Raw genomic sequence first — 56,496 nt, forward strand, 5'->3', positions numbered from 1 at the left:
TCGGCTGGCGATGCCGGACCGCTACGGCAACGATCATGCCCACACCGTCGAATACGGCATCCGCTGCGTGAAGATGGATCCGCTGATCGTGCTGACCACGATGGGCATGGTCACCGACAAGCTCGGCCTCGGCGCCACTTGCTCGACCACCTATTACGAGCCGTTCGACGTTGCGCGCCGCTTCGCAACCCTCGATTTGATGTCCGGCGGGCGCGCGGGCTGGAACGTCGTGACCTCGCTCAATGACGGCGAGGCGCTCAACATGGGCCGCGATTCCCATCCCGAACATGATTCGCGCTACGACCGCGCCGACGAATTCATGGAGGTCGTGCTCGGGCATTGGGACACCTGGGAAGACGGCGCGCTCATCATGGACAAGACAAGCGGCCGCTTTGCCGATCCGGCCAAGGTGAAGCGGCTCGATCACAAGGGGGCGGCCTTCAAGTCCCGTGGTCCCTTCACCGTGCCGCGCTCGGATCAGGGCCATCCCGTCATCATCCAGGCCGGCGCATCCGGCCGCGGCCAGCGCTTTGCCGGCCATTGGGGCGAGGTGATCTTCACGGCTGCGCGCAATCTCGCTGGTGCCAAAGACGGTTATGCCGCCGTCCGAAACGAGGCAGCCAAGGCTGGCCGCGATCCCGACCAGATGCGCCTTTGCAATTTGACGACGCCGGTCTGCGCTGCCACCAAGGCCGAGGCCGAGGACAAGATGGCGCTGATCAACAAGCTGCCGCTCGAGATCGATGCGCTGTCGCTGCTGGCCGAAGCGCTCAACTACGATTTCGCCTCCAAGGACCTCGACGAGCCGTTGACGACGGACGATCTGAAGAGCATGCAGGGCATTCTGGGCCTCCGCGACGGCGTGCTGAAGAATTCCGGCAAGAGCAATCCGAGCGCGCGCGACTTCGTCACCTTCTCCGGCCGCGGCCAGGTCCATGACGCCATGGTCGGCGGCCCCAAGGAGATCGCGGACAGGCTGGAAGAGATGTTCGTCGAGCGTGGCTGCGACGGCTTTGTCATCGCCGCGACCTATGTGCCCGGCTCCTATGCGGACTTCGTGCAACACGTCGTGCCGGAGCTACAACGGCGCGGCTTGTTCCAGAAGGAGTATCGGGGCAAGACACTCCGCGAAAATCTCGGGCTGAAGCGGCCCGCGGCCGGCGCCTGGAAAGTGCAGCCGCGCGATGCCGCGGAATAACAACGAGGACAGAGCATGCGCTGGCTGAAATTCACTGCCTCGGACAAGACCTCCTGGGGAATTGTCGAGGGCGACCAGGTGATCGCGGTCGACGGCGATCCCTTTGGCGAATGGCAGCGCACCTCGCGCACGCATCCGCTGGCGCAGGTTCGGATCGAGCTGCCGCTGATCCCGCGCACCTTCTATTGCGTCGGCTTGAACTATCTGAAGCACCTGAAGGAAGCCGCCGACAAGCGCGGCGAGGTGCCGGCCGTCCCTGACAGACCCGAGATCGGCTACCGCGCCCAGAACGCGCTGATCGCGCATGACGAGGACGTCGTGATCCCGTCCTTTGCGACGGACAAGATCCATTATGAAGGCGAGCTCGTCGTCGTGATCGGCAAGAAGGTGAAGCATCTCACCAAGCAAAATGCGATGGATTGCGTGTTCGGCTATACCATCGGCAACGACGTGAGCGAACGCAGCTGGCAGAAGGCCGACCGCAGCCTGTGGCGCTCGAAGAACGCCGACACGTTCAAGCCGATGGGCCCGTGGATCGAAACTGAGGCCAATCTGGCGAAAATGGAAACCGTCGTTCGGGTCAACGGCAAGGAGACCAACCGCTTCTACACCAACGACATGATCTTCGGCGTGGTGCCGTTCCTGGTCGAGCTGACCAAGTACTTCACGCTGTGGCCCGGCGATGTGATCTGGATGGGCACGGACGGCGCCTCGCCTGACATCGGGCACGGCGACGTGGTGGAGATCGACATCACCGGCGTGGGGACGTTGCGGAACAGGTTTGTGCGGGAACAGCGGTAGTAGAGGTGCCGTAGGGTGGGCAAAGCGAAGCGTGCCCACCGTATTCGTAATGGAGGCGAGATGGTGGGCACGGCGCAAGCGCGCCTTTGCCCACCCTACGGCACCACGCCACTTCCCGCGCAATCAAAACGGCAGCGCCACACTCGTCTTGATCTCCTTCAGCACCACGTTGCTGCGGACGTAGCGGATGCCGGGAATGCGGAACATGAACTCGTCGAGGAATCTGTTGTAGGCCGCCATGTCCTGCACGACGACGCGCAAATGATAGTCGGCGTCGCCCGTGGTCGCGAAACACTCCAGCACTTCGCGCCGCGTGGTCACCCGCGCGACGAACTCGTCGACGAATTTGGCATCGTGCCGCTCCAGCGAGACATGCAGGATGGCCGACATCGCAAAGCCCGCCTGCTCGCGCGCGACCAGCGCGGCATAGCCCTGGATGACACCGGCCTCCTCCAGCGCACGCACCCGGCGCCAGCACGCCGAGGTGGACATGCCGACCTCGTCGGCGAGCTGCTGGTTGGTGGCGCGGCCGTCCTTCTGGAGATGGGCGAGAATCCGCGCGTCCTGCTCTTCAATCATGGAAGCCCCCGACTCGGTAACTTCTACCGAATTACGCCATCTTCCGCAAAATTTTACCGGATTATCGATCAAGACAGGGTGAATAGGCAAGACCTACCAGCCTCCCCGGCATACCCTTCCGTCATTCGGCAGGATGCCGCACGAGGTCCGCCATGGACGCCGTTCCATCACTCGACAGCTACGAGCTCTCAGACCGCTACGACCGCGAGGAGGGCCGTGTCTTCCTCACGGGCACGCAGGCCATCGTCCGTATCGCGCTCGACCAGGCGCGGCGCGACCGCGCCGCCGGGCTGAACACCGCCGGCTTCATCTCCGGCTATCGCGGCTCGCCGCTCGGCGGCGTCGATCTCGAGCTCTGGCGCATCCAGGACCGGCTCAAGCAGGATCGCATCGAATTTCTCCCTGCGGTGAACGAGGACCTCGCGGCAACCGCGGTGCTCGGCTCGCAGCAGGTCGAGACGCAGGCAGATCGCGACGTCGATGGCGTGTTCGGGCTCTGGTACGGTAAGGGCCCCGGTGTCGATCGCTCCGGCGATGCCCTCAAGCACGGCAACGCCTACGGCTCCTCGCCGCGTGGCGGCGTGCTGGTCGTTGCCGGCGACGATCATGGCTGCGTCTCCTCCTCGATGCCACACCAGTCCGATGTCGCCTTCATGAGCTGGTTCATGCCGACGCTGCACCCCGCAAGCGTCAGCGAATATCTCGAGTTCGGCGAATACGGCTACGCGCTCAGCCGCTTCTCCGGCATGTGGGTCGGCTTCAAGGCGATCTCGGAAATTGTCGAGTCAGGCGCATCCGTCTCGCTGCGCCCGCCACGCGTCTTCAACACGCCCGATTTCACGCCGCCGCCGGGCGGACTGCACTATCGCTGGCCCGACCTGCCGGGCCCCCAGATCGAGGAGCGGCTGGAGGCGAAGAAGCACGCGGTCTACGCCTTTGCAAAAGCCAATGCGATCGATCGCCACATCTACGATATTCCCAACGCCACTTACGGCATCGTCACGACGGGCAAGGCGCATCTCGACCTGATGGAGGCCCTGCGGTTGATGGGCCTCGATGAAGCGGCCTGCCGCAACATCGGGATCGACGTCTACAAGGTCGGCATGGTCTGGCCGCTGGCGCTGCATGACGCCATGGACTTCGTGAAGGGCAAGCGCGAGATCCTCGTCGTCGAGGAAAAGCGCGGCATCATCGAGAGCCAGTTCAAGGAATATTTTTACGACTATCCGGGCTCGAAGCCCGAGCGCATGGTCGGCAAGCACGACGAGCGAGGAGCGCGGCTGATCTCCTGGATCGGCGAATTGTCGCCGCGTGCGCTCGCTGGCGTGCTCGCGCGCCGGCTCGATCCGATGTTCCCAGGCCTCAATCTCGCCGCACGCGCGGCCGACCTGATGCCCGAGGCCGCGCGCACGATCAACGTCAGCGGTGCGACGCGCACGCCGTATTTCTGCTCCGGATGTCCGCACAACACGTCGACGAAGGTGCCGGAAGGCTCCAAGGCGCTGGCCGGCATCGGTTGCCATTTCATGGCGAGCTGGATGGACCGCGAGACCTCCTCGCTGATCCAGATGGGCGGCGAAGGCGTCAACTGGGCGGCGTCGTCACGCTTCACCGGCCACAAGCACGTGTTCCAGAATCTCGGCGAAGGCACCTACTACCACTCCGGCTCGATGGCGATCCGGCAGGCGATCGCCGCCGGGGCCAACATCACCTACAAGATCCTGTTCAACGATGCGGTGGCGATGACCGGCGGCCAGCCGGTCGACGGTCCCGTCAGCGTGCATGCCATCGCCCACAGCGTTCGCGCCGAAGGCGTTGGGCGCATCGCGCTGGTGTCGGACGATCCCGCGCAGTTCTCGCCGGCAGACCTGCCGATCGGCGTGACCATCCATCCGCGCGAGGAGATGGACGCCGTGCAGCGCGAGCTGCGCGAGATATCAGGCGTCTCGGTGCTGATCTATCAGCAGACCTGCGCCACCGAGAAGCGTCGCCGGCGCAAACGCGGACAGATGGCCGACCCAAGGCGCTTTGCCTATATCAACGATCTCGTCTGCGAAGGCTGCGGCGACTGCTCGGTCGAGTCCAACTGCCTCAGTGTCGAGCCGAAGGAGACGCCGTTCGGTCGCAAGCGCCAGATCAATCTCTCGACCTGCAACAAGGATTTTTCCTGCCTCAACGGCTTCTGTCCCAGTTTCGTGACCGTCGAAGACGCGGTCCGCCGGAAGAAGAGCGCGAGCCAAATCGACGCGCTCGGCCGCGCGGCTACGCTTCCCCTGCCCGCTCCTGTAACGCTCGATCGTCCCTATGACCTGCTGGTGACGGGCGTCGGCGGCACCGGCGTGATCACGGTCGGCGCGCTGATCGGCATGGCCGCGCATTTGGAACGAAGCGGCGTCTCGGTGCTCGATTTCACGGGCTTTGCGCAGAAGTTCGGACCTGTGCTGAGCTATATCCGGCTTGCGGCGAGCCCCGAGGCGTTGCACCAGGTCCGCATCGACCAGGGCGCGGCCGACGCGCTGATCGGCTGCGACCTCGTCGTCAGCTCCTCACCAAAGGCGTCGGGCACCTATCGCCGCGGCATGCGCGCCGCGGTCAACACCGCGGAGATGCCGACCGGCGACGTCGTCCGCTTCCGCGACGCCGATCTCGCCGCGCCTGCCCGCCTGCGCGCGATCCGGCAAGTCATTGGCAACGACAAGCTCGACACCATCAATGCGAACGCGCTCGCCGAGCGGCTGCTCGGCGATGCCGTCTATGCCAACATCATCATGCTCGGCTTCGCCTGGCAGCGCGGGCTGATTCCGGTCGCGCTGCCGGCGCTGCTGCGCGCGATCGAGCTCAACGGCGTCGCGGTCGAGCGCAACAAGCAGGCCTTCGCCTGGGGCCGGATCGCCGCGGCCGATCCGGAGTCTTTGCCGGGGAGCGACGAAGCGCCCGAAGCCGAGACGCTCGATCAGATCATCGATCGCCGCGCCGATTTCCTCGCCGCCTATCAGGACGCCGCCTATGCGGCGCGTTACCGGACGACCGTCGCGAGGGTCCGCCGCGCCGAAGCCAACTTGAACAGCGAGGCGCTGACCGAGGCGACCGCGCGCACCCTGTTCAAGCTGATGGCCTACAAGGACGAATACGAGGTGGCGCGTCTGCACATGCAGAGCGGTTTCCTCGGCGAGCTGAAGCGCGAGTTCGAGGACGGTTTTCGCATGCAATATCATCTCGCGCCACCGTTCCTGGCGTCAAAACCTGACGCACGCGGCCGTCCGCGCAAGCGCGCTTTCGGCCAGTGGATCCAGATGCCGCTCGCCATGCTGGCACGGTTGAAGGGATTGCGCGGAACGCCGTTCGATCCGTTCGGCTACACGAAAGAGCGGCGCACTGAACGGGAATTGATCGCCTGGTATGAAGGCCTGATCGAACGCGTGCTCGGCCAGCTCGACGCCGCGCATCTACCCGACCTCGTTGCCGTCGCAAAAGCGCCGATGGAGATCCGCGGCTACGGACCAGTGAAGGACACCGCGATCGCCAAGGTGAAGCCGGAGGTCGAGCGGCTGCTCACGAATTTGACGACGTCGGTAACGCAAAAGATGCACGCCCACGGTTGACGCGGCACCAGTGAGGCCTCAGCCTCCGGACTTTAGGTGGCGCCCTGTTGGCGCCCCTGCAATCGGATGACGCATCATGGATTTCGAGCAGTTGACCCTGAGTCAGGCCGTCGCCGACCTGCGCGCCGGGAAAGTCACGAGCACCGCACTCACGACGGAAGCACTGAGCCGCGCCAGAGCCCATGCCGAGCTCAATGCCTTCGTCACCCTGGACGAAGCGGGCGCCCTGAAAGCCGCTGCCGCATTCGACGCGACGGGCGACAGGACAAAGCCGCTCGGCGGCGCGCCCATCGTGATCAAGGACAACATCGAAGTCGTGGGACTGCCCTGTAGCGCCGGCACACCGGCACTGAAGGACTATGTTCCGAAGGCCGACGCGCCCGTAGTCGCGAAGCTGCGGGCTGCAGGCGCCGTCATCATCGGCAAGACCAGCATGCATGAGCTCGCCTTCGGCATCTCCGGCTACAACACGGCGTTCAAGACCGGCGCGGAGTTCGGCGTGCGCAACGCTTATGACCGCACGCTGATCGCTGGCGGCTCCTCGTCCGGGACGGGCGCCGCGCTCGGCGCGCGGATCGTCGCGGGCGGGCTCGGCACAGACACCGGCGGATCGGTCCGTGTCCCCGCCGCGCTGAACGGATGCGCCGCGTTGCGCCCGACGGTCGGGCGCTATCCACAAGAGGGTATTGCGCCGATCTCGCACACCCGCGACACCGCGGGGCCCATGGCCGCGACGATGGCGGATGTCGCGCTGCTCGATCGCGTGATCGCAGGCGGCGACGAGGTTGCACCGGTCGATCTGAAGCAGGTGCGGATCGGCATCGCGAGATCGATGCTGGCCAATTTCGACGCCGATACGGAAGCCGCATTCCACGCGGCCATCGCAAAAATGAAGACGCAGGGCGTCACGGTCATCGAGATCGAGATGCCTGAGCTCGCCGAGCTCAACGGCCAGGTCAGCTTTCCCGTCGCGCTGTATGAGGCCTATGACGACATGGTCGCCTATCTCAAGCACACCGGGACCGGCCTCAACATCGAGGCGCTGGCAGAGAAGATCTCCAGCGCCGACGTGAAAGGCATCTATGATGGCATGGTGATCCCGCGAAAACTGCCCGGCCCCGACAACGCGCTGTTCGACGCGAGGCCGATCTATGACGCCGCAATCAAGACCGCACGCCCCGCGCTTCAGGCGCTCTACAGCAATACGTTTGCCACCAACAAGCTCGACGCCGTCGCCTTCCCGACCACGCCGCGCGTTGCAATTGCCTCCAACCCGGACGCCAGCAGTCTCGAGAATTTCGGCCTGATCATCCAGAACACCGATCCCGGCAGCAATGCCGGCATTCCCGGCGTCCAGATTCCGATCGCGCTTGGCGCGACAAGCAAATTGCCCGTCGGCCTCGAACTGGACGGCCCTGCGGGAAGCGATCGTCGGCTGCTTGCAATCGGCATGGCGCTCGACAGCGTGTTTGGACGATTGCCACCGCCGCGGTGACGCGATCGTAGCCGCTTGCCAACGCTCCAAACCCTCGTCATTGCGAGGAGCCCTTGCGACGAAGCAATCCAGACTGCTTGTGCGGAAACAGACTGGATTGCTTCGCTACGCTCGCAATGACGGTGAGATGGTGGGCACGGCGCAAGCGCGCCTCTGCCCACCCTACGGTCTGCCCCGCTGCATCTGTCACGAATACGGATTGATCAGCTTCTGCTGCTCGGCGCTGTGGTGCACCAGCATGTCGATGAAGGTCCTGACCTTCGCCGACAGATGATGCCGATGCGGATAGACTGCGTTCATCGACATCTCGACCGGCCGGTATTCCGGCAGGAGGCGCACCAGCCGGCCCGCATCGAGGTCATCCCCCACCAGAAAGCCGGCCGCAAGACTGATGCCGGCGCCCTGCAACGCGGCCTCGCGCAGGGCTTCGCCGCTGTTGGTGATCAGGTTGCCTGATACGCGCACAGAGGCCGGCGTGCCCTTGCGATCGAAGAAGCGCCACTCGTCGAAGGGATAGTTGATGTGGCGCACGCAATTGTGCCCCGCGAGCTCCTCGAGCGTCTGCACACGTCCATGCGCCTCGATATAGGCGTGCGAGCAGCACAGCACGTGCCGCCAGGTCGCCAGGCTCCGCACGATCAAGCTGGAGTCCGGCGGCGCGACCATGCGCAGCGCGAGGTCAAAGCCCTCCTCGATCAGGTCGACATTGGTCTCGCCCATGCGCAGATCGACCTTGACCTCCGGATAGGTCGCGAGGAATTCGGCCATCACGGGCGCGACGAACGGCACCATATGGGTGGCGGTGTGAATGCGCAGCGTGCCGCGCGGCGTCGATTGCAGCGCGCCCGCGATGTCATCGGCCTGTTCGAGATCGGCGAGGATCTGCGTCGAGCGGTCGTAATAGGCCTTGCCGATTTCGGTGAGGCTCACTTTTCGCGTGGTGCGGTTCAGGAGCCGAACCCCGAGCCGGTCCTCCAGCGCCTGGACGTGGTTGCTCACCATGGTCGTGGACATGTTGAGCCGGCGGGCGGCGGCGGAGAAGCCGCCATTTTCGACCACCCGGACGAAGGCGGTGAGACTGGTGAAGCGGTCCATCGGTCTGGCTCCGGATTATCCGCTATGGCTGGATAATGCTTCCATTTCTTCCGGGATTATCACAAGCGGGAAGACAGCGCATCTTGCTGGCATCAACGCCGCACCGTTCGGACCGGGGTGGTTGGGAATTCCGAGGATGCCATGTCGAACGCTTCTTATGTTACTGAAACCAATCAGAAAATCAGCTTTCGCCCGTCCCGGCAGGCGATCAAGCGGGTGGCCATCGGATTGGCACTGGCCCTCGGAATCGCCGCGGCGGGCGACTTCGGCTACGACTACCTGAGCACCGGCCGCTACCTCGAATCCACCGACGATGCCTATGTGAAGGCGGATTCCACCATCATCGCCCCCAAGGTTTCCGGCTACATCGCGAAGGTGCTGGTTGGCGACAACGAGAAGGTCCGGGCCGGCCAGCTCCTCGCGAAGATCGACGACCGCGACTTCAACGCGGCGCTCGCCCAGGCCCGCGCCGACGTCGCCGCCGGCGAAGCCTCGGTGCGCAACATCGACGCCCAGCTCGAGCTGCAGCAGCCGATCATCGAGCAAAGCACGGCCGACGTGACCGCGGCCGACGCCAATCTGAAATTCGCGCAGGAAGAACGCGCCCGCTACGACGACCTGATGAAGTCGGGCTCCGGCACGATCCAGCGTGCGCAGCAGACCGATGCGGCACTGCGCGCCAGCAACGCCCAATTGCAGCACGCCAAGTCAGGCCTCGTGGCCGCGCAGCGCAAGGTCGACGTGCTCACCACCCAGCGCGCCCAGGCCACGGCGCAGCTCGACCGCGCCCACGCGGTCGCACAGCAGGCAAAACTGAACCTGTCCTATACCGAGATCACCGCGCCTGTGGACGGCACGGTCGGCGCCCGCTCATTACGCGTCGGCCAGTATGTGCAGGCCGGCACGCAATTGATGGCGGTGGTGCCGCTCGATGCGGTCTATGTCGTCGCGAACTTCAAGGAGACGCAGCTCACGCATGTGCGTGCGGGCCAGCCCGTCGAGCTGCACGTCGACAGTTTTCGCAATCGCACGCTCCGCGGTCACGTCGACAGCCTTTCGCCGGCCAGCGGACTTGAGTTCGCACTGCTGCCGCCCGACAACGCCACCGGAAATTTCACCAAGATCGTGCAACGCGTGCCGGTGAAGATCGTGCTCGACGACCACAGCCTGACCGGCCTGCTCAGGCCCGGCATGTCGGCAGTGCCGACCATCGACACCAAGGCGACTGTGCTGGCCGAGCGCGAGACGGCCAAGCGCCTCGCCGACAACGCAGCCCGCCCGAACGGCGGCTGAAGCCGGGAAGGCCGGCAGGATTATCAAGTCCTGCCGGACGATGCTTCCCACACTTCCTCGATTATCGAATCCAACCGCCCAATGCATCCTGTCTCCGTGACCGAGACGAGGCTTCCATGAGCACGCTCCAACCCTCCGCCGACGCCACCTCCGCTGCCAGCATTCCCGCCCCTGCTGCGCCCGCCACGCCGGCGGTTTCCGCAAAAACCTGGATTGCGGTGATCGGCGCGACCCTCGGCGCCTTCATGGCAGTGCTGAATATCCAGATCGTCAACGCTTCGCTCGCCGACATCCAGGGCGCGATCGGCGCCGGCATCGACGATGGCGGCTGGATCTCGACCTCCTATCTGATCGCTGAGATCGTGGTGATCCCGCTCTCCGGCTGGCTTGCGCAGGTGTTCTCGATCCGCATCTATCTGCTCACCAATGCGGTCCTGTTCCTGGTTCTGTCGGCGGCCTGCGCGCTGGCGCAGGACCTGCCGCAAATGATCGTGCTGCGCGCGGTGCAAGGTTTCACCGGCGGCGTGCTGATCCCGATGGCCTTCACGCTCATCATCACGCTGTTGCCTCGCGCGAAGCAGCCCGTCGGCCTTGCGCTGTTCGCGCTGTCGGCGACGTTCGCACCGGCCATCGGCCCGACCATCGGAGGCTATCTCACCGAGAATTTCGGCTGGCAGTACATCTTCTACGTCAACCTCGTGCCCGGCGCGATCATGGTCGGCATGCTCTGGTACGCGCTCGACGCCAAGCCCATGAAGCTTGAGCTGCTGCGCGAGGGCGATTGGGCCGGCATCATCACCATGGCGATCGGCCTGTCGGCGCTTCAGACCGTGCTGGAAGAGGGCAACAAGGACGATTGGTTCGGCTCGCCTTTCATCGTCAAGCTGTCGGTCATCGCGGCCACCGCGCTGACCGCCTTCCTGATCATCGAGCTCACGGCGAAGAAGCCGCTGCTCAATTTGCGCCTGCTGGTGCGCCGCAATTTCGGCTTCGGCATGCTCGCGAACTTCCTGCTCGGTATCGCGCTCTACGGCTCGGTGTTCATCCTGCCGCAATATCTGGCGCGCATTCAGGGCTACAATGCCGAGCAGATCGGCATGGTGCTGGCCTGGACCGGACTGCCGCAACTCATGCTGATCCCGCTGGTGCCGCGCCTGATGCAGAAGTTCGACGCGCGGATCATCATCGGCGTGGGCTTCGTGCTGTTCGCGGGCTCGAACTTCATGAACATCTACATGACCAGCAACTATGCCGCCGATCAGTTGCTCTGGCCCAACGTGGTTCGTGCGATCGGCCAGGCGCTGGTCATGGCGCCGCTGTCGGCGGTCGCGACATCAGGCATCGAAGCGGAGAATGCGGGCTCGGCCTCCGGACTGTTCAACATGATGCGCAATCTCGGCGGCGCCGTCGGCATCGCGCTGCTCCAGACCGTACTGACCAAGCGCGAGCAATATCACTCCAACGTGCTGATGCAGTCGGTCTCGGTGTTCGAGCAGGCGACGCGGACCCGGCTGGAGCAGCTCACCCAGTATTTCGTCAATCACGGCGTGCTCGACCGCGCCGACGCCGCGCATCGTGCCTATGTCGCGATCGGCCATATCGTGCAGAAGCAGGCCTACATCCTCGCCTTCAGCGACACTTTCTATCTGCTCGGCATGGCGCTGATCGTGGCGCTGGCCGCCGTTCTCTTCCTGAAGAAGCCCGGCCAGACCTCGGCCGGTGGTGCCCACTGACGTCAACCCAGCAAGCAAGGAGAATACCATGAAGCCCCGCATGAACTTCTACCAGGCCGCCCCCGACACGATGAAGGCGCTGATGGCGCTGGAGGAGCAGATCCAGTCGACGGGACTCGAGAAATCGCTGATCGAGCTCGTCAAGATCCGGGCGTCGCAGATCAACGGCTGCGCCTTCTGCATCAACATGCACACCGAGGACGCCCGCAAGCGCGGCGAGACCGAACAGCGCATCTATCTGCTCAACGCCTGGCGCGAATCCCCGCTCTATACCGATCGCGAGCGTGCCGCGCTGGCCTGGACGGAATCAGTGACGCTGATCTCCGAGACCCACGCGCCGGACGACGTCTACGAGCAGGTCCGCGCGCAATTCTCCGACGCGGAGACGGTGAACCTGACGATGCTGATCGGGGCCATCAATGCCTGGAACCGAATCGCGATCGCGTTCCGCGCGGTCCATCCGGTGAAGGTGAAGGCGTCGGTGGCGTGAGTTGTTGACGCGCCGCGCTCCGCTGTCATGCCCCGCGAAGGCGGGGCATCCAGTACGCCGCGGCTTCTCGATTCAACCACGACTGTCTCGGAGTACTGGATCGCCCGCCTGCGCGGGCGATGACGGCGGTGGGAGTGGCTTAAACCGCCGTCGTCTTGGCGAACTCGATATAAATCTCCCGCAGCCGCGTGGCCATCGGGCCGGGCTTGCCGTCGCCGACCTTCTTGCCGTCGATCGCAACCACCGGCTGGACGAACAGCGACGCCGAGGTGGCAAAGGCTTCCTTGGCGGCGAGCGCCTCGGCGACCGTGAAGGAGCGTTCCTCGACGCGGAGCTGACGCTCTTCGGCGAGCGTCACCACGGCCTTGCGGGTGCAGCCCGGCAGGATCGCGTTGGAGTTCTTGCGGGTCACGATGACGTCGTCCTTGGTCAGGATGAACGCCGAGGACGAACCGCCCTCGGTGACGTAGCCGTCTTCCAGCATCCAGGCCTCGCCGGCACCGGCTTCGGCCGCGGCCTGCTTCGCCAGAACCTGCGCGAGCAGTGCCACGCTCTTGATGTCACGTCGCTCCCAGCGGATGTCGGGCACGGTGATCACGTTGATGCCGGTCTTGGCCGAGGCGGCGTTGATGATGTCCTTCTCGGAGGTGAACATCACCAGGCTCGACTTGACGTCGCCCTTGGGAAAGGCGAAGTCGCGGCCCTTGTCGGCGCCACGCGTGACCTGGAGATAGACGAGGCCGTTCTCGACCTTGTTGCGCGCGATCAGCTCCTTCTGGAGCTCTGTGATGCGCTCGACCGTCTCCGGCAGCTTCAGCTTGATCTCGCCGACCGAGCGCTCCAGGCGCGTCAGGTGCGACGCGTTGTCGACCAGCTTGCCGTCGAGCACCGCCGAGACCTCGTAGATGCCGTCGGCGAACAGGAAGCCGCGATCGAGCACCGAGATTTTGGCGTCCGAGAGCGGGACGAATGAGCCGTTGACGTAGGCGATCGAGTCCAAGGCAGGTCTCCTGGCGGGAGTGGGGAATTTGGCGCGCTTATACGCGAAATGGGGGCGGCGATCACCCCTCTATTCGTCATTCCGGGGCGGCGCGAAGCGACGAGCCCGGAATCCATAGCCACCAGCCGGGGTTATGGATTCCGGGCCCGCGCCAAGAGGCGCATCCCGGAATGACAGGGGGGTCAGTGCGACAAAATCTTCGACAGGAACTTCTGCGCGCGGTCGCTGCGCGGCTTGCCGAAGAAGTCCTCCTTCGCCGCGTCCTCGACGATCTCGCCGCGGTCCATGAAGATGACGCGGTTGGCGACCTTGCGGGCAAAGCCCATCTCGTGGGTGACGACCATCATGGTCATGCCTTCGCGGGCGAGATCGACCATGACGTCGAGTACCTCGCTCACCATCTCAGGGTCGAGCGCCGAGGTCGGCTCGTCGAACAGCATGACGATCGGGTCCATGGCGAGCGCGCGGGCGATCGCGACGCGCTGCTGCTGGCCGCCGGAGAGCTGCGCCGGAAATTTCTGCGCCTGCTCCTTCAAGCCGACGCGGTCCAGGAGCTGCATACCCTTTGCCACAGCCGCGTCGGACGACCGTCCCAGCACCTTCTGCTGCGCGAGGCAGAGATTGTCGATGATCTTCAGATGCGGAAACAGCTCGAAATGCTGGAACACCATGCCGACGCGCGAACGCAGTTTCGGCAGATTGGTCTTGGGGTCATTGACCTTGGTGCCGTCGACGCTGATGTCGCCCTCCTGGAACGGCTCCAGCGCATTGACGCATTTGATCAGCGTCGACTTGCCCGAGCCCGAGGGGCCGCAGACCACGACGACCTCGCCCTTGGTCACGCTGGTGGTGCAGTCGGTCAGCACCTGGAAGGTCGGGGTGTACCATTTGTTGACGTGGCTGATTTCGATCATGACCGATGCGCTCTATCGAAGGATGGCGATGCGCGCCTGGAGGCGACGAACGCCGAAGGACGCGATGCAGGAAATGGTGAAGTAGACGACGGCCGCAAACAGATACATTTCGACCAGCCGCCCGTCGCGCTGCGCGACCTTGCTGGCCGCGCCGAGGAAGTCCGTGATCGACAGCACGTAGACCAGCGAGGTGTCCTGGAACAGCACGATGGTCTGCGTGATCAGGACCGGCAGCATGTTGCGGAACGCCTGCGGCAGCACGACGTAGCGCATCGTCTGCGCATAGTTGAGCCCAAGCGCGCTGGCCGCGGCCGGCTGTCCGCGCGAGATCGACTGGATGCCGGCACGCATGATCTCGGAGAAATACGCGGCCTCGAACATGATGAACGTGATGAGCGAGGACGCGAACGCGCCGACGCTGATCGGGCGCGCGGCGCCGGTCAGCCACTGCCCGATATAGGGTACCAGGAAGTAGAACCAGAAGATGACCAGCACCAGCGGCAGCGAGCGCATGAAGTCGACATAGATGCCGGCAATGCGGCCCAGGATCTTGAAGCCCGAGAGCCGCATCAGCGCGAGTGCCGTGCCGAAGATCAGGCCGCCAAGCGCGGCGAGTGCCGTCAGCGTCACCGTAAACGTCATGCCCTCGTAGAACAGATAGGGCAACGCGCGGATGATGACGCCGAAATCGAAATTGCTGAACATGGCGCTATTTCCCCGTGATGTAGCCGGGGATCGCGACCCAGCGCTCGAGGAAGCGCATCGCAGTCACCACGACGGCGTTGACGAGGAGATAGAGGAGGGTCGCGGCGGTGAAGGCCTCGAACACCTGGAAGGAGAATTCCTGCATCGAGCGTGCCTGTCCGGTGAGTTCGAGCAAACCGATGGTGATGGCCACGGCCGTGTTCTTGATGGTGTTGAGGAACTCGGAGGTCAGCGGCGGCAGGATGATGCGGAACGCCATCGGCAGCAGCACGTAGCGATAGCCCTGCACGGTGGTCAGCCCGAGCGCAGTCGCCGCCATCTTCTGCCCGCGCGGCAGCGAGCCGATACCGGCCTGCAATTGCACGGCGACGCGCGCCGACATGAAGAAGCCGATGCCGATCGCAGCCGTCCAGAACGGCGCATTCGGCAGTTGCTTCAGCCACAGGCCGGCGGCCTTCGGCAGCAATTCCGGCAGCACGAAGAACCACAGGAAGAGCTGCACCAGCAGCGGCATGTTGCGGAAGAACTCGACCCAGCAGAAGCCGAACCAGTACGCTCCCTTCGACGGCAGCGTGCGCATCACGCCGACGATCGATCCGGCGATCAGCGCGATGATCCAGGCGAGCACGCCCGTCTTCAGGGTCAGCACCAGGCCCGACAACAGCATGTCGAGATAGGTGCCGGTCCCCATCGGGTTCGGCTCGAAGAAAATTCCCCAGTTCCAGTGGTAGTTCACGTGTCCCCCGCGCGAACGCGCCAATCACAGATGCCTCGAAAGAGGTCTTGGGCGTCTATGCAAATGTCCGGCCACCCTGGTGTCAAGAGTGGCCGGACATCATTTTGATCCCGAAGTCCTGATTCCAGGACGGATCGGAGCTTACTTGTAGTCGTCCGGATTCGGCGAGTCGCTCGGCTTGGCGAACTCGTTCTTCAGCTCGGCCGAGATCGGGGTGTTGAGGTTCAGACCCTTCGGCGGGATCTTCTGCGTAAACCACTTCTCGTAGATCTTCTGGCCCTCGCCGGAGGTGTAGAGCGCGGCGGTCGCGGCATCGACCACCTTCTTGAAGGCGGCGTCATCCTTGCGCAGCATGATGCCGTAGGGCTCGGGCTTCGAGAACGCGTCCTTGGAGATGACGTAGTCGTCCGGCGCCTTCGAGCCGGCAACCAGGCTCGCGAGCAGGATGTCGTCCATGACGAAGGCGACCGCGCGATCGGTCTCGACCATCAGGAAGGCTTCGGCGTGGTCCTTGGCCGGGATGATGTTGGCGCCGAGCTTCTTCTCGACGTTGGCCTCGGTGAGCTGCTTGATGTTGGTGGTGCCGGCGGTCGAGACCACCGTCTTGCCCTTGAGGTCGTCGATCGACTTCAGGCCGCTCGACTTCTTGAAGACGTAGCGGCTGGCCGTCAGGAAGTGGGTGTTGGTGAAGGCGACCTGCTTCTGGCGCTCGACATTGTTGGTGGTCGAGCCGCATTCGAGGTCGATCGTGCCGTTGGCCATCAGCGGAATACGGGTCGCCGAAGTCACCGGATTGAGCTTGACCTCGAGCTTGTCGAGCTTGAGCTCCTTCTTCACGGCGTCGACGATCTTGTAGCAGATGTCCATCGCGAACCCAACGGGCTTCTGGTTGTCGTCGAGATAGGAGAACGGGATCGAGGAATCGCGGAAGCCGAGCGTGATGGCGCCGGTGTCCTTGATGTTCTTCAGCGTGCCGGTCAGCTCCTGGGCCCCGGCCTGGCTGACGGCGAAGGTCGCGGCGAGCGCGAGGCCGATGCTACGGAAATGTCTCACTTTTTTGTTCCCCTTTCAGGATGATGCGGCCGGATGCAAGCACAAATCAGGCCGGATTAGAATGTGACTTTCGGCTGGATTGCGGCTCAGGTTAATGGCTCAGCTTAATGGCTTGGGCAATTCCCCGAGATCCCAGAACAGCCCGGCCATCACCGTCAAGGCCTCTTCGGTCAATGGCAGCAGGATGTGCTCATTGGGCGCATGCTGGGAGCAGCCGGGATAGGAGTGCGGGACCCAGATCGTCGGCAGGCCCAGGATCTCGGAAAACACGTCGTTGGGCAGCGAGCCGCCGAAATTCGGCAAAACGGCCGGCGCCTTGCCGGTGGTCTCTTTCACCGAATCCGCCGCCCATGTGATCCAGGGGCTGTCGAAATCGGTGCGCGACGCCGCAAAGCTCTGGGCGGCCCGCACCTCGACCATCGGAAAGCCCTTTTGCACCAGATGCGCGCGGACGGCATCGATCAGGCCGTCGACCTTGGTGCCGACCACGAAACGCAGTTGCAGCACGGCATTGGCGTGGCCGGGGATGGCATTCGCGGGCTTCTCGATATTGCCGGACGACATCGCCAGCACTTCGAGCGTGTTCCAGGCATAGAGCCGCTCGGCGGCGGACAGCCCTTCCTCGCCCCAGTTCTCCGCGAGCGCCGGCTCGTCCTCGGTCGGCACCACCTGCACGTCGGCGAGATAGCTGCGGATCTGGTTGGTGAGCCGCGGCGGCTTCAGCGCGTCGAGCTGAAGCCGGCCATGGCCGTCGACCAGCGTCGAAATTGCGTTGACGAGAATGGTCGCGGGGTTGGCGAGCACGCCGCCCCAATTGCCGGAATGATGGCCGCCATCGCGCAGATTGACGTCGAGATGAATGCGGATGCCGCCACGGCAGCCCAGGAACAAGGTCGGGCGGTCGGCCGACAGGCGCGGTCCGTCTGAGGCCATGAACAGATCGGCCTTGAGCGCATCGCGGTTAAGGTCGCAGACCTTGCCGAGATCGGGCGAGCCGATTTCCTCGCCCATTTCGACGATGAATTTTGCGTTGAAGCCGAGCTTGCCGCCGCGCGCCTCGCGCACCGCGCGGAGTGCCGCCATGTTGATGCTGTGCTGGCCCTTGTTGTCGGCGGTGCCACGGCCATAGAGCCGCGTGCCGGCAACCGTCGTGCGCCAGGGATCGCTGCCGTCGCGCCACTCCCCCTCCATGCCGTCGACGACGTCACCATGGCCGTAGATCAGCACCGTCGGCGCTGACGCGCTCTCATGATGCTCGGCGAACAGGAACGGCGCCTTGCCGCTCGGGGATTCGACGATGCGGCTGGTAAAGTCGAGCGCGGCAAAGGAGGGCATCATCTCCTGTTCCAGGTAGCCGCGCAGCTCGGCGCCGCGCGATGGGTTCTGGCTTTCGGTCTTGAAGGTCACGCGGCGGTCGAGCTCGGTGAGGAACGCACCGGATTTGAAATCGTCGCGGGCGCGGGCGATGGCGTCGGCTCTGGTCATGGCTGGTTTTTCGAGCGTTGGGACGAAGGACCATACCCGAGACAGGTAGCCCTTCGAAAGTGGCGGGGACTTGGACAGTTCTTGGAGTTCTCTTGTAGTTCTCTTGCGATTTCGTTCTTGCTCTCTTGAGATTAGCTTGCCAAGAGCGGGAGCGCCGCTGATCTTGGTCTTGCCAAGCGCAAGCCTTTCTATTCTTGGCCCTTGCCAAGGGCCAAGAATATGCAAGAACTTCGCCAAGTTGAGGCGCACGTTTATCATTCGAAGAGCGCTCGGTACAGGGCGCCGGGGGATCATCATGGCCAAGCAGATCAGGCTCAACGCCTTTGCGATGAATTGCGTCGCGCATCAATCACCCGGGCTGTGGACCCATCCGCGCGATCGCACCGCCGAATATAACCGCCTGCCCTACTGGATCGATCTCGCCAGGACGCTGGAACGCGGCCGTTTCGACGGGTTGTTCCTGGCCGACGTGCTCGGGGTCTATGACGTCTATGGCAACAGCCCTGACGCGGCTTTGCGCAATGCAGCGCAGACGCCGTCGAACGAGCCGCTGCTGCTGCTCTCGGCGATGGCGGCGGTGACGAAAAATCTCGGCTTCGGCGTCACCAGCAATCTGTCCTTCGAGCCGCCCTACCCGTTCGCGCGGCGGATGTCGACGCTCGACCATCTCACCGAGGGACGGATCGGCTGGAATGTCGTCACCGGCTATCTCGACAGCGCCGCGCGCGGCGCCGGCAAGGACAAGCAGACCGGACATGACGACCGCTACGACATCGCCGACGAATATATGGAGGTGGTCTACAAGCTCTGGGAAGGCAGCTGGGAGGACGACGCCGTGCTGCGCGACCGCAAGCGCGGCATCTTCACCGATCCCACAAAGGTCCATCGCGTCAATCATGAGGGCGCGAATTACCGCATCAACAACACCATCCACCTCAGCGAGCCGTCGCCGCAGCGGACGCCCGTGCTGTACCAGGCCGGCACCTCGCCGCGCGGCCGGCAGTTCGCGGCGAAACACGCCGAATGCGTGTTCATGTCGGGACCGTCGGCCAAGATCATCGGGCCGCGCGTCTCCGCGATCCGCCAGGAAGCCGCCGCGCTGGGCCGCAACCCGGCGGAGATTCTGATGTTCAACATGATGACGATCATCCTCGGCAATACGGAAGCCGAAGCGGCGGCCAAGTATGCCGACTACCGGTCGCATATCAGTCCGGAAGGCGCGCTGGCCCTGATGTCGGGATGGACCGGCATCGACTTCTCCGGCTACGAGCTCGACCAGCAGGTGCGTCACGTCCAGAACGATGCCGGCCGCAGCGCACTCGACAACGTCACCCGCGGCGACCCCGACCGCGTCTGGACCGTGCGTGACGTCATCGAGCATGTCGGCATCGGTGGCGCCGGCCCGGTCGTGGTCGGCACGCCCGAGAGCGTCGCTGACAAGATCGAGGATTGGTTCGAGAAGACTGACGTCGACGGCCTCAACGTCGCCTTTGCGATCTCACCCGGCGATTTCGAGGATATCGCCGACATGCTGGTGCCGGAGCTGACCAAGCGTGGACGGTACAAGCCGGAATATGCGAAGGGCACATTGCGGGAGAAGCTGTTCGGCGATGGCCGTGCAAGGCTCGGTGCGCCGCATCCGGCGGCGGGGTATCGGGTGGGGACGAAGGGGTAGAAGCCGCTAGGTACGCTGTCATGCCCCGGCTTGACCGGGGCGTCCAGTACGCCGCAGCCTCTCGATTTATCTCTACCTTCTCTGGAATACTGGATCACCCGCTTCCGCGGGTGATGACGAGCGCGCGGCGAGTGCCAGTGCGATAGCGCCCCCTACACCTTCCCGTCCACCATCACCTCGATCAGCTTCGTCCCCGGCCGGCCGAACGCCGACGACAACGTCGCCTTCAGCTCACGGGGATCACTCACCTTGATCGCCTCGCAGCCGAGCGCCTTCGCGATCCCTGCGAAATCCACCGGCGGATCGACAAAATCCATGCCGACGTAATTGTCGTCGCCGTGGAAGGCGAGCAGGCGCTGCTTGATGATGCGATAGCCGCCATTGTTGGCGATGACGACGTTGAGCGGCAGCTTGTGATGTGCCGCCGTCCACAACGACTGGATCGAATACATCGCGCTGCCGTCGCCGGAGAAGCACACCACCGGGCGATCCGGATTGGCGATGCTGGCGCCGACGGAGGCCGGCAGGCCCCAGCCGATGCCACCGGAGGCAAGCCCATGATAGCCGAAGCGGTCGCGGTGCGGACGCAGCGCCGTGATCTGGCGGCTCGAGGTGAGCCCTTCGTCGACGAGGATCGCATGATCGGGCATGGCCTCGACTATTTGCAGCACCAGGAAATCCGGATCGATCGGGCTGCGGTCGGCGGTCCTGCCGATCTGCTCGACCAGCGCGGCACGCCGCGCGCTCCAGCTCTTCGGCGCGAGCTCGGCGAGGCGCTGCTTTGCACGGCTTGCCAGTGCGGCGCCGCCCATCTCCTTCAGCACCGGGATCAGCGCCCGCAGCGTTTCCTTCAGATCCGCCTTGAGCGCGATTTCAGCCCCGTAGTTCTTGGCGATCTCCCAATCGACGAGGCCGATCTGCACGATGCCGAGTCCGTCAGGCAGCGCGTCGACCTCGCTATAGACCGACATCCGCAGGGGATCGCCGCCGAGCGCGATCAGGAGATCATACGGCGCAAGCGTGTCGCGCGCGACCTTCTGCACGCGCGCCAGCGTGCCGACGAAGCTCGGGCTTTCCGAGAGGAAATGCGAGCCATAGGGCGTCGAGGACTGATAGGCGGCAGCGCCCAAAAGCTCGGCGAGTTCGGCAGCCTCCTTCAGTGCATCGCTCTTGACCACCTCGTCCATGGTGACGATGACGGGACGTTCAGCCTTGAGCAGCCGCGCGGCAAACGCCTTCAGCGCCTCGTCCGACGGCTTTACGCGGGCGTCGATCCGAGTGGAGCGGCCGAGATCGATGCCGGCCTCGCTGTTGAGGATGTCGCCCGGCAGCGAGATGAACACCGGCCCGGTCGGCGGCGTCATCGCGACCTTGGCGGCGCGGCGGACGATGCGCGGCAGATCTTCCAGCCGCGTCACCTCGACCGCCCATTTCACCAGCGGCTCGGCCATCCGCACCAGCGGACCATAAAGCACCGGCTCCATCAGGCCGTGACCCTGCTCCTGCTGGCCGGCGGTCAGGATCATCGGCGTGCCCGTGAACTGGGCGTTGTAGAGCGAGCCCATCGCGTTGCCGAGCCCCGGCGCGACATGGACGTTGCAGGCGACGAGCTTGCCGGAGGCGCGGCTGTAGCCATCCGCGATCGCGACCACCAGGCTCTCCTGCATTGCCATCACATAGGTGAGATCAGGATGGTCCTTCAGCGCATGCATGATCGGCAGCTCGGTGGTGCCGGGATTGCCGAACAGATGGGTGATGCCCTCGTCCTTGAGCAGCGCGAGAAAAGCGGAGCGGCCGGTGATCTTGTTCTTCATGTTTCCTCCAGGCCCCGCGGGTGTTGCCGCAAGGTGAGGCATGATGGCCGAACTTGGCGGAGACAAGCAAGGAAGCGCCGTCATGGCAGACTTGCGTCGGCGCGGGCAAGCTGGGAACATGCTCGGGCGTAAGTCTGCACGGGGAGACGCGATGGCCTATGACGAGAACACCGCGGCGCGGGTGCGCAAATTACTGGCGGGTCAGCGAGACGTCGCGGAAAAGAAGATGATGGGCGGCCTCTGCTTCATGGTGAACAACACCATGTGCTGCACCGTAAGCGGGCGCGGCGGCATGCTGATCCGCGTCGGCCCGGAAGCGCATGCACGCATGCTGCAGGAGCCGCACACCAGCCCGATGGAAATGCGCGGGCGCATCATGACCGGCTTTGTGCGCGTCGCGCCGGACGGCTATCAGGGCGACGCCGATCTGAAAAAATGGGTCAAGCGCGGGCTCGACTTCGTGGCGGCGAATGCCGCGGGACGCAAAGCGGCGCCGCGGAAGGCTGTTGCGGCGAAGACCAGGGTCGCCGCCAAGGCTAAAGCACCTCCTCGCGGCCGAGCTCGAAAGGGTCTTCGCCGCTAGCGCGCTTCTTCTTTTTCGAGCGCCGCCAGACCACACCGGGGAAGCCCTTCAGCGGCACCAGCGGCTCGCCGGTATAGGCCCATTCCTGAAGCTCTTCGATCGCGATGTGATAGAGCGGCTGGCGGCCGGTGCGCTCGTTGAACAGTGCGCGAGGGATGTTGACCATATGCGGTCCGCGCGGCCGCTCGTACGCGATCGGCGTGCCGCAATGGGCGCAGAAGCTGCGCGCGGTCTTGGTCGCTTTGTCCTCGTAGCGGGCGAGCGCGGTTTTCCCCGAGGTGATGCGAAAGCGCTTCTTCCAGCTTCCGACATAGGTCGCATAGGCCGCGCCGTGGGCACGGCGGCTACTGGCCGAATGATCATGCCAGGCCCAACGCGCGGGGACGTCGATCTCGAAGGTGACCTTGCCGCAGAGGCATCGGCCGGTGGCGGTTCCTGCGGCGACTGCGGCTTTGGCCATGGTCTCTCTCCGTCGTCATTGCGAACGCAGCGAAGCAATCCAGACTGCCCCTGCGGAAAGACTCCGGATTGCTTCGCTGCGCTCGCAATGACGGAGCTTGCGGGTCCGTCGGGGCGACAATCGTAGAGCCGCAGCCCGGATGGAGCGAAGCGCAATCCGGGCTGCGAAGACGGCTACGCCGTCGCGAGCTCGTCATACACCGGGTAATCCGTATACCCCTTCTCCTCGCCGCCGTAGAACGTCGCACGGTTGTACGGCGTGATCGGATAGTCGTGCCGAAGGCGGCGCGGCAAATCGGGGTTGGAGATGAAGATGCGGCCGAAGGCGATGATGTCGGCGTGGCCGTCGACGATCGCCGCATTCGCGGTCTCGCCGGTGAACCCGCCGGCGGTCATCAGCACGCCGCTGTAGAGCGGGCGGAACAGCACCATTGCGGAGGGCACGTTCTCCCAGTGGACGTCGGCACGGCCGGCGCCGCTGGAGCGAGGCTCGATAAAGTGAAGATAGGCAAGGCCGAGCTTGTCGATCGCCTTCACGACGTGCGTGTAAAGCGGCATCGGATCGGGCTCGCCGGAATCATTGGCGATGCCGTGGGGCGACAGCCGCACGCCGACGCGGTTCGCGCCCCAGACGTCGATGGCCGCCTGCGTGACCTCCAGCAGCACCGCGCGCGGTTCTCGATTCCGCCGCCATATTGATCGGTGCGCTGGTTGCTGCGCGACTGCAAAAACTGCTCGAGAAGATAGCCGTTGGCGCCATGGATCTCGACACCGTCGAAGCCGGCGGCGAGCGCGTTCTTGGCACCCTGCCGGAAGGCCTCGACGATGCCCTTGACCTCGTCGGTCTCCAGCGCGCGCGGGGTCTCGTAATCAGAAATCTTGCCGTCGGCGGTCATCGCCTTCATGCCTTCGGCCTTGATCGCAATCGCCGAAGCCGAGACCGGCAGCTCACCGCCGTGGAAGGAGGAATGCGAGACACGGCCGACATGCCAGAGCTGGAGGAAAATGATGCCGCCCTTGGCGTGCACGGCATCCGTCACCTCGCGCCAGCCGGAGATCTGCGCCTCCGAATAGATGCCGGGCGTCGCGGGGTTGCCGCGGCCATGCGAGAGCACGGGGGACGCTTCAGCGATGATCAAGCCGCCTTGCGTGGCGCGCTGGCCGTAATATTCGGCGTTGAGCGGCCGCGGCGAAAAACTCTCGCGCTCGGCGCGCATGCGCGTCAGCGGCGCCAACGCGACGCGATGCGCGAGCTTGTACGGACCGACCTGCAACGGTTTGAACAACGCCTCGAATTTCATGTGGGCCTCAGACGGCTAGGAAAGGATGCGGATCATATAGCGAGGGGCGGCCCCTGGAAAAGGCGCCGCCCCATTAAAAGCAGATATTCCCTCTCGCGGAACGCCGGAGAGAGAAGGCCCTACGCCGTCTTGATCCAGACGGCCTTCACGTTGAGATATTCCTCGACGTGCTGCTTGCCGGATTCGCGGCCATAGCCGCTCATCTTGTAGCCGCCGAACGGCACGGCCGGGTCCATCGCCTGGTAGCAATTCACCCACACCGAACCGGCGCGCAGGCTCTTCGCGACCGCATGCGCCTTGCTGACGTCGCGCGTCCACAGGCCGGAGCCGAGGCCGAAGGTAGTGTTGTTGGCGCGCTTGACCAGCTCGTCCATGTCTTTGAACGCGATCGCGGAGATGACGGGACCAAAAATCTCCTCCTGCGCGATGCGCATGTTGTCCTGGACACCCGCAAACACCGTCGGCGAGACGAAGAAGCCCTTCGACAGTGCGCCTTCGGTGACGCGGCCACCGCCGGCGAGCGCCCGCGCGCCTTCCTTCTGGCCGATGTCGAGATAGCCGGTGACGCGCTTGAGTTGCTCCTCGGACACGAGCGGGCCGATCTGCACATTGGGGTCGAGGCCGTTGCCGACCTGCAGCTTCTTGCCGAACTCAGCAACGCGGCCGACGAACTCTTCGTAGACCGACTGCTCGACGAACAGGCGCGTGCCGGCGCTGCAGATCTGCCCTGAGTTGGCGAACACCGCCATCGCGGCGCCGGGGACTGCGGCATCGAGATCGGCATCGGCGAACACGATGTCCGGCGACTTGCCGCCGAGCTCGAGCGAGACACGCTTGAGGTTGCCGGCGGAGGCGCGGATGATCGACTGACCCGTGACGTGCGAGCCGGTGAAGGCGACCTTGTCGACGTCGTGATGCGAGGCGAGCGCGGCGCCCGCGGTCTCGCCATAACCGGGCACGACGTTGATGACGCCGGGCGGAATGCCGGCTTCCATCGCCAGCTCTGCGATGCGCAGCGAGGTGAGCGGCGCCTCTTCGGCGGGCTTCAGTACCACGGTGCAGCCGGTCGCGATCGCCGGACCGATCTTCCAGATCGTCGCGGTGAGCGGGCCGTTCCAGGGAATGATGGCGCCGACGACGCCGATCGGCTCCTTCAGCGTGTAGGAGAAGATTTCGCCGGGCAGCGAGTTCTCAATCGTCTCGCCATGGATCGCGGTGGTCTGGCCGGCGTAATAGCGCAGCATGCCGACGGCGCGCAGGCGATAGGCGCGGGTGCGGCTGAGCGGCGCGCCCATGTCGAGCGTGTCGAGCTGCGACAATTCGTCGAAATTCTTCTCGACGAGGTCGGCGAGCTTGAGCAGCAGGTTCTGCCGCTCGAACGGTTTTACTTTGCTCCAGGGGCCTTCGAAGGCACGGCGGGCGGCGGCAACGGCACGGTCGATGTCTTCCTTGTCGCCCTCGGCTACCGTCGCCAGCAATTCGCCGGTGGCGGGGTTGTGGGTCTCGAAGCGCTTGCCTGAGGCAGCATCGACCCACTTCCCGTCGATCAGCATCTGCTTGTAGGACCCGTTGGCGAACGGATGGCGCGTGATCGGAATAGCCTGCGACACAGCCATGGCTGCACTCCCTGTCAGGTGATTGTTTGGTTCGATCTGGGCGGGATCGTTAAGTCGACGAGAATACAGCGGTGGCGGAGAGGCGTAAAGGCGGCGTGGAACGAAGACCTCCCATGCCGACTTGTGCAGGGTCGCGCGAGCGCCATGTTATAGCTCGATCGAGCCCTTCCCCGGAGACCAACCATGCCACATTCCGCCATCGTCAAAGACAATGTCGCCGTGATCACCGGCGGCGCATCCGGTATCGGATTGGCTGCCGCACTGGCCTTCGCGCGCGCCGGCATGAAGGTGTGCATCGCAGATGTGGATCAGGCGCGGCTGGCGGAAGCTGCAACAAAACTGTCATCCGTCGCCTCTGCCACACATGTGATGACGTTCACGGTCGATGTCAGCAAGGCGGAGAGCGTGACGGAACTGGAACGCGGCGTGCGCGAGCGCTTCGGCGGCACCGACATCCTCATGAACAATGCAGGCATCCAGCCGGGCAGCACGCTGTTCGGCGAGCCCGACAACTGGCAGCGGATCATCGGCGTCAACATGTGGGGCATCATCAACGGCTCGCGCATCTTCGCACCCGGCATGATCGCGCGCGGCAGGCCCGGCCTCATCATCAACACCGGCTCGAAGCAGGGCATCACCACGCCGCCCGGCGATCCCGCCTACAACGTCTCCAAGGCCGGCGTGAAGGCTTTTACGGAAGCGCTCCAGCACGAGCTGCGCAACACGAAGGACTGCCGCATCACTGCACATCTGCTCATTCCCGGCTTCGTCTTCACCGGCCTGACCGCAAAGGGCCGCACCGAGAAGCCGGCTGGAGCTTGGACGGCTGAGCAGACCGTGGATTTCATGCTGGCGCGGCTGGAGGCCGGCGACTTCTACATCCTCTGCCCGGACAACGACGTGCCGCGCGCGCTCGACGAGAAGCGGATGCTGTGGGCCGCCGGCGACATCGTCGAGAACCGCCCGCCGCTGTCACGTTGGCACCCGGATTATGCGGATGCGTTCGCGCGGTATGTGAAGGGGGAGTGACTGCCTTCCCTTCTCCCCTTGTGGGAGAAGGTGGCGCGAAGCGCCGGATGAGGGGTTGCGTCCACGAATACCAAATGAGAGAGGACTCGCGGAGAGAGACCCCTCACCCGGCTTCGCTGCGCGAAGCCACCCTCTCCCATAAGGGGAGAGGGTGCAGTCACGAATGGAGCTACAGCGTTTCCTGCTGGTGCCCGCAGTTCTTGCACGCGAATTTGACCCGGCTCTGGCCTTTTTCCGCCTGCACCCGGTTCGGCGCGCCGCACTTGCCGCAGACGGCCTCGATGCGGGTCGAGCCCTGCTTGACGACGATGGCCTTCTTTTCCATCGATTCGCGGATCAGGCGCTCGGCCTCCTCACGCAGGGATTGTTTCGACAAAGCTCATCTCCGCCTCTGGAAAGCGCGAGAGCCATAACGCACCTGCGTTGGAATCTCAATCGGCAATGCCGGCTCAGACCTCGACAATCACATAGCTGTCCTCGACATGGACCGGAAACGTCTCGGCGACATACGGGCCCTTCTGCAACTCTTCGCCACGTTCCACCGCGACCGGATAGGACCGGATCTTGACCCGTTTTGGATCGAACCAGGACTGGCCGTTGCGCATGTCGAATTCCCAACCGTGCCAGGGACAGCGCAGCATCTCGCCGACGCGCGAGCGCTCATAGACGCCGGGCTCGGGCGAAGTCAGCCGCGCCACGCAAGCGGCGTTCTCCAGCGGCGCGCCCTCATGCGGGCAGCGGTTCAACAGCGCGAAGAACTCGCCATTGACGTGGAACACGACGATGTCGCGGCCGGCGATATCGACGACCTTGTTGCCGCCGGGCGGGATCTCCGAGGTGCGCGCGACGATGTGACGGGCCATATCCCTTCAGAACCTCTTTGCTCAGAACTTGTAGACCGCGCGGGCATTGGTGCTGAAGATCTTCTTCCGCTCGGCCTCAGTCAGCGGCGTCTTGAAGGCGAAGCGCGGATCGTCGAAATCCCAGTGCGGATAGTCCGACGAGAACAGCAGGCGGTCGATCCCGACCCATTCGATCAGCGAGCGAAGATGCCGCGCCTCGTCGGGCTCGTCGATCGGCTGCGTCGTGAACCAGAAGTTTTCACGCACATATTCGGACGGTTTGCGCTTGAGATGCGGCACTTCGCTGCGGAAACGTTCAAAGTGCTGGTCCATCCGCCACACCGCCGACGGGATCCAGCCGAAGCCGCCCTCGATGAAGACCATCTTCAGCTTCGGAAAGCGCTCCGGCACGCCCTCGATGACGAGGCTCGCAAGTTGCGCCGCGATGGTGTGCGCGTTGGACTGGTGCTCCTCGACATAATAAGACGGCCAGCCGCCGCCGGTCGGCGGATGCCCGCCATAGCCGCCGACATGGATGCCGAGCGGCAGGTCCAGCGCCTCGGCACGCTCGTAAATCGGCCAGTAACGACGGCGGCCGAGCGGCTCGTTGGCGCGCGGCGAGACATTGATCTGGATGTATTCACCGACCTTGGCGCAGCGCTCGATCTCGGCGATGGCGAGATCCACGCCGTCCTGCCCGACCAGGATCGACGCCTTCAGGCGCGGATCGCGATGCGACCAGAACGCCAGCTGCCAGTCGTTGATGGCCCGCTGGATCGCGGCGCCGAATTCCAGATTCTGCTGCGAGAAGATGAAGAGATCGAGCACCTGCAGAATCCCGAACTCGACGTCGAGCGGATCGAGATGCTGCTTCTGCATGAAGGCGAGATCGGAGCCCGGCGGCCCACCGGTCGGTGGCCAGGCATCGCGACGCGCGATCAGCGGCGACGAGCGCGGATAGGGCGTGGTGAAGAGATAAGGCGTGCGCAGATGGCTGCCATATTCCTTCAGATGCTGCTGCCAGCGTCTTGGCAGGAACTCGTTGAGGTCGTCGGTCGAGCGCAGGCTCGGATGCACGTCGCAATCGACGATGCGCAACCGCGAGGTGGCGGGCTTTTCTTCGTCGAGCAGCGGGCGGTCGATGACGTCACTCATGCGATCCCTCCAAATTTTTTATTTGGGCATGATCTTATCGGAAAACCGGTTCCCACTTTTCCGGATCATGCGCTAGTTCAGCGATAACCTCGGAAACGTTTCCAGCGGATTGTCGACGCACATCTTTGCGATGATGCTCTTCGGCAGGTTCGGAGGGATCGGATCGTCGCCGTCGAACTGCCAGTGCGGATAGTCGGACGCGAACAAAAACATCTTTTCCGAGCCGATCTGGTCGATGATCTCCTCGACACTCTTGGCATCAGTCGGCGCATCGAACGGCTGCATGGTGACGCGGAAATTGTCGCGGATGATCGCGGCCGGCTCGCGTTCGACCCAGGGAACCTCGACGCGGACGCCGCGCCAGGTCTTGTTGGCGCGCCACATGAAGGCCGGCAGCCAGCTCACGCCCGACTCCATCAGCACGACCTTCAGGTTCGGAAACTTGCCGAAAACGCCTTCATAAATGAGGCTCAGGATCTGCGCCTGAAACGCCTGCGCCTCAACGAAGTAATATTCGTAGCGGTGCGACGGCCAGCCGGCCGAGCTCGGCGCCTGGCGATATTGTGTGCCGGCGTGGATCGCGAGCGGCAGCTTGTACTTCTCGGCAAGCCGGTACACCGGCCAGTAATGCCGCCGTCCCAGCAGCGTCTCGCCCTGCGCCAACACCAGGATGGAGACGAAACGATTGTCGCCGGCGCGGCGCTCGATCTCCTCGATCGCGAGATCCGGGTCCTGCATCGGCACCACGATGGAGGCCTGCAGGCGGGGATCGCGCGACAGCCATTCGGCCGCGATCCAGTCGTTGATGGCCTTGCAGAAATCGGCGGCCATGTAGGCGTCGAATACGGCCTGCGCGCCATAGAGCACGTTGAGGATGGCGTGGCTCGCGCCCAATTGATCAAAGGCGCCCTTCTGCACCATGGCGAGATCGGAGCCGGGCTTGGCGCCATTGGCCGGTCGCCAGTCGGCACGGCCGGTCAGCGGCATGCTTGGCGGATAGGAGGTGAGATCGAGCCCGTCGATGGCGCGGCTCACGACCTGCTCTTTCCAGTGATCGCTGAGATAGGGAAGCAGTGTCGTGCGCGTGCCACCAACGGCCGGGTGGATATCGCAATCGATCCGCGTCACCGCCATGAAGCTTCCTCGCCGAGATCTTGTAAGCACATCTTATTGGCGGCGTTCTTGTGCGCCGCTTGTGCAGAGTGCCCCTGCCCGCGCTGGCGCGCAAGGTCGCCCGCCCGCGCGATCCGTCATGGCTCGGTTGCATTTCGCAGGCGCGATATGAAGCTCCGCAATCGTCGCACGCGGCGACCGCTCGATGGTGGATGGTCTCACGGCGCGAGCGGTGGATGCCAGGGCATCCGCCGCTCCATATTGCAGCTAGCTTCGCGCTTGTATGCGCTCTCGCCTCAGGCCGCCTTGGAGACCTCCATCAGCAGGCGCTCGGCCTTGGCATCCTCGATCCGGTTCACCAGCCGGCTGCTCTCGTGATTGTCGCGCACCGTCTTGGTCAGGGTGATGCAGGTCTGGATCAGCATCACGATGCCCATCGTGAGATAGCCCTTCATCCAGAGATCGATCGGCAGGAAGAAGATGCCGATGGCGACGAGGAACGCGGAGGCTGCGAAGGACGCGTAAGTAAAGGTCACCCAGGCGCTGCTGTGGGGCTGGCCGTTCTGGTTCATGATGGTCTCCTGTCGGTTCGAATGATGATCGGGGTTGGGATCAGGCAGTCGGCATGCGCTTGGACTTCAACCGCGCCAGCACGTCGTCCGCGGTCGTCTTGAGCCGAGGGCCAAAGCCCTGCTCGGCGAGCCGTTCCGCAGTGGCGAGCGGGCCGGAGGCCGCATCGAGCTCGACCAGTGCGTCGTCAGCGGCCTGGGCTTCCATCTGTCGATCACGCAGGCGCCTCAAGGTGCTCTCCGCCTCCGGCAGCGTTGATTCATAAGGACGTGCCGCCTCGATGCCGCTGCGGCGAAGCGAGCGGACCGCTTCCGAGGCGCGGGCGACACGACGGCCGCGATCGAGCTCAGTGATGCGGGCCTGCGCGCTTGCGACGTGGCGCTTCAGCCTGATGATCTCGGTCGCGAACAGTGCACGTGCGGTCATCGCCGCATCGCGATCGGCCTCCAAGCCTGCGATGGCTTCGGCGGCATCCTTAGCGAGGTCCTCGCGACCACCGTCGAGCGCCGCAACCGCGCGGGTCTCGAGATCGGCGATGCGGGCGACGGTCGCCTCGAGCTTGCGGCCTTCCTGCTGGTCCTGGGCGATCGCCAGCGCCAGCGTCCGCTTGCTGCGCTCGACGGCGGCGGCCGCGTCGCGCATCTGCTGGTCGAGGATCAGAAGGGCCGTCCGGTCTTCCAGTTCCTCGCCCGCGGCGGCCACGCTGCCACGGAAAAGTGTCACTACGGTCTTGAACATTTGCTGCTCCCTGTTATGAGCGTTGCTCACGGATGGTTTGTAGCAGAGATCTTGAACATCGTTCAATAAATTTTTGAGCGCCGCTCAAGAATTTGATTAATAAATGACTAAAGCCTTGGAACGTCGAGAGAAACTGCGGGCCGAGTTGATTCAGGCGGCCGAGCGGATGATCGCTGAGCGCGGGTTGGCGGGTCTAAAAACCCGCGATCTCGCCCGCGAGATCGGCTGCGCCAATGGCGCCGTCTACAATCTCGTCGCCGACGTGGACGAGTTGGTCTTGCGCGTCGGCTCGCGCACGCTACTCCGGCTCGACAAGGTGCTCAGCGCGGCGGTGAGCGCGGGCAATCCATCGCCGCAGGATACGCTGGTCCGCATCGCGATCGCCTATTGCGATTTCGCCGCGGATAATCTCGAACTCTGGCGCGCAATGTTCGAGCATCGCATGGAGCCCGGCAAGGAAGTCCCCAACTGGTCCGTCGACGACCAGTTGCAGCTGTTCCGCCACATCTACGCGCCACTGGCAGGGTTGTTTCCAAACAGAGGGACCGAGGAGCTCGGCATCACCGCACGCAGCCTGTTCTCGGCCGTGCACGGCATGGTGGCGCTGGGGCTCGAGCAGCGGCTGGTCGCCGTGCCGCTGCCGGCGCTGCGGAAGGAAATCGCGGGCCTGGTGCGGGCGATGATCGACGGCTTGATCGCGCGGGCGGCGTAGAAGCCGAGAGAGCGCAGCGAAACCGGCGGCGACGCCTGACTAAAATTTCGCCTGTCGCATCGCTGGCAGCGCGCTTAGCTTTCGCCGCGTCTCGTCCTCTCTCCGGAGTCTCCCATGCCCCTCCTCATCCGCGGCGGCACCGTCGTCAATCATGATCATTCGCGCCGTGCGGACGTGCTGATCGACGGCGAGACCATCGTCGCGATCGGAACATCGCTCGATGCACCGACGGGCGCGGAGATCGTCGATGCCGGCGGCGCCTATGTCATCCCGGGCGGGATCGATCCGCACACCCATCTCGACATGCCGTTCATGGGCACGGTGACCGCCGACGATTTCGAATCCGGAACGAAGGCGGCACTGACCGGCGGCACCACCATGGTGGTGGATTTCTGCCTGCCCGATCCCGGCCAGTCGATGCTCGCGGCCTATCAGGAATGGCGGCACAAATCCGAGAAGGCGGCGACCGATTACGGCTTCCACATGGCGGTGACGTCGTGGTCGAAGCAGATCTATGACGAGATGGAAACCGTGGTCAAAACCTACGGCATCAACACCTTCAAGCACTTCATGGCCTACAAGGGCGCGCTGATGGTGAACGATGACGAGCTCTACAACTCGTTCGCGCGTTGCGCCCATCTCGGCGCCATGCCTGTGGTCCATGCGGAAAACGGCGACGTCGTCGCCCTGATGCAGGAAGCGCTGATCGCGCGCGGCGTCACCGGCCCCGAAGGCCACGCCTACTCACGGCCGCCGGAGGTCGAGGGCGAAGCCACCAACCGCGCCATCATGATCGCTGATATGACGGGCACGCCGGTCTATATCGTACACACGAGCTGCCGCGAGGCGCATGAAGCGATTGCCCGGGCGCGGGCCGCTGGGAAACGTGTCTATGGCGAGCCGCTGATCCAGCATCTGCTGCTGGATGCCGGCGAGTACCAGAACAGGGACTGGGATCATTCCGCGCAGCGCGTGATGTCGCCGCCGTTCCGCGACAGATCGCACCAGGACAGTCTTTGGGCCGGCCTGCAAGCCGGCTCGCTCCAGGTGGTCGCCACCGACCATTGCGCCTTCACCACCGAGCAGAAGCGGTTCGGGCTCGGCGATTTCAGGAAGATCCCGAACGGCACCGGCGGCCTCGAAGATCGGCTCGCACTGTTGTGGACCGCGGGCGTCGCCACGGGACGGCTCACGAAGGAAGAATTCGTCGCGGTGACGTCGGCGAACATCGCGCGCATCCTCAACATCTACCCGCGCAAGGGCGCCGTCGGCGTCGGTTCGGATGCCGATATCGTGGTGTGGGACCCCAAGGCGAGCAAGACCATCAGCGCAAAGCGGCAGATGAGCCGGATCGATTACAACGTGTTCGAAGGCTTTGCCTGCACCGGCGGACCGGCCGCGACGCTGTCGCGTGGCCGCGTCGTCTGGCAGGCTGGCGATTTGCGCGCTAAAGCAGGCGATGGGCACTACGTCGAGCGGCCCGCGTTCTCGCCAGTGCATGTGGCGAATTCCACGTGGAAGGAATTAACCACACCGCGCGCGGTCGCACGCGGTGCGGTGACGCCATAGCGCTCTATCGCATCAGCTGCTTCAGACTTGCGAGATGCCGCCATCAGCCACGAGATCGATGCCAGTGCTGTAGCTGCTATCGTTGGATGCCAGGAATAGAATGGCCGATGCCATTTCCTCCGGATGCCCGATGCGGCCGAGTGGCGTGATCGAGGAGAAGAACGCGCGTGCGCCGTCGGCCTCCTCACGCGTCTTGAATTGACCGTCGATGATCGGCGTGTCGATGGCGCCCGGTGACAGGGTATTCACACGGATGCCGCGATCTTTCAATTCCATCGCCCAAGTCCGCGCAAACGAGCGCAGCGCGGCCTTCGTGGCCGCGTAGGTACCATGCTCCGGCAGCCCCTTCAGATGTAAAAGAGATGATACCAGCACGATCGAGCCGCCCTTGCGCATCAGCGGCAAGGCCTTCTGTACCGTGAAAAAGGCGCCCCGTGCGTTGATGCCAAAGGTCTTGTCGAAGTGCGCCGGCGTGACGTTCTGGGTGAGCACGCGCTCGACGAAGCCGGCGCTGGCAACGACGATGTCGAGAGCGCCTTTTTCGTCCTTCACCCGGCCATAGAGCCCGTCGAGATCGTCGAGATTGGCAACGTCGGCCTGGATCGCGGAGACATTGCGACCGATCTCGGCCTTGGCCTTGTCGAGTTCGCTTTGGCGTCGTCCGACGATGAAGACGTAGGCACCTTCAGCCACGAACCTCTTGGCCGCCGCGAGGCCGATACCACTGGAGCCGCCGGTGATGACGGCAATCTTTCCTTCAAGTTTCGACATGACGCAGTCCTTTTGGTTTTGGCAAGCGCGCTCGTTCACCGCTGCATGCCGTTGATGGGAGTTTGAGAGAGGCAGATCCGCGCGCGGATCGCGCCGGTCCGGATCAGGCCGCCTTGCCCGCTTTATCTGGATCATTTGGAAACGAAGGGGTATATGACGAACAGAGACAACATTTATTTGGAATTCAAATGAGTGACCGATTGCAGGAGTTGGCCGTCTTTGTCCGGGCAGCCGAGAGCGGAAGCTTTTCCAAGGCCGCGCGCGAACTCGGCCTGTCGCAGCCGTCGGTGTCGCGCATCATCGGCGAATTGGAGACACGGCTCGGCGTCAAGCTGCTGCTGCGGACCACGCGCAGCATCACGGTCACGGACGCCGGCGCGCTGTTCTTGACGCGTGCGCGCGAAGTGCTGGCCGATATCGAGGATGCCGAGGACGCCGCGCGCGGCGTCGATTCCTTGCGAGGAACGCTGCGCATCACGATGCCGATCGTCTACGGCACGCGAAACATCATTCCGCGCCTGCCGAAATTCCTCAGGGCGCATCCCTTGCTCCGCGTCGAACTGTCCGTCGCTGACGAACGGCAAAACCTCGTCGTGGAAGGCACCGACGTCGCCATTCGCCTCGGCCCCCTCAACGATTCCGGCTTCGGCGCACGCAGGCTTGCGACCGTGTCGCGCTTTCTCGTCGCGGCGCCATCCTATCTTGCCGAGCGCGGCACCCCGAAGACGCCGGCCGATCTCGCCTCGCACGACTGCATCTTCGGCCCCGGCCTGTTCGGCCGTACCACCTGGTCGTTCACCCGCAACGGCGCGGAGACCTCGGTCGATGTCCGCGGCCGCATCACCACCGATTCCGGCTCCGGCGTGTTCGCGAGCGTGCTGGCGGGGCTCGGCATCGCGATGACGTCGCCGGTGATGGCCGGCCCCGAGATCGAGACGGGCGCGCTGGTGCCGGTGCTGAAGAGCTACAAGCTCGCGCCGGTGGACGTGTACGCCGTGTTCCCGGCGGGCCCGCGGCCCTCGACCAAGGTGCGCGCACTGGTCGACTTCCTGGCGGAGGAGTTGAGATAGGCGCGGATGCGACGCCATGAAGCGCGCCTGATGGCATGCGCCTTGCCTCCTTACATTGCAGATCTCCCGCAAAAGAGGCACCGATGAGCACATCCACCTTCGACATCAGCCGCCGCGATTTGGTGCTCGGCGGCCTTGGCGTTGCCGGACTGACGGTGATCACACCCTCCTTCGCCCGGGCGCAGGGGCGTGCCGAGACGCTGCTGGTGGTGCAGGAGCTCGGGCCGAACTCGCTCGACATGCAGGGCGTCGGCTCCAACCAGACCGTGAACGGCCTGTCGTGGAATTGCTACGACCGCCTGCTGACCTACGCCTCCAGGACGCTGCCCGATGGGACCGTGTCCTATGATCGCGAGAAGCTGGCGCCCGAGCTCGCCGAGAGCTGGGAGGTCGCCGCCGACGGCATGTCCTGCACCTTCAAGCTTCGCAAGGACGCGAAATTCCACGACGGCACGCCTGTTACCGCCAAGGACGTCAAATGGTCGTTCGACCGCGCGGTGAAGGTCGGCGGCTTCCCGACGTTCCAGATGTCGGCGGGATCGCTGGAGAAGCCCGAGCAGTTCGTGGTGGTCGACGATCACACCTTCCGCATCGACTATGTCCGCAAGGACAAGATGCTGCTGTTCAACGTCGCCGTCGTCGTGCCCTTCATCATCAATTCCGAACTCGCCAAGAAGAACGCGACGGCGGAAGATCCCTGGGCGCTTGCGTGGCTCAGGACCAACGAGGCCGGTCGCGGCGCCTACAGGATCGAAAGCTGGAAGCCAGGAAGCGAGACCGTGCTGGCGCGCTTCGACGACTGGAAGAGCGGGCCGATGCCGAAGGTGAAGCGTGTGATCGCGCGCGACGTCCCCTCGGCCGGCACGCGCCGCGCGATGCTGGAGCGGGGCGATGCGGATATTTCCAGCGGCTTTGCGCCGCGCGATTTCGAGCAGATCATTCGGGAAGGCAAGGTCAAGGTATCAGGGGTGCCGATCCCGAACGCGCTCTGGTACGTCGCGCTGAACACGGCCAAGCCGCCGTTCGACAATGTGAAGCTACGGCAGGCCATCGCCTGGGCGATGCCTTATGAGCAGATACAGAGCAGCGCGTTCTTCGGCCGCGCCGTTCCCATGTACGGCGGCGCCGCCGATGTCTCAAAGCCGGTCTGGCCGCAGCCCTCTCCCTATGTCACCGATCTCGACAAGGCCAGGGCGCTGATGAAGGAAGCAGGCCTTGAGTCCGGCCTGGAGACGACCTTGTCGCTCGACACAGGTACTGCGACAGTCGGCGAGCCGACCGCCATCCTGATCCAGGAAAGTCTCGCCAAGATCGGCATCAAGGCGGCGATCGAAAAAATCGCCGGCGCGAACTGGCGCACGACGCTGAACAAGAAGGAGCTTCCGCTCGCGCTCAATCGTTTCAGCGGCTGGCTCGATTATCCCGAGTACTATTTCTACTGGAATTTCCACGGTAACAATTCGATCTTCAACATCTCCTCATACCAGAACAAGGCGATGGACGCGCTGATCGACAAAGCGCGCTTCACGGCGGATGCGGCGGAATACGACCGGTGCGTGAAGGATTTCATCGCGCTCTGCATGCGCGACGTTCCCGTCGTTCCGCTCAACCAGCCGATCCACGACGTCGCCATGCAGAAGGCCATCACCGGCTACGAATTCTGGTTTCATCGCGAGCCGGACTATCGTCAGTTCGCGAAGGGCTAATGCCGGTCGACAACGCGGACGACGTCCGAGGCGGCCCGCGCCTGCTCGGTCGGGACGCCCCGCGCCAACCGTGCCGCGCTCGTGCGCAGCATCGCCGCGTCGAGCTTGCCCTTCCGCGCCCCATCCAGCGCGCAGGCGAAAACCCGGTAGAATTGCGCGCCGTCATAAGCAACCAGCAGCAGATCGACGCCAGCGTTGATCGCCTCGACCACGGCTTTGCAGACGTCGTGCTGGTAGATCGCCCCCATTACGAGGTCGTCGGTCATCACCATGCCCTGGTAATTCCACTTGTCGCGGATGATGCCATCAATAACGCGTTTCGAATGCGAGGCGGCGCGATCGGGATCGACGGTCGTGAGCGTCACGTGCCCAACCATGAGCGCGCTGTGCGAATGCGACAGCACTTCGCGGAACGGCAGCCAGTCGGTTGCCTCCAATTCCCTAACCGGCGTATCGAGCTTGGCGCTGAAATGATGCGTGTCGGTGCGGACGCGGCCGATGCCGGGAAAATGCTTCAGCGTGGCGCCCACGCCTGACTCTTCCAGCCCGCGAACATAGGCGCTCGCGATCGTGCTGACGACGGCAGGGTCGGTCGCAATCGCGCGCTGGCCGATCAGCGTATGGAAGTCGAGGCGATTGCGCCGGACCGGCGGCTTGAGGTCGAGCACCGGCGCGAGGTTGAGGTTGACGCCGAGCCCGGCGAGCTCGCGGCCATGGATCCGGCCGAACTCTTCGGCCTTGGCCTGCTGTTCGTCGGGAGCGAGCCCGCTGAGCGTCGCCAGCGCCGGCACCTTCGTCAGCGGCGGCGCGAGATGTCCGACGATGCCGCCCTCCTGGTCTGCCGCAACCACCAGCGGCGGCAGGCCGGCGGCGCGCCGCTTGTCCTGGAGCGCCGCAATCTCGGTGCGCAACGTCTCGACGGTCCGGCCGCGGATGTTGCGCCGGGTCACGTAGACGCCGCCGATCAAGCCCTGCTCGGCGAGGCGCGCAACCTCGGGAAAGGAGGAATAGCCCACCATGAAGTGAGGTCCGAGCTGACGCGCCTCGGTGGCGCTCGCGGCAAGCACCTCGTGCTTGCGCAGCTCGAACTTCAGATGCGCCGCCGACATCAGGACCGGCGGCAGGCACCAGAGCGCGACGAGCAACTTGTCCGCGACGGTACGCCAACGCCCTCTGCGCAGCAGGAGGATGACGATCGCGAGGCTTGCGACGATAAGCGCGAGGTTTCCCGCGCCGCGCAACGGGACCAGATAGGGATCGTTCTTGTTGACGGCCGCGAATGCGACGAGAGGCGCGGCCAGCCAGAGCAGGATGAGACTGATACGACCGAGGAATTGCATGATGCGTCACACGCTATGAGTGGCGAATGCTTCGCACCTATCAAAGCGAATCACGCTGTGGGAGAGGCAAACGCGCGCCTGCACGAAAACTGCAAAAGACTCCTGAAACCGTGCAGACGATGGTCCCGCCTTCTGCACAAGAGGTGTTCAGACTTCGTGGTGCCACCCATCACGAAAGGTCATTTGGACATGACGAGCCTGGCTTCGACGATAGCAGCGGAAATCCAGCCGATCAGGCATTCCTCGATCCCGGCCAAGGTCGGCCTCGCGCTGGTGCTGGCGGCGCTCGCCGACTGGCTGTTCTACGGCCCGCGGATCGGGCTGTCGCTGACGCTCTTTGCGATCGCGATGGCCTGCGTGTCGGTGCTCTTCAATCATGCGGCCCTGGATCTGCGGCGCGCCATGATCGGCACGGCCATTCTCGTCGCCGGCCTCGTTCCGGCCGTCGAGGAGCTCAACCTGCTGTCCTTCCTGATCCTCGTCGCATCGCTGACGATCGCGCTGCTGCTCACGACCAATCCGGAGACGACCGGGTTCGCTGAGCGTGCCCGCGCGCTGCGCAACTTTGTCCTGTTCGGGCCCTTCAGGTTCTTCCTCGAGGCGCTCCAGATCTTCAACATGTCGGCGTTCACCCGCGGCCTCGCGCTCTGGCTGCTGCCTGCCGTGCTGAGCACCGTCTTCATCGCGCTGTTCGCTGCGGCCAATCCGGTGATCGAGCAGTGGGTGTCCCTGCTCAATCCAAAGCTCATCCTCGAATACATCAGCATCCCGCGCGTGCTGTTCTGGGCCATGATGCTGGCGCTGGTTTGGCCGTTCATCCATGTGCGCTGGCGGCGCAGGACGATTGTCACCACCGCCGTTGCCGACGGCCCCGTGCCGCCCCCGCTCCCGCCCTTGGTCTCGGCCGAATTTCTGAATCCCTCCACCATTCTGCGCTCGCTGATCCTGTTCAACCTGCTGTTCGCGGCGCAGTCCATCCTCGACGGCATCTATCTCTGGGGCCATGTGGCGCTGCCCGACAATTTGACCTATGCGGCCTACGCCCATCGCGGCGCCTATCCGCTGATAGCGACCGCGTTGCTCGCCGCCGCCTTCGTGCTGGTCGCGATGCGCCCGGGCGGGGCGGCCGAAAAATCGAAGGTGATCCGGCCGCTGGTCTATCTCTGGGTCGGGCAGAACGTTCTGCTCGTCGCCTCCTCCATCCTCCGCCTCGATCTCTACGTCGACATCTACATGCTGACCTACTGGCGCATCGCGGCCTTCATCTGGATGGGGCTGGTGGCGCTCGGGCTGATCCTGATCGTGACGCGCATCGCGCTCAGCCGGTCCAACCAGTGGCTCGTCGGTGCCAATCTGATCGCGCTGACGATAGTGCTTTATAGCTGCTCGTTCGTGAACTTCGATGCGTTCATTGCCGACTACAATGTCGCCCACAGCCGGGAGGCATCGGGCAAGGGCGTGCAGATCGACATCAACTATCTCCTGACGCTCGGGCCGCAGGCGCTGCCTGCCATCGACAAGGCCATCTTGCTCCGGCCCGGCGTCCCCGAGAGCTGCCTTGTGTCGCGCCGCGACCGCCTTGTAGAACAGCAGCGCCAGGATCTGGCCTGGCGGAGCTGGGGCTTTCGGAGCTGGCGGCTCCAGCGCAGGCTGGACGCACAGGCGAAGGATCAGCAGGCGGGCTGAGGAAGCGGAGAGGTTCTTGGCGCATCGCATTCTCATCGTCGACGACGAGGGCCACATCCGCGAAGTCATCCGCGTCGCCTTGAAGAAGGCCGGCATGGACGTGATCGAGGCGCGCGACGGCAAGGAGGCACTCGCCCGCTTTGCCGCCGACAAGCCCGACCTGATCGTGCTCGACATCGGCATGCCCGAGTTCGACGGCCTCGACGTCTGCCGCGAGGTCCGCAAGACCTCCGACGCTCCGATCCTGTTCCTCTCGGCGCGCGACGAGGAGATCGACCGCATCCTCGGCCTCGAGATCGGCGGCGACGATTACGTGACGAAGCCGTTCAGCCCGCGCGAGCTGGTGGCGCGGGTCAACGTCATCCTGCGCCGCCTCAGCCCGCGCAATGGCGAGGCCAAGGCCGGGCCGGCCGCGCTGTCGCAAGGCGGCCTCCTGATCGATCCCGAGCAACATGTCGCATCCTTTGCCGGCACGCCGCTGAAACTGACCGCGATCGAGTTCGGCATTTTGCGCGCGTTCCTGACCCGGCCGACCTCGGTGTTCAACCGCGAGCAGCTGATGCGGGCGGCCTATCAGCTCAACATCCAGGTCTCCGACCGCACCATCGACAGCCATATCCGCAACATCCGCGCAAAACTTGCGGTGCTGAATTGCGAGAACGTGATCGAGACCATCCATGGCGTCGGCTTCAAACTCGGCCGCTGCGAGAAAGAGGCATGAGCGCGGCGCCCGACAAATGGCGGCCGTCGCTCACCCTCGTGATTTTCACGGTGCTGGCGACCGTCGGCGTGCTGCCGCTGGTCGGCCTGTTCTTCTTCCGCCTCTACGACAACCAGCTGATCCGCCAGACCCAGGCCGAGCTGATTGCGCAGAGCCGCGTGCTTGCGACGATCTATGCGCAGGAGGTCACGGCGCGGCTCGACAGTGGCCTGACGCTCGGCGCCGAGGTGCCGCCCAACGTGCTGCCCGACCCCGGCGACCAGGTCACCCCGATCCGTCCCGCGCTCGACCTCACCGCCAACGATCTGCTGCGGCGCCGGCCCGATGCGCAAGCCGCTCCGCAGCCGGCGCAGCCAGCCTATGTCGAGATCGGCACAAGGCTGACGCCGATCATCCGCGAGACCCAGAAGGTGACGCTGGCAGGCTTTCGCATCCTCGATCCGCGGGGCGTGGTGATCGCCGGGCGCTACGAGGTCGGGCAGTCGCTCGCCCATATCGAGGAGGTCGCGGACGCGCTGCACGGACAATACCGCGCCACGCTGCGCAACCGCGTCCCGGATCGGCCGCCGCCGCCGATCTATTCCTTCAGCCGCGGCCTCGGCGTGCATGTGTTCTCGGCGATGCCCGTCATCGTCAACAACCGCGTCGCGGGGGTGATCTACACCACGCGGACGCCGAGCAACATTTTTGATCATCTCTACCAGGAGCGGGCCAAGTTCGTGCTGGCGGGGCTTGCCGTGATCCTCGGCACGATCGCGATCGGGCTGGTGTTCTCGCGCACCATCACGCTGCCGATGCGCGAACTGATCGACCGCGCCGCGCGGATCGGCCGCGGCGATCGCGAGGCGTTTCGGCCGCTCCGGCATTACGGCACCCGCGAGTTCGCCCAGCTCTCGCACAGTTTTCTCGGCATGGCGGAACAGCTGGCACGGCGCTCGGACTATATCGCGACGTTCTCGGCCCACCTCACCCACGAGCTGAAATCGCCGCTGACCTCGATCAAGGGCGCGGCCGAGCTGCTGCAGGATTCGTTTCAAGGAAAGCCGGAAGGCCTGACGCCGGCCGAGCAGAAGACATTCATCGCCAACATCCTGTCGGACACGCAGCGGCTTGAGGCGATGGCGCAGCGGCTGCGCGAGCTTGCCCGCGCGGAGAGCCTGCCGCAGAACGAACGGACCGAGCTTGCGCCCGTCATCGCCGATCTCCGGAGCCGGTTTCCGGCCAGCTCAATCGAGGCCAGCGGCCGCCTCGACCGGGCGATCGGCATGTCCGGCGAGAAGGCGCTGATCGTGCTGTCGCATCTTGCCGACAACGCGATGCGGCACAAGGCGAGGACGATCAGGCTGGAGGCGGTGGACGAGCGGACGACCCTGCTTGTGACGGTCAGCAATGACGGCGAGCCGATTTCGGCGCCGAACCGCGACAGGATCTTTGATGCGTTCTTCACCACCCGCCGCGACCAGGGCGGCACCGGGATGGGGCTGGCGATCGCGCGCGCGGTGATGGCGAGCCATGGCGGCTCGATCAGGCTCAAGCCGACCGACGAGGGCGCGGCCTTCGAGCTTCAATTTCCGATAGCCTAGATCGCGAACACCCAAGCGGCGACGATTGTGCCGATGGTGACCAGACCGGCGATGGTCCAGCCGGCGGCATATTCCAGCTCAGGATGACCGGTCGCCCGCATGATCTCTGCCGGATCGGCGGTATGCTTCTCTGCCATGACAGCCTCGCACGTTTTTTTCCGTGTCCTATGTAAGTCGCATCAGCCGCCATTAGGTTCCATCACGGAAATGCGAGCAATGACGCAGCTAGGACTTTTCGCCGACCCGCAAGCCGGCCCTGCGGGGCTTCGCTATACCGATGACTTCGTCGAGGCCGCCGTCGAGCAGGACTTGATCGGCCGCATCGCAGCATTGCCGCTCCAGCGCTTCCAGTTCGGTGCGTTCGAGGGCAACCGCCGGGTGGCGTCGTTCGGCTATCGCTATGACTATTCGCTGCAACGGCTGGCCGAGGCCGAGCCGATCCCGGACTGGGTCCTGCCCGTCGCGCGGCAGGCCGAGGCCTGGGCGGGCCTCGCCGCCGGCAGCGTCCGGCAGGTGCTCTGCACCGAATATGACACCGGCGTCGGCATCGGCTGGCACCGCGACAAGCCGCATTTCAGGGAGATCCTCGGCCTGTCGTTGGGCTCGCCGTGCAAATTCCGCTTCCGCCGCCGCAGCGGCGACAAATGGGAGCGCCACGCGCTCGAAGCCCTGCCGCGCTCGCTCTACCTGATGGACGGCGAGGCGCGGTCGCAATGGGAGCACAGCATCCCGCCGGTCGAGGCACGCCGCTATTCCATCACCTTCCGGACGATGCAGCGGGCGTAACGGCCGGTCCGAAACTAAAACTGCGAAAACAACCCCATGCACAGTAGAACGCGCGGCCGGCATGCAGCCGCGGTCGCGCGCGCCAAATGCTTGACACGTCGGACCAAAACAGCCGCGCCGCGCAATCGCCGCGCGGTTCGCGGATTCTCCTTTCAATTGCGGGCCAGGGGCAAGACGTCGGGCGGAAGAGAAGCCGCCACTCGACTCTCCGCAAGATTGTAAGTTAATCTCGCTTCTATCGGCTGGTCCATTTTTAGCCGATGTTGCAGCATTTCAGGGCGCGGCACGGCGCCGTCCCGGCAGAAGACATTTTCAAGGGAAGCTCGCGATGCGTTCGCTGTTTGCGCGGCTGCACCGGCGTTACGGGCCCAGGATTTCGGGGGCAGAGCGCCAGCGGCGGGTCAAGGACAAGCTCGCCCTTCAACCCACCCCGCCCGCGATCCGCTCACCCACCGCGCTCCGCGCGCTGGCGGTGCGACGCCCGAAAGTCGCGATCATCGGCGGCGGCTTCGCCGGCCTGATGGCGGCCTCCGAGCTCGTCGCGCATTGCGAGGTGACGCTGTTCGAGGCCCGCGACCGCTTCGGCGGCCGGGTTCTCAGCAAGAAGAAACCGAGCGGAATCGTCGAGGCCGGCGGCGAGCTGATCGGCTACAACCATCCGCTCTGGCTGAAATATGCCAAGCGGTTCGAGCTCGGCCTGTCCGTCATCACCTCGGACACCAATTTCGACGCGCTCGAGCTCGACATGCCGCTGTTTCTCGACGGCCACAAGCTCTCCGACGGCCAGATGAAGCTGGTCTATCACGAGATGGACGACGCTTTCGGCAAGCTCAGCCGGTGGGCCGGCAGGGTCAAGCCCGACAAGCCCTGGCACGCCAAGGGTGCAAGGAAACTCGACGCCAGGACGATTGCGGAGTGGATCGCCAGCCTCGACTGCTCGAAGCTCACCAAGCACGCCATGGACGAGCAGTTCTCCAACGACGCCGGCCAGCCGACCACCAGGCAGAGCCTTCTCGCCAATCTGGCCGTCGTCGCGGGCGGACGGATGAAGAACCAGATCGACGCCTTCTTCACCCAAACCGAGACTTTGCGCTGCTCGGAAGGCAATCAGGAGCTCGCCATTCGTCTCGCGCAGGACATCAAGGACAACGGCGCCAGCACCCACCTGTCGACGCCGGTGCGGGCCATCAGCATCGAGAGCGAAGGCGTGACCCTGGAATTCAGCCCCTCCGGCAACGGAACGGCACGTGCGTCCTTCACCGCCGATTATGCCGTGCTCGCGATACCCCCGAGCCTGTGGCCGGACTCACCCAACGCCAAGATCACGATCACGCCCCACCTGCCGCACGACTACTACGTCACGATGGGGACGGCGGTGAAATATCTCAGCCCGCTCAAGAAGCGCTTCTGGATCGGCGAGGGCCTCGCCCCGACGGCCATCTCGAACCAGTTTGGTGTCACCTGGGAAGGGACGGACAACCAGATCGCCCCGCCGGAGCACCCGGTCGAGCTCAGCCTGTTCGCCGGCGCCGACGTCGCGGCGGAAGCTCTCAAGCACTACCAGCCCAATGACCAGACGCAGGTCGATGCGTTCTACGCGCAGCAGATCGGCAGCGTCTACAAGGGCTATGTCGCGCATCTGGCCGATCAGCCGGAGTTCATGGCCTGGCCACGCGACGAATGGACCGCCGCCGGCTACTCCTGTCCCGCCCCCGGCGAGGTCTGCCGCGCCGGGCCGCTGCTGGCGAGGGGTTTCGAGGACCGCCTGTTCTTTGCCGGCGAGCACACCTGCTTTGCCTATTTCGGTTACATGGAGGGCGCTCTCCAGTCCGGCCAGAAGGCGGCGGCCGCGATCATCAAGGCCATCGACAAGCAGCCTGAAGCCCATGGCTCTGCCAGGACTAGCAATTCTGTCATAGGCTCGGGGCGCCTTGCGGCGGCGAAGCCGTGACCGGAAAGGAGCGGCGCGAATGACATTCACGACAGGGGCCCGATCCAGGAGTTGGGCCCGCATCGTCTCCGCGCTCGTTCTTGCCGGCGCCTTCAACGCCGCCGGAGCCTCGGCGGCAACGCCTGCAAAAGTCTCGGGCTCGACGGCGCTGGCGCTCGCCGGCGTGATCGCGCCGCTGTCGCCCGACCTGACCGGCGCCGAGAAGAAGGCGGTGGCGATGCTGTTCGCCGCCAATGCCGAGATTCCCTACAAGAAGCCGATCGTGGTGACCGTGGACAGAATCGTCTGCCGCACCGGCAATGTCGACATCACGCTACGCAATTGCGAGCTGACCTTCGGCAAGAAGAGCAGGACCGTGAACGGTTCGACGGCCAATGAAATTTTCGCGACAGAAGCGCTCGCCGGCATTCCGCCCGATGGTGCGGCGGGATCGAACTTCGAGAGCCTGAGCAAGCTGAGCTGCACGATCGACCCCAATGCGATCAGGCGGAAGGACGGCAGCGGGGCGGACTGCACGTTCCAGCCGGGGAATTGAACCGCGCATGGGGGAAGAAACCGGGTGCCGTGAAATCGCCTCAAGACCAACTAACTAATAAGGCGAATTGAAAAGACAGGCCAAACGCGCGAGCCCATATCGGGCACGCAGGGCCGGCACCAACATGAAGAATTATCTCGCTTTTTTTCTAATCCTGGGCATGACGACAGCCTCCGCACACGGTCCGTTGCCGGTGCGGCTCACGGGGCCGTCCGATCTCGCCCGGGTGGGCCTCACTGACAACGACACCACCGCCGGCGGCACCGCACGGCTGTGCGAGCAGGTCTCGTTCTCGCGCGGGCTGCGCTACGGCGAAAGCGAGGCCAATGTGCTCGACGTCGCCACCAGCAGCGAGACCAAGGCGGATACGCCCCGGCCCGTGCTGCTGTTCGTGGGCGGCGACACCTTTACCGGCGATCGCGGCGCGCCGGACCTGTCCCGCGAGATCCAGGACCAGGCGATGTGCTTTGCCGCGCGCAACGGCATGATCGGCGTGCGCGTCAGCTATCGCCTTGCGCCCGCGGCGGCTTGGCCGATGGGTGCGACCGACGTCGCGGCGGCGCTGTCCTGGGTCCACGGCAATATCGACCTGTTCAATGGCGATGCCCGCGAGATCGTCGCGGTCGGCTACGGCGCCGGCGCCTTCCATGTCGCCACCTTGCTGGCACATCCCGAATTCCAGACCGACCGCGCCGATGTCGCCGCCGTCGTGCTGGTGTCCGGGATCTATCGCGCGGGCAAGGACGCGAGCGACAGCGAGAAGGCCTATCTCGGAACTGACCCCACCCAATATGACAAGCGGTCGGTCTTCCCCGGCATCCTCAACATCGACGCGCCGATCGTGCTGGCCTGGGCCGCGAACGATCCCGCGAACCTCGTGGCGCAGGGCGAGACCTTGAAGAAGACGCTCTGCGGCGCCGGCCACTGCCCGCGCAGCACGCTGCTGCGCAGCCGCGACGGCATCGCTGCCGCCTTCGGCCTCGACGGCTCCGGCGACAGCCTCGCCGAACCGACCCTGCTGCTGGTGCATCAGCTCGAGGCGCGCGGGCTGCCGTAGCGGCGAGCGGCTCGCTTATTACTCCGACCTTTTGCTGGGCTACCCCTCTCCCCCCGCCCTCCCCCGCAAGGGGGGAGGGAGCGCAGTGTGCTGCGCGGTGAGAGCTGAGTTCAAAAGTTCAAAGTGCATTGTCGTCACCTTGACCCAACCGCACGCACAGGTGCGTTCCCTCCCCCCTTGCGGGGGAGGGCCAGGGCGAGGGGTGCCACACGGGGACTCTCTCAATCGGGGACGCGCTACGCACGCAGATTGCCGCAGGAGCCCGTCAACACGACTGTCGTTTCGTTCGACTGCAATGCGTCGTCTTGAAGGGCGATCAAGCCACAGCTTTGACAAACGCTTGACGTAGATCAAGCGGACTTGGTGCGGATTGAGCCGACCTCTTGGAGCGGCCAATATCAAGGTATCGAGCATGCGCGTCATCGGCAGGATGCTGTTCGTTTCGATGATCGCTATCGCGTCGCTTGGCGCGATGTCCCAGCAACACGCTGAACAACCCGCGAGCGGCGACGAAATCCGCATCGGCAATGTGATGCCGTATTCGGGACCGCTCTCGGAATTCGGCGCCATCGGCCAGGCGGAAGCCGCCTATTTCGACATGGTCAACGCGCGCGGCGGCATCAACGGCCGCAAGATCCGCTTCATCACGCGCGACGACAATTCCGATCCGGCCACCGCGCTGGAGCTGACCCGCAATCTGGTCGAGAAGGACGACGTGCATTTGATGTTCGGCTCGTTCGGCACGCCCGGCAATATCGCCACGCGCTGGTACCTGAACGAGAAGAGAATCCCGCAGCTGTTCGTCGCCTCCGGCGACGAGGAGCTGAGCCAGGCCAAGGCGTTTCCCTGGACGATGGGCTGGCAGCCGTCGTTCCGGTCGGAGGGGCGCATCTATGCCAACTACATCCAGGCCTATTACCCCAAGAAGAAGATCGTAGTGCTCTGGCAGAACGACCAGTTCGGACGCATGCTCTACAGGGGCATCCAGGAAGGTCTTGGCGACCTGAACCGTCTCGTGCTCGTCGACATCGCCTTCGACATTGCCGATGAGCATCTCGAAGGGCACGTGTCGATCCTCAAGCGCGCCGGCGCCGACATCTTCGTCTTCCTCGGCGTGCCGTCGACGGCGTCCAAGGTGATCAAGCTGGCGGCGTCACTCAAATGGCGCCCGGTCATCATCGTCAACGACGCCTCCGCCTCGATCGCCAACGCGATGGCGCCCGCGGGCCTGGAGAATTCGGCCGGCGTGATCTCGGCGGCCTTCCTGAAGGATCCGAGCGACCCCGCATGGAAGAACGACCCCGCCATGAAGGACTGGTTCGCCTTCATGGACAAGTACCACCACGCCGAAAGCACCAACAACAGCGCCGCGGTCTATGGCTACGCCGCAGCCGAGGCGCTGACGCAGGTGCTGAAGCAATGCGGCGACGACCTGTCGCGCGAGAACATCATGCGTCAGGCGGCTTCGCTGAGGGATCAGCAGCCCTCCGTTGCCTTGCCCAACATCAGGATGAACACCTCGCCGAACAGCTACCTGCCGATCAAGCAGATGCGGCTTGTCCAGTTCGACGGTCGTTCCTGGCAGCCTTTTGGTGAGGTGATCGAGACGGCTTTCACGGAGGGTGCGGCGCGGTGAGCTGACTCACGGTGCGGACGCACGGCGATCATACGCGCACCGTTTGCTGGGCTACCCCTCTCCCCACCCTCCCCCGCAAGGGGGGAGGGGGCGCAGTGTGCCGCGCAGTGAGAGTTGGGCTCAAAGCAAAACTCAACGCGAATGGTCGTCGCCTGACTCAACCACATACGCAGCTGCGTTCCCTCCCCCCTTGCGGGGGAGGGTTAGGGAGAGGGGTACCACACGGGGACTCTCTCGATAAGCGACTGTGCAAGTCCGCGCATCTTTCACGCCGGCTTGAGCGAGGCTAGCGCGCTTTCCAAGAGCGCGCGCACCCGTTCAGCGTCGCCGGATTTCACGACCGCAGGGTCGAGATAGAGCTCCAAGCCGGGCGCGCGCTCGGTGATGACCCCGCTTCTTTCCGCCGCCGCATCGTTGAGCGCGTCGACCGAATAGGGAATGATTTCGCGGCTGATGCCCTTCATCGTGATCGCGGGCAGCGCGTGCGCGCGGACGATGTCGCTGACCAGCGCGAAGGTCTCGTAGCTCAGCACGATGCCGCCGGGCTCGGCGATCGATTGCAGGCGCGCGGCAAGGTTCGCTTCCGCACCGATGATGGTGTAGTCCATGCGGTCGCTGCTGCCGAAATTGCCGACATTGCAATAGCCGGAGTTGATGCCCATGCGCGAGCGGAACGGCTGCTCGATGCCGGACGCGCGCCACTTCGCATTGAGCTCGGCAAGGCGCTGCTGCATGCGCCAGGCCATTTGGAGGCAGGCCTGCGCGTCGGCACGGTCGCCCCTGCTCTCGGGGTCGCCGAAGAAGATCAGCATGGCGTCGCCGATGAACTTGTCGATGGTGCCGCCATATTCATGGGCGATCGCCGACATCTCGGTGAAGTACTCGTTGAGCAGCTGGGTCAACTGCTCCGGCTGGAGCCGCTCGGCGGTCGCCGTAAAATTCTGGATGTCGGAGAAGAAGATGGTGAGCTTCTTGCGCTCGGTGTGGATGGTGACGTCCTTCTGGCCCGAGAAAATGCTCTTGTAGACTTGCGGCGGGATGTAGCGCGAGATCTTCATCGACAGCGAAGCCAGGAAGTCGTTGGCGGATTCGAGCTCCTTGTTCATGCCCTTGATACGGCCGGCCTGGCGGCGCTGGAGCGAGAGGAACGACAGGCCGCAGCCCGCGGCGATCAGGAAATAGGCCAGCAGGAACTTGAACGAGAAGATGTTGGCGGCGATCGGCTGCGCGATGATCACCTCCTGGATGCCGCGGACGTCGCCCACCTTCCAGTCCTTCTTCGGGCTTTCGGGGTGGCTGTTGTGGCAGCTGACGCAGGCCGGGCCCATCGTGACGGGCGCGACCAGCCGAACCTTGTCGGAGAACAGCGAGGTCTCGGTCTCGACGATCTTCTGCTCGGGATCCTTCCGAAGCGCATCGAGCGCGTCCTTCTCGAACTTGTCGAGCTGGTGCGCGGCGCGGTTCTGGAACGGGAAATCCGAGACGAAGCGGTAGGTGATGTTCTCCTGCTGCGCGCCGATCACCCGTCCGAGCTCCAGCGACAGCGTCGCCGGAATCGGGATCGCACCGGGGACGGATTCGTAATTGTGCACGACCCTGGTGGTGCCGTTCGGGTTGGCCAGGATGCGGCCGACGACGTTGGACGCATAGTAGCTGCGCACGCTGGTGATCACCGAGTTGAGGTCGGCGGCCTGCCGGCGCAGCGCGGTCTTGCTGAGGTCGGTCAGGTCCAGCCACACCGCGACCGGCAAAGCGAGCAGGAGCAAGGCGATCACGGCCCCCGTGAGGATGCCGCTCTTGCGCTGTTCTTCGGAGATCTCTTGTTTCACCCTGTGGCTCCGTCGTGTGCGATCTTGTCCAAATCACTGGAATTCGCGGCAAGAGCTTGCGGCGGCACAGAGCCCGCAGATGCGAGGCCGCGCAACCCCATTTCATGGTGGTCGCAGCAAATGGCTTTTCGTTTCATGGCGATTGTTTAAGATCGGCATTAACCTGCATTCACTCCGCCGGGAGATCCTCCATATGACCGAGACCGTCCGCATCAGGCGCTTCAATGCGCGCCCCGTGATCGTGCCGATGAATTTGCCGCTCAAGACCTCGACCGGCGCGGTCGCAAAGGCGCCGCTGGTGCTGATCGACTGCGAGACCGACCAGGGCGCGGTGGGGCATGCCTATCTGTTCTCGATCACGCCGTCGGCCTTGAAGCCGCTGACGGCGATGGTCACGGAAATGTCAGAGCTCGTCGCCGGCGACGAGCTGCTGCCATTCGAGATCGAGCGCAAGCTGACCCAGCGCTTCACCCTGCTCGGCCTCGCCGGCCTGCAGCGGCTGGCGCAATCCGGCATCGACATGGCGGCATGGGACGCGCTGGCGCGCAGCAAAGGCCTGCCGCTCGCGCGCCTGCTCGGCGGCGCGCCGAAGCCGGTCAGGGCCTACAATTCGAAGGGGCTCGGCATCATGCCGGCGGGCGCTGCGGTGGACGAGGCCCACAAGCTGCTGGCCGAAGGTTTTCACGCGGCAAAGATCCGCGTCGGCCGGCCCGATGCACGGGAGGATCTCGCCGTGGTGCGCGCGGTGCGCAAGGCCGTCGGCGACGACGTGACACTGATGTGCGACTACAATCAGGCCCTGACGGTGACCGAGGCCATCCGCCGCGGCGAGATGCTCGACGACGAGGGGCTGACCTGGATCGAGGAGCCGATCCGCCACGACGATTACGCTGGCAACGCGCGCATTGCGGATGCGCTCCGCACGCCGGTCCAGATCGGCGAGAATTTTGACAGCGCCTTCTCGATGCAATCAGCGCTGTCCGCGGAAGCCTGCGACTACGTAATGCCGGACGTCCAGCGCATCGGCGGCGTCACCGGCTGGCTCCGCGCCGCCTCGCTCGCGCAGGCCGCCGGCATCGAGATGTCGACGCATCTGTTCTCGGAGGTCAGCGCGCACCTGCTGTGCGTGACGCCGACCGCGCACTGGCTGGAATATGTCGACTGGGCCGACGCGGTGCTGGCGACACGATTGCAGATCAAGGACGGCTTTGCCCTGCCGGGCGAGGAGCCGGGCAACGGGATTGCGTGGGACGAGGCGGCAGTCGCCAAATATCTCGTCACGTAAGGCTGCCGGCTACGACCGAACAGCGGCAATCATACTCAGCTCGACGGGAGCGCCCCGCGGCAACTCGGCGACGCCGACAGACGTGCGCGTGTGACGACCGCGATCGCCCAGGCGCTCGATCAGCCGGTCGGAGGCCCCATTCATGACTTGCGACTGCTGGGTAAATCCAGGTGCTGAAGCAATGTAGCCAACGAGCTGCAGGACCTGGACGATCCTGTCCTCTCCGCCTGTTGCGTGGTTGATGGTCGAAATGCAGAGATCGGCGCAGAGAGCAGCGGCCTCCTGCGCGGCCGCGATATCGACATTTGCGCCGACCTTGCCCGCATACAGCAGCTCCTCACCGCGACGCGGCAGCTGACCACTGACATACGCAATTCCATCATGGATGATCACCGGCAAATAGTTGCCGCCGGGCTTGTTCACGCTGCTCATCTCGGAAACCTGCCTTCTCGTCACGTCCGGCGAAGCGACACGTTTCGCCGAACGCCGCAAATTGTATCTCACCAGGCTCGTCGCCGTAGTGGATGACCGGACAATGGCAGGCGGAGAGTCACGGATCAAGGCTGCGAAGCATCTGCATGCCGGAGGCGGTGCGCATCCAGCCCGACAAGGTCTCGCCACCGCGCATTGCGCAGCGGCGCCGGGCACGATAACGATCCCCCCATGTCCACATGGCGGCCCCACCCTCACATCCGCGTCGTCGCGCTCGGCCTGCACTGGCGGGGCGAGCGGCTGCTCGCGGCCGAGGTGCGCGACGATGCGGGGCGGATCAAGGGCGTGCGCCCGCTCGGCGGGGAGATCGAATTCGGCGAGAGCTGGCGGGCGGCGCTCGTGCGGGAATTTTGCGAAGAGCTCGGCGTGGACATCACCATCACCGGCGAGCCGCTGGTGATGGAGAACATTTTTGTGCACGAGGGATCGACCGGGCACGAGGTGATGTTCATCGCGGAGGTCGCGCTTCCGGACGGCGCGTTCAGCGGCCAGGACCGCATCGATTTTCGCGAGGATAACGGCGAGCAGATCATCGCCCGCTGGTTCGACCTCGCCGATCTCGACGTGCAGGGCGGACCGAGCCTCTATCCGACAGGACTAAAGGATGTCTTGCTCCGGACGGTGAAGAGCTAACCAGGATTGGGAGCGCTTCTGCGCGAGCCTGCACCAATTGCGGAGCAATCACTGACGAAGGCTGGTCGAGACGTCGATGGCTCGGTTGACAAGCGCGAGGCTCTCAAGCAAAATTTTGGCAGGTAGATACCGCCTGCCGCTTGCGCCCTCTGGGTATGGTGAAGTGTATCAGACCGCCGCACGCTTCCTTTGCTCGAGCGAACGGGTCAGTAACGCAAGCTCTGACATTCTCCGTTCATATCGCAAAGGAACAGAGTATGCGCGATTTCCGCGACGCCAAAGCCATGGCGCAAACCCTCCGCGAAGCCCTCAGCACCCGATCGATCTCCCTCACCGTCAGCGAGAGCCTGGAGCTCGTCGCGAAGATGTTGGGTTTGGCCGATTGGAATGTCCTGGCCGCCCGAATCCGCTCGGCGGAGCAAGTCGGCACGGACCGCAATAACGAGGCGGGCAGAACAGCCGATGCCTCGGATCAATCCGGCTCGAAAGCCAAGGAGATTCAGTTGCCGCAAGCTACACTGGATCGCTATGCCGGAACCTATCAATTCCATGATGTCGTCTTCACCGTCACGCGTGACAACGACCATCTCTCCGCACGGCTGACCGGCCAAGGCTCGGTTGCCTATTACGCGGCGAGCGAAACGGAATTCGTCGCAAGGGATATCGAGGTCGCGTTTCGTTTGACCCTCAGACCGGACGGGATTCCGACGGCCGTGATCCTGCGCCAGCATGGCAACGACCACACCATGCAACGGATCGACGCAGCCGCAGCACAAGAGCTCCAGCGCGCGATCGAGACGCGCATGAGCAGCCGGTCCGCCAATCCCGGCAGCGCGGCCGCGCTTCGTCGTCTGGTCGAGAGCATCGCAGCGGGCCAGCCCAACTATGGCGAGATGAGTGCGGGTCTGGCTGAAGCTACCCGCAAACAATTGCCGCGCCTGCAAGGCGGCCTCGCCGACATGGGTCCGATCACGTCGATCGAATTTCTCGGGGTCGGCGCGCAAGGACAGGACGTCTATTCCGTCTGGCACCAGGGTGGTGCCGCATCGCACTGGCATATTTCGCTTGGCAGCGATGGCACGATCATCTCAGCCTTCGTTACACCGGGGCCATGATCTTCGCGGGGCACCGGGCTGCGCTACCAAACCTCCGCGCCGGGGATTTTCTTGCGCACCGCCATGCGCTGGATCCAGATGCAGCGACGGACGGATCTGTTGGAGCGGCCGACGGCGGATATCCCCTCGCCGGCCTGAAGCAGCGGCGCCACGTTCTGCCGCAGCGCGCGGCAGCGCTGGAGTTCGGCCTGCCAATCGATGATCGCCGCATCCGCGCATGACGCCATCAGCGCCAGCATCGCCATGGCAAGGCAGCTTGTCCGCATCATTTGCATTCCCTTCACCGTGATCCCCCCGAAACGCGCCGGTAGCGAAAATCGCAATGGCTGGCGCCCTGCATGATGGTCTGCGTGCGCGTAAGCTTGACGTCGGGACCAAACCCTTCCGCGGTCGCGAAATCGGCGGTGCAGACCAGGAGGAAGCCGAGCTCCGGTTCGCCCAGCGCCTTGTAGAAATCGGCATAGGCGCATCGCGTCACGTCGAACGCGAAGGCGTCTTCGGTCTGCGCGATCACGTCATAGGCGAGGGCATCGTCGCGGGCGTAGGTCTTGAACGCCGACGAGACGGCCTTGCCAAGATCGGTCTTGTTCTCGGTCTCATTCTTCGTTTTCCAGAACTCCTCGCCAAAACCGCGATAGAGATCGCCGAGCGCCTTGCGCACCAGTGTGTTGGCGCGCGCCTCGCCGAGCTCGGCCTGCAATGCCTTGACCAGCGGCACCAGCACCTGCGCCTGGATTTTTGCCTGCTCGATGACGGAAACGCTCATGGGCAGCTTCACTCGTCTCTCGTTGCTGCGACTCTTTGGCCCTGTGACCTGGCACACATTTGCGACCATCTTAAGGTTGTATGATAGCCCAGCATAACCGAAGCTGGCCAGTCGCCCGACATCCATTTTGATGATCTCATTGTCGAGCACGGAGAAGGAAGCAATGCTTCGCTCAGTTCGCAGGGCTCGGCTATTTCCCGACCGCACATTTGTCCGAACCGCAAGTTGAAAATCACGATCGATTCACGCAGATCCGTTCAGTATCCGGCCCGGCCGACAACGTAAGGCCGATCGATGTTCGTAGTCGGCACGCGCGCATGAGCGCGCGTGAACGATGTTGTCATGCCCGGCATCGGGCGGATCACGAGACGCGATCGGGATCACGAGGCGCAATAGCGCAGGACTCACCTGCCCGGACAGCCGGCCCGGGGGAAATGCCGGCATCGACAGTTGCAGCATCGCGAGGGATCACCATGGACGAGCCCAAACCACTCACCAGTGCATTCACCAAGACCGCGAATTTCTCCATCCACGAGGTCGACGAGGTGTTCAGGGACGCCGCGCAGCCCGCCGCGGGGGCCGCCGCCCGAGCTGCGCGTCCGCCGGTCACCTTGCCGCCCATCCTCGGTCCGCTGTCTGCCTTCACGGGCACCTTCACAGGTCAGGGGTTCAATACGATCTTCCGGCCCGACAGCAAGATCACGCCGACGCCGATGCCGGGGCCGATCAACACCACAGACCCCGACGACAACGTGCTGGAGCTGAATCTCACCGACGAGACGATGTCGTTCTCGAACAATCTCGGCTCGATCCCCAATCGTGGCTCGCTGCAGCAGGCGGACGCATTCCTCAACGGCGTGCCGTATCTCCAGACCATCAACGACATCACCACGGGAACGCCCGTGGGCATTCACTTCGAACCCGGCATCTGGCTGGCGGTGCCGGCCACCACCAATCCACACGAGCCGTTCACCGTTGCGCGCATGGCGTCGATCCCGCACGGCACGACGATCACTGCGCAAGGCACCGCGCTGCCTCCGGTCGCCGGCAAACCGACCATCGCGGCGATCGACATCACCCCGTTCATCGGCGGCAATCCGGGCAACAAGATCCCCTTCCAAAATCAGACCGCGGCCAACAAGACGACCCGCAGGCTACCTCAGGATCTGACCGCACTGATGGCCTCCGGCAAGCTCACCCAGGCCATGATCACCGACCCGAACACGGTGCTGCGCAATCAGATCGCGCATCAGACCATCACCCAGACCATCGCCATCGAGACATCCACGAAGCCCGGCACGCCGCTGTCCGGCGGCCCCTTGCCGGCCATCCCCTCGCCCGGCCCGCATCCGCAGGCGCCGAGCTTCGCCGGCGGCACCGCGAACATCGCGTTCCTTCAGGGCTTGCCCGTTCCGCCACCGGGCGGCAATGGCGCGAACGCCAACGCCTTCCAGATGGACGCGGTGTTCTGGATCGAGACGGTGGTTTACGACATCGACGTGCCGGCCCTGCCGCCGGGAACGCCGCCGGTGATCCTGCAACCGCGCCAGAGGAGCAACGTGCCGCTGGTTCCGAGCTTCGTCGCCGCAATCCCGTTCGTGCCCAACAAGGGCTTCAAGGGAGGCCACGTCAGGGTGGCGACGACGCAGATCCAGTACTCACAGAAGGTCATGCTGGATTTCGCCGGCCTGACCTGGCCGCACGTCTCCGTCGCATCGCTGGTGCCGGCAGCACCCGTGCCGATCCCGGATCATCTGTTGCCGCTGACGTGAGGCGGATGGCGGTGTGACGACGATGCGCCACGTCCGCGGCATCGGACGTGGCCTGAACCAACGCATCCGTGATGCAACGGTGACCGCCGCTCGCGCGATCCTGAAAAGCCGGCGCGGCGATCAATGGTATGATCATTGTCATCCAAAAGAGAGATGAACATGCCCCCTTCCAAGATGTCTCGAGGCTCGATCAGGCTGCGACCGTTTGCACGGCGCCGTCATGTTGCGGCAATTGCTGCAGCGCTGTTTCTCGCGGCGACCGCCTGGTCGACCGTGCCGGCGCTGGCCGCGGCAGATGATGCGGCGGCACGAGCCATCTTCGAAAAATTCATTGCCGCGCAGAATGCGCACAACGCGGACGACGTGAAGGCGATGCTGTGGAATTCGCCCGGCACGCTGTTGTTTGC

Annotated in this window: 51 protein-coding genes and 1 pseudogene (2 of these 52 cut by a window edge); 27 read left to right on the forward strand and 25 right to left on the reverse strand. The window is 64.4% G+C overall.

Features of this window, described 5'->3' with window-relative positions:
- Together ACKWRH_RS39185 and ACKWRH_RS39190 are read left to right on the forward strand one after the other, a co-directional pair.
- On the forward strand, positions 1-1,198 hold the 3' portion of the coding sequence (locus tag ACKWRH_RS39185) for an LLM class flavin-dependent oxidoreductase (protein ID WP_445217897.1). The gene continues 170 nt to the left of window position 1, outside the view; only the last 1,198 of its 1,368 coding nucleotides appear in the window; its start codon lies beyond the left edge, outside the window; its stop codon occupies positions 1,196-1,198.
- A gap of 15 nt (positions 1,199-1,213) precedes the next feature.
- The gene (locus ACKWRH_RS39190; RefSeq protein ID WP_166083575.1) at positions 1,214-1,999 is read left to right on the forward strand and encodes a fumarylacetoacetate hydrolase family protein; all 786 of its coding nucleotides are present in this window, start codon (positions 1,214-1,216) and stop codon (positions 1,997-1,999) included.
- 123 nt (positions 2,000-2,122) lie between these two features.
- Here ACKWRH_RS39190 and ACKWRH_RS39195 read toward each other — a convergent pair whose 3' ends face one another.
- On the reverse strand, positions 2,123-2,578 hold the full coding sequence (locus tag ACKWRH_RS39195; protein WP_282521910.1) for an Lrp/AsnC family transcriptional regulator: 456 nt from the start codon (positions 2,576-2,578) through the stop codon (positions 2,123-2,125).
- A 152-nt stretch (positions 2,579-2,730) separates the two neighbouring features.
- On the opposite strand from ACKWRH_RS39195, the gene ACKWRH_RS39200 reads away from it, so the two are divergent.
- Together ACKWRH_RS39200 and iaaH are read left to right on the forward strand one after the other, a co-directional pair.
- The gene (locus ACKWRH_RS39200; RefSeq protein ID WP_445217898.1) at positions 2,731-6,180 is read left to right on the forward strand and encodes an indolepyruvate ferredoxin oxidoreductase family protein; all 3,450 of its coding nucleotides are present in this window, start codon (positions 2,731-2,733) and stop codon (positions 6,178-6,180) included.
- 76 nt (positions 6,181-6,256) lie between these two features.
- Positions 6,257-7,675, forward strand: a complete 1,419-nt coding sequence (iaaH, locus tag ACKWRH_RS39205) for an indoleacetamide hydrolase (RefSeq protein WP_445217899.1) — start codon at positions 6,257-6,259, stop codon at positions 7,673-7,675.
- Between the two features lie 186 nt (positions 7,676-7,861).
- Here the strand turns inward: iaaH and ACKWRH_RS39210 are convergent, their stop codons facing one another.
- Positions 7,862-8,770: a LysR family transcriptional regulator gene (locus ACKWRH_RS39210; RefSeq protein WP_445217900.1), complete on the reverse strand. Its 909-nt coding sequence runs from the start codon at positions 8,768-8,770 to the stop codon at positions 7,862-7,864.
- Between the two features lie 141 nt (positions 8,771-8,911).
- On the opposite strand from ACKWRH_RS39210, the gene ACKWRH_RS39215 reads away from it, so the two are divergent.
- From ACKWRH_RS39215 to ACKWRH_RS39225, 3 genes are all read left to right on the forward strand, one after another.
- On the forward strand, positions 8,912-10,063 hold the full coding sequence (locus ACKWRH_RS39215; RefSeq protein WP_445217901.1) for an HlyD family secretion protein: 1,152 nt from the start codon (positions 8,912-8,914) through the stop codon (positions 10,061-10,063).
- A gap of 116 nt (positions 10,064-10,179) precedes the next feature.
- Positions 10,180-11,796, forward strand: coding sequence for an MDR family MFS transporter (locus ACKWRH_RS39220; RefSeq protein WP_445217902.1), 1,617 nt, complete (start codon positions 10,180-10,182; stop codon positions 11,794-11,796).
- Positions 11,797-11,824: 28 nt separating this feature from the next.
- A complete protein-coding gene (locus tag ACKWRH_RS39225) occupies positions 11,825-12,286 on the forward strand; it encodes a carboxymuconolactone decarboxylase family protein (protein ID WP_007615070.1) in 462 nt (153 codons plus the stop codon).
- Between the two features lie 139 nt (positions 12,287-12,425).
- On the opposite strand, the gene ACKWRH_RS39230 is transcribed toward ACKWRH_RS39225, so the two are convergent.
- The 6 genes from ACKWRH_RS39230 to ACKWRH_RS39255 form a co-directional block, all read right to left on the reverse strand.
- On the reverse strand, positions 12,426-13,286 hold the full coding sequence (locus ACKWRH_RS39230) for a D-amino-acid transaminase (protein WP_445217903.1): 861 nt from the start codon (positions 13,284-13,286) through the stop codon (positions 12,426-12,428).
- A gap of 182 nt (positions 13,287-13,468) precedes the next feature.
- Positions 13,469-14,200, reverse strand: a complete 732-nt coding sequence (locus ACKWRH_RS39235; protein WP_445217904.1) for an amino acid ABC transporter ATP-binding protein — start codon at positions 14,198-14,200, stop codon at positions 13,469-13,471.
- A 12-nt stretch (positions 14,201-14,212) separates the two neighbouring features.
- Entirely contained in the window at positions 14,213-14,905 is a 693-nt protein-coding gene (locus ACKWRH_RS39240; protein WP_028157870.1) for an amino acid ABC transporter permease, read from the reverse strand.
- A gap of 4 nt (positions 14,906-14,909) precedes the next feature.
- Positions 14,910-15,641: an amino acid ABC transporter permease gene (locus ACKWRH_RS39245; RefSeq protein WP_028147937.1), complete on the reverse strand. Its 732-nt coding sequence runs from the start codon at positions 15,639-15,641 to the stop codon at positions 14,910-14,912.
- A 141-nt stretch (positions 15,642-15,782) separates the two neighbouring features.
- On the reverse strand, positions 15,783-16,694 hold the full coding sequence (locus ACKWRH_RS39250; protein WP_445217905.1) for an amino acid ABC transporter substrate-binding protein: 912 nt from the start codon (positions 16,692-16,694) through the stop codon (positions 15,783-15,785).
- A gap of 99 nt (positions 16,695-16,793) precedes the next feature.
- Entirely contained in the window at positions 16,794-18,179 is a 1,386-nt protein-coding gene (locus ACKWRH_RS39255; protein WP_445217906.1) for a M20 family metallopeptidase, read from the reverse strand.
- Positions 18,180-18,474: 295 nt separating this feature from the next.
- On the opposite strand from ACKWRH_RS39255, the gene ACKWRH_RS39260 reads away from it, so the two are divergent.
- Entirely contained in the window at positions 18,475-19,854 is a 1,380-nt protein-coding gene (locus tag ACKWRH_RS39260) for an LLM class flavin-dependent oxidoreductase (protein ID WP_445217907.1), read from the forward strand.
- Positions 19,855-20,006: 152 nt separating this feature from the next.
- On the opposite strand, the gene ACKWRH_RS39265 is transcribed toward ACKWRH_RS39260, so the two are convergent.
- Positions 20,007-21,668: a thiamine pyrophosphate-binding protein gene (locus tag ACKWRH_RS39265; RefSeq protein ID WP_445217908.1), complete on the reverse strand. Its 1,662-nt coding sequence runs from the start codon at positions 21,666-21,668 to the stop codon at positions 20,007-20,009.
- A gap of 151 nt (positions 21,669-21,819) precedes the next feature.
- On the opposite strand from ACKWRH_RS39265, the gene ACKWRH_RS39270 reads away from it, so the two are divergent.
- Complete coding sequence (locus ACKWRH_RS39270) at positions 21,820-22,251, forward strand: TfoX/Sxy family protein (RefSeq protein WP_445217909.1); 432 nt, start codon at positions 21,820-21,822, stop codon at positions 22,249-22,251.
- Here the strand turns inward: ACKWRH_RS39270 and ACKWRH_RS39275 are convergent.
- The 3 genes and pseudogenes from ACKWRH_RS39275 to ACKWRH_RS39285 all read right to left on the reverse strand — a co-directional run bounded on the left by ACKWRH_RS39275 (position 22,205) and on the right by ACKWRH_RS39285 (position 25,627).
- Positions 22,205-22,711, reverse strand: coding sequence for a GFA family protein (locus tag ACKWRH_RS39275; protein ID WP_445217910.1), 507 nt, complete (start codon positions 22,709-22,711; stop codon positions 22,205-22,207). The two genes, ACKWRH_RS39270 and ACKWRH_RS39275, sit on opposite strands and share 47 nt — an antisense overlap.
- Before the next feature lie 173 nt (positions 22,712-22,884).
- Positions 22,885-24,011, reverse strand: a pseudogene (locus ACKWRH_RS39280) (alkene reductase).
- Positions 24,012-24,130: 119 nt separating this feature from the next.
- Entirely contained in the window at positions 24,131-25,627 is a 1,497-nt protein-coding gene (locus tag ACKWRH_RS39285; RefSeq protein ID WP_135214800.1) for an aldehyde dehydrogenase family protein, read from the reverse strand.
- A 183-nt stretch (positions 25,628-25,810) separates the two neighbouring features.
- Between ACKWRH_RS39285 and ACKWRH_RS39290 the strand changes: the two genes are divergently transcribed.
- Positions 25,811-26,656, forward strand: coding sequence for an SDR family NAD(P)-dependent oxidoreductase (locus tag ACKWRH_RS39290; RefSeq protein ID WP_445217911.1), 846 nt, complete (start codon positions 25,811-25,813; stop codon positions 26,654-26,656).
- Between the two features lie 169 nt (positions 26,657-26,825).
- Here ACKWRH_RS39290 and ACKWRH_RS39295 read toward each other — a convergent pair whose 3' ends face one another.
- The 6 genes from ACKWRH_RS39295 to ACKWRH_RS39320 all read right to left on the reverse strand — a co-directional run bounded on the left by ACKWRH_RS39295 (position 26,826) and on the right by ACKWRH_RS39320 (position 31,074).
- On the reverse strand, positions 26,826-27,032 hold the full coding sequence (locus tag ACKWRH_RS39295) for a hypothetical protein (RefSeq protein WP_445217912.1): 207 nt from the start codon (positions 27,030-27,032) through the stop codon (positions 26,826-26,828).
- Positions 27,033-27,105: 73 nt separating this feature from the next.
- Positions 27,106-27,519, reverse strand: coding sequence for a Rieske (2Fe-2S) protein (locus ACKWRH_RS39300; protein ID WP_445217913.1), 414 nt, complete (start codon positions 27,517-27,519; stop codon positions 27,106-27,108).
- Positions 27,520-27,540: 21 nt separating this feature from the next.
- A complete protein-coding gene (locus ACKWRH_RS39305) occupies positions 27,541-28,653 on the reverse strand; it encodes an amidohydrolase family protein (RefSeq protein ID WP_445217914.1) in 1,113 nt (370 codons plus the stop codon).
- 72 nt (positions 28,654-28,725) lie between these two features.
- Entirely contained in the window at positions 28,726-29,787 is a 1,062-nt protein-coding gene (locus tag ACKWRH_RS39310; RefSeq protein ID WP_445217915.1) for an amidohydrolase family protein, read from the reverse strand.
- Between the two features lie 275 nt (positions 29,788-30,062).
- Positions 30,063-30,338 (reverse strand): YiaA/YiaB family inner membrane protein, encoded by a 276-nt coding sequence (locus ACKWRH_RS39315; RefSeq protein ID WP_014491840.1) that lies wholly within the window; start codon positions 30,336-30,338, stop codon positions 30,063-30,065.
- Positions 30,339-30,378: 40 nt separating this feature from the next.
- Positions 30,379-31,074 carry a PspA/IM30 family protein gene (locus ACKWRH_RS39320; protein WP_071909451.1) on the reverse strand — a complete coding sequence of 232 codons (696 nt, stop codon included), beginning with the start codon at positions 31,072-31,074 and terminating at the stop codon, positions 30,379-30,381.
- Between the two features lie 103 nt (positions 31,075-31,177).
- Here ACKWRH_RS39320 and ACKWRH_RS39325 point away from each other — a divergent pair, with 103 nt between their 5' ends.
- Together ACKWRH_RS39325 and hydA are read left to right on the forward strand one after the other, a co-directional pair.
- Positions 31,178-31,786, forward strand: a complete 609-nt coding sequence (locus ACKWRH_RS39325) for a TetR/AcrR family transcriptional regulator (protein WP_445217916.1) — start codon at positions 31,178-31,180, stop codon at positions 31,784-31,786.
- Between the two features lie 114 nt (positions 31,787-31,900).
- Positions 31,901-33,355, forward strand: coding sequence for a dihydropyrimidinase (hydA, locus tag ACKWRH_RS39330; protein ID WP_445217917.1), 1,455 nt, complete (start codon positions 31,901-31,903; stop codon positions 33,353-33,355).
- A gap of 21 nt (positions 33,356-33,376) precedes the next feature.
- Here hydA and ACKWRH_RS39335 read toward each other — a convergent pair whose 3' ends face one another.
- Positions 33,377-34,126 carry an SDR family NAD(P)-dependent oxidoreductase gene (locus ACKWRH_RS39335; protein ID WP_445217918.1) on the reverse strand — a complete coding sequence of 250 codons (750 nt, stop codon included), beginning with the start codon at positions 34,124-34,126 and terminating at the stop codon, positions 33,377-33,379.
- Between the two features lie 188 nt (positions 34,127-34,314).
- Here ACKWRH_RS39335 and ACKWRH_RS39340 point away from each other — a divergent pair, with 188 nt between their 5' ends.
- Both ACKWRH_RS39340 and ACKWRH_RS39345 read left to right on the forward strand, forming a co-directional pair.
- Entirely contained in the window at positions 34,315-35,196 is an 882-nt protein-coding gene (locus ACKWRH_RS39340; protein ID WP_445217919.1) for a LysR substrate-binding domain-containing protein, read from the forward strand.
- Positions 35,197-35,279: 83 nt separating this feature from the next.
- Positions 35,280-36,902, forward strand: a complete 1,623-nt coding sequence (locus tag ACKWRH_RS39345; RefSeq protein WP_445217920.1) for an ABC transporter substrate-binding protein — start codon at positions 35,280-35,282, stop codon at positions 36,900-36,902.
- Here ACKWRH_RS39345 and ACKWRH_RS39350 read toward each other — a convergent pair.
- Complete coding sequence (locus ACKWRH_RS39350; RefSeq protein WP_445217921.1) at positions 36,899-38,242, reverse strand: glycoside hydrolase family 3 N-terminal domain-containing protein; 1,344 nt, start codon at positions 38,240-38,242, stop codon at positions 36,899-36,901. The genes ACKWRH_RS39345 and ACKWRH_RS39350 overlap by 4 nt on opposite strands.
- A 189-nt stretch (positions 38,243-38,431) precedes the next feature.
- On the opposite strand from ACKWRH_RS39350, the gene ACKWRH_RS39355 reads away from it, so the two are divergent.
- Genes ACKWRH_RS39355 through ACKWRH_RS39365 form a run of 3 tightly spaced genes read left to right on the forward strand, consistent with a single transcriptional unit; the run spans position 38,432 to position 42,232 of the window.
- Positions 38,432-39,928 (forward strand): DUF4153 domain-containing protein, encoded by a 1,497-nt coding sequence (locus ACKWRH_RS39355; protein ID WP_445217922.1) that lies wholly within the window; start codon positions 38,432-38,434, stop codon positions 39,926-39,928.
- A 16-nt stretch (positions 39,929-39,944) separates the two neighbouring features.
- Positions 39,945-40,649 (forward strand): response regulator, encoded by a 705-nt coding sequence (locus tag ACKWRH_RS39360; protein ID WP_445217923.1) that lies wholly within the window; start codon positions 39,945-39,947, stop codon positions 40,647-40,649.
- The gene (locus tag ACKWRH_RS39365) at positions 40,646-42,232 is read left to right on the forward strand and encodes an ATP-binding protein (protein WP_445217924.1); all 1,587 of its coding nucleotides are present in this window, start codon (positions 40,646-40,648) and stop codon (positions 42,230-42,232) included. Before ACKWRH_RS39360 ends, ACKWRH_RS39365 begins: the two co-directional genes overlap by 4 nt.
- On the opposite strand, the gene ACKWRH_RS39370 is transcribed toward ACKWRH_RS39365, so the two are convergent.
- On the reverse strand, positions 42,229-42,369 hold the full coding sequence (locus ACKWRH_RS39370) for a hypothetical protein (RefSeq protein ID WP_007597071.1): 141 nt from the start codon (positions 42,367-42,369) through the stop codon (positions 42,229-42,231). The two genes, ACKWRH_RS39365 and ACKWRH_RS39370, sit on opposite strands and share 4 nt — an antisense overlap.
- A 79-nt stretch (positions 42,370-42,448) precedes the next feature.
- Here ACKWRH_RS39370 and ACKWRH_RS39375 point away from each other — a divergent pair, with 79 nt between their 5' ends.
- The 5 genes from ACKWRH_RS39375 (at position 42,449) to ACKWRH_RS39395 (ending at position 48,197) form a co-directional block, all read left to right on the forward strand.
- A complete protein-coding gene (locus ACKWRH_RS39375; protein ID WP_445217925.1) occupies positions 42,449-43,018 on the forward strand; it encodes an alpha-ketoglutarate-dependent dioxygenase AlkB in 570 nt (189 codons plus the stop codon).
- Positions 43,019-43,346: 328 nt separating this feature from the next.
- Complete coding sequence (locus ACKWRH_RS39380) at positions 43,347-44,969, forward strand: flavin monoamine oxidase family protein (RefSeq protein ID WP_445217926.1); 1,623 nt, start codon at positions 43,347-43,349, stop codon at positions 44,967-44,969.
- Between the two features lie 19 nt (positions 44,970-44,988).
- Positions 44,989-45,504, forward strand: a complete 516-nt coding sequence (locus ACKWRH_RS39385; RefSeq protein ID WP_445217927.1) for a hypothetical protein — start codon at positions 44,989-44,991, stop codon at positions 45,502-45,504.
- A gap of 124 nt (positions 45,505-45,628) precedes the next feature.
- A complete protein-coding gene (locus ACKWRH_RS39390) occupies positions 45,629-46,561 on the forward strand; it encodes an alpha/beta hydrolase (RefSeq protein WP_445217928.1) in 933 nt (310 codons plus the stop codon).
- 412 nt (positions 46,562-46,973) lie between these two features.
- Positions 46,974-48,197 carry an ABC transporter substrate-binding protein gene (locus ACKWRH_RS39395; RefSeq protein ID WP_445217929.1) on the forward strand — a complete coding sequence of 408 codons (1,224 nt, stop codon included), beginning with the start codon at positions 46,974-46,976 and terminating at the stop codon, positions 48,195-48,197.
- A gap of 266 nt (positions 48,198-48,463) precedes the next feature.
- Here the strand turns inward: ACKWRH_RS39395 and ACKWRH_RS39400 are convergent, their stop codons facing one another.
- A complete protein-coding gene (locus ACKWRH_RS39400) occupies positions 48,464-50,026 on the reverse strand; it encodes an adenylate/guanylate cyclase domain-containing protein (RefSeq protein WP_445217930.1) in 1,563 nt (520 codons plus the stop codon).
- Positions 50,027-50,219: 193 nt separating this feature from the next.
- On the opposite strand from ACKWRH_RS39400, the gene ACKWRH_RS39405 reads away from it, so the two are divergent.
- Positions 50,220-51,311, forward strand: a complete 1,092-nt coding sequence (locus ACKWRH_RS39405; protein ID WP_445217931.1) for an enolase C-terminal domain-like protein — start codon at positions 50,220-50,222, stop codon at positions 51,309-51,311.
- Between the two features lie 9 nt (positions 51,312-51,320).
- On the opposite strand, the gene ACKWRH_RS39410 is transcribed toward ACKWRH_RS39405, so the two are convergent.
- The gene (locus tag ACKWRH_RS39410) at positions 51,321-51,743 is read right to left on the reverse strand and encodes a RidA family protein (protein ID WP_445217932.1); all 423 of its coding nucleotides are present in this window, start codon (positions 51,741-51,743) and stop codon (positions 51,321-51,323) included.
- 231 nt (positions 51,744-51,974) lie between these two features.
- Between ACKWRH_RS39410 and ACKWRH_RS39415 the strand changes: the two genes are divergently transcribed.
- Entirely contained in the window at positions 51,975-52,436 is a 462-nt protein-coding gene (locus ACKWRH_RS39415) for an NUDIX hydrolase (protein ID WP_445217933.1), read from the forward strand.
- 257 nt (positions 52,437-52,693) lie between these two features.
- The gene (locus ACKWRH_RS39420) at positions 52,694-53,551 is read left to right on the forward strand and encodes a glyoxalase superfamily protein (protein WP_445217934.1); all 858 of its coding nucleotides are present in this window, start codon (positions 52,694-52,696) and stop codon (positions 53,549-53,551) included.
- A 23-nt stretch (positions 53,552-53,574) separates the two neighbouring features.
- On the opposite strand, the gene ACKWRH_RS39425 is transcribed toward ACKWRH_RS39420, so the two are convergent.
- Together ACKWRH_RS39425 and ACKWRH_RS39430 are read right to left on the reverse strand one after the other, a co-directional pair.
- The gene (locus ACKWRH_RS39425; RefSeq protein ID WP_445217935.1) at positions 53,575-53,820 is read right to left on the reverse strand and encodes a hypothetical protein; all 246 of its coding nucleotides are present in this window, start codon (positions 53,818-53,820) and stop codon (positions 53,575-53,577) included.
- A gap of 11 nt (positions 53,821-53,831) precedes the next feature.
- Positions 53,832-54,317, reverse strand: a complete 486-nt coding sequence (locus ACKWRH_RS39430; RefSeq protein ID WP_445217936.1) for an L-2-amino-thiazoline-4-carboxylic acid hydrolase — start codon at positions 54,315-54,317, stop codon at positions 53,832-53,834.
- Positions 54,318-54,790: 473 nt separating this feature from the next.
- Between ACKWRH_RS39430 and ACKWRH_RS39435 the strand changes: the two genes are divergently transcribed.
- Together ACKWRH_RS39435 and ACKWRH_RS39440 are read left to right on the forward strand one after the other, a co-directional pair.
- Positions 54,791-56,089, forward strand: a complete 1,299-nt coding sequence (locus ACKWRH_RS39435) for a heme-binding protein (RefSeq protein WP_445217937.1) — start codon at positions 54,791-54,793, stop codon at positions 56,087-56,089.
- Between the two features lie 159 nt (positions 56,090-56,248).
- A protein-coding gene (locus tag ACKWRH_RS39440) for a DUF4440 domain-containing protein (RefSeq protein WP_445217938.1) crosses the window boundary here: on the forward strand, positions 56,249-56,496 show its start. Its footprint extends 277 nt past the window's final position; the window shows 248 of its 525 coding nt (coding positions 1-248); its start codon is at positions 56,249-56,251; its stop codon lies beyond the right edge, outside the window.

It is taken from the genome of Bradyrhizobium sp. Pa8 (assembly GCF_052588265.1).

Excerpts from the sequence above, each read along its gene's own strand:
- ACKWRH_RS39190 (WP_166083575.1), top strand. The coding sequence starts at position 1,214 with ATGCGCTGGCTGAAATTCACTGCCTCGGACAAGACCTCCTGGGGAATT.
- ACKWRH_RS39195 (WP_282521910.1), bottom strand. The coding sequence starts at position 2,578 with ATGATTGAAGAGCAGGACGCGCGGATTCTCGCCCATCTCCAGAAGGAC.
- ACKWRH_RS39200 (WP_445217898.1), top strand. The coding sequence starts at position 2,731 with ATGGACGCCGTTCCATCACTCGACAGCTACGAGCTCTCAGACCGCTAC.
- iaaH (WP_445217899.1), top strand. The coding sequence starts at position 6,257 with ATGGATTTCGAGCAGTTGACCCTGAGTCAGGCCGTCGCCGACCTGCGC.
- ACKWRH_RS39210 (WP_445217900.1), bottom strand. The coding sequence starts at position 8,770 with ATGGACCGCTTCACCAGTCTCACCGCCTTCGTCCGGGTGGTCGAAAAT.
- ACKWRH_RS39215 (WP_445217901.1), top strand. The coding sequence starts at position 8,912 with ATGTCGAACGCTTCTTATGTTACTGAAACCAATCAGAAAATCAGCTTT.
- ACKWRH_RS39220 (WP_445217902.1), top strand. The coding sequence starts at position 10,180 with ATGAGCACGCTCCAACCCTCCGCCGACGCCACCTCCGCTGCCAGCATT.
- ACKWRH_RS39225 (WP_007615070.1), top strand. The coding sequence starts at position 11,825 with ATGAAGCCCCGCATGAACTTCTACCAGGCCGCCCCCGACACGATGAAG.
- ACKWRH_RS39235 (WP_445217904.1), bottom strand. The coding sequence starts at position 14,200 with ATGATCGAAATCAGCCACGTCAACAAATGGTACACCCCGACCTTCCAG.
- ACKWRH_RS39240 (WP_028157870.1), bottom strand. The coding sequence starts at position 14,905 with ATGTTCAGCAATTTCGATTTCGGCGTCATCATCCGCGCGTTGCCCTAT.
- ACKWRH_RS39255 (WP_445217906.1), bottom strand. The coding sequence starts at position 18,179 with ATGACCAGAGCCGACGCCATCGCCCGCGCCCGCGACGATTTCAAATCC.
- ACKWRH_RS39260 (WP_445217907.1), top strand. The coding sequence starts at position 18,475 with ATGGCCAAGCAGATCAGGCTCAACGCCTTTGCGATGAATTGCGTCGCG.
- ACKWRH_RS39265 (WP_445217908.1), bottom strand. The coding sequence starts at position 21,668 with ATGAAGAACAAGATCACCGGCCGCTCCGCTTTTCTCGCGCTGCTCAAG.
- ACKWRH_RS39270 (WP_445217909.1), top strand. The coding sequence starts at position 21,820 with ATGGCCTATGACGAGAACACCGCGGCGCGGGTGCGCAAATTACTGGCG.
- ACKWRH_RS39275 (WP_445217910.1), bottom strand. The coding sequence starts at position 22,711 with ATGGCCAAAGCCGCAGTCGCCGCAGGAACCGCCACCGGCCGATGCCTC.
- ACKWRH_RS39285 (WP_135214800.1), bottom strand. The coding sequence starts at position 25,627 with ATGGCTGTGTCGCAGGCTATTCCGATCACGCGCCATCCGTTCGCCAAC.
- ACKWRH_RS39290 (WP_445217911.1), top strand. The coding sequence starts at position 25,811 with ATGCCACATTCCGCCATCGTCAAAGACAATGTCGCCGTGATCACCGGC.
- ACKWRH_RS39300 (WP_445217913.1), bottom strand. The coding sequence starts at position 27,519 with ATGGCCCGTCACATCGTCGCGCGCACCTCGGAGATCCCGCCCGGCGGC.
- ACKWRH_RS39305 (WP_445217914.1), bottom strand. The coding sequence starts at position 28,653 with ATGAGTGACGTCATCGACCGCCCGCTGCTCGACGAAGAAAAGCCCGCC.
- ACKWRH_RS39310 (WP_445217915.1), bottom strand. The coding sequence starts at position 29,787 with ATGGCGGTGACGCGGATCGATTGCGATATCCACCCGGCCGTTGGTGGC.
- ACKWRH_RS39315 (WP_014491840.1), bottom strand. The coding sequence starts at position 30,338 with ATGAACCAGAACGGCCAGCCCCACAGCAGCGCCTGGGTGACCTTTACT.
- ACKWRH_RS39320 (WP_071909451.1), bottom strand. The coding sequence starts at position 31,074 with ATGTTCAAGACCGTAGTGACACTTTTCCGTGGCAGCGTGGCCGCCGCG.
- ACKWRH_RS39325 (WP_445217916.1), top strand. The coding sequence starts at position 31,178 with ATGACTAAAGCCTTGGAACGTCGAGAGAAACTGCGGGCCGAGTTGATT.
- hydA (WP_445217917.1), top strand. The coding sequence starts at position 31,901 with ATGCCCCTCCTCATCCGCGGCGGCACCGTCGTCAATCATGATCATTCG.
- ACKWRH_RS39335 (WP_445217918.1), bottom strand. The coding sequence starts at position 34,126 with ATGTCGAAACTTGAAGGAAAGATTGCCGTCATCACCGGCGGCTCCAGT.
- ACKWRH_RS39340 (WP_445217919.1), top strand. The coding sequence starts at position 34,315 with ATGAGTGACCGATTGCAGGAGTTGGCCGTCTTTGTCCGGGCAGCCGAG.
- ACKWRH_RS39345 (WP_445217920.1), top strand. The coding sequence starts at position 35,280 with ATGAGCACATCCACCTTCGACATCAGCCGCCGCGATTTGGTGCTCGGC.
- ACKWRH_RS39350 (WP_445217921.1), bottom strand. The coding sequence starts at position 38,242 with ATGCAATTCCTCGGTCGTATCAGTCTCATCCTGCTCTGGCTGGCCGCG.
- ACKWRH_RS39355 (WP_445217922.1), top strand. The coding sequence starts at position 38,432 with ATGACGAGCCTGGCTTCGACGATAGCAGCGGAAATCCAGCCGATCAGG.
- ACKWRH_RS39365 (WP_445217924.1), top strand. The coding sequence starts at position 40,646 with ATGAGCGCGGCGCCCGACAAATGGCGGCCGTCGCTCACCCTCGTGATT.
- ACKWRH_RS39370 (WP_007597071.1), bottom strand. The coding sequence starts at position 42,369 with ATGGCAGAGAAGCATACCGCCGATCCGGCAGAGATCATGCGGGCGACC.
- ACKWRH_RS39375 (WP_445217925.1), top strand. The coding sequence starts at position 42,449 with ATGACGCAGCTAGGACTTTTCGCCGACCCGCAAGCCGGCCCTGCGGGG.
- ACKWRH_RS39380 (WP_445217926.1), top strand. The coding sequence starts at position 43,347 with ATGCGTTCGCTGTTTGCGCGGCTGCACCGGCGTTACGGGCCCAGGATT.
- ACKWRH_RS39385 (WP_445217927.1), top strand. The coding sequence starts at position 44,989 with ATGACATTCACGACAGGGGCCCGATCCAGGAGTTGGGCCCGCATCGTC.
- ACKWRH_RS39390 (WP_445217928.1), top strand. The coding sequence starts at position 45,629 with ATGAAGAATTATCTCGCTTTTTTTCTAATCCTGGGCATGACGACAGCC.
- ACKWRH_RS39395 (WP_445217929.1), top strand. The coding sequence starts at position 46,974 with ATGCGCGTCATCGGCAGGATGCTGTTCGTTTCGATGATCGCTATCGCG.
- ACKWRH_RS39405 (WP_445217931.1), top strand. The coding sequence starts at position 50,220 with ATGACCGAGACCGTCCGCATCAGGCGCTTCAATGCGCGCCCCGTGATC.
- ACKWRH_RS39410 (WP_445217932.1), bottom strand. The coding sequence starts at position 51,743 with ATGAGCAGCGTGAACAAGCCCGGCGGCAACTATTTGCCGGTGATCATC.
- ACKWRH_RS39415 (WP_445217933.1), top strand. The coding sequence starts at position 51,975 with ATGTCCACATGGCGGCCCCACCCTCACATCCGCGTCGTCGCGCTCGGC.
- ACKWRH_RS39420 (WP_445217934.1), top strand. The coding sequence starts at position 52,694 with ATGCGCGATTTCCGCGACGCCAAAGCCATGGCGCAAACCCTCCGCGAA.
- ACKWRH_RS39425 (WP_445217935.1), bottom strand. The coding sequence starts at position 53,820 with ATGATGCGGACAAGCTGCCTTGCCATGGCGATGCTGGCGCTGATGGCG.
- ACKWRH_RS39430 (WP_445217936.1), bottom strand. The coding sequence starts at position 54,317 with ATGAGCGTTTCCGTCATCGAGCAGGCAAAAATCCAGGCGCAGGTGCTG.
- ACKWRH_RS39435 (WP_445217937.1), top strand. The coding sequence starts at position 54,791 with ATGGACGAGCCCAAACCACTCACCAGTGCATTCACCAAGACCGCGAAT.